The organism is Acidiphilium sp. 34-64-41, assembly GCF_002282635.1.
In the GTDB taxonomy this organism is placed as follows: Bacteria; Pseudomonadota; Alphaproteobacteria; order Acetobacterales; family Acetobacteraceae; genus Acidiphilium; species Acidiphilium rubrum.
On record NZ_NCJX01000012.1, the window covers coordinates 1 to 57,671 of the forward strand.

47 protein-coding genes, 1 pseudogene and 1 riboswitch (1 of these 49 running past the window's edge) are annotated in these 57,671 nt (G+C 65.2%); of the genes and pseudogenes, 25 read left to right on the top strand and 23 right to left on the bottom strand.

The window, feature by feature from the left end:
• Positions 1-186: 186 nt before the first annotated feature.
• From B7X49_RS03635 to B7X49_RS03650, 4 genes are all read left to right on the top strand, one after another.
• The gene (locus B7X49_RS03635) at positions 187-624 is read left to right on the top strand and encodes a hypothetical protein (protein WP_286703453.1); all 438 of its coding nucleotides are present in this window, start codon (positions 187-189) and stop codon (positions 622-624) included.
• 44 nt (positions 625-668) lie between these two features.
• The gene (locus B7X49_RS03640) at positions 669-2,117 is read left to right on the top strand and encodes a lyase family protein (protein ID WP_286703454.1); all 1,449 of its coding nucleotides are present in this window, start codon (positions 669-671) and stop codon (positions 2,115-2,117) included.
• 71 nt (positions 2,118-2,188) lie between these two features.
• Complete coding sequence (locus B7X49_RS03645; RefSeq protein WP_286703455.1) at positions 2,189-2,986, top strand: class III extradiol ring-cleavage dioxygenase; 798 nt, start codon at positions 2,189-2,191, stop codon at positions 2,984-2,986.
• Positions 2,987-3,082: 96 nt separating this feature from the next.
• On the top strand, positions 3,083-4,285 hold the full coding sequence (locus tag B7X49_RS03650; protein ID WP_286703456.1) for a hypothetical protein: 1,203 nt from the start codon (positions 3,083-3,085) through the stop codon (positions 4,283-4,285).
• Here B7X49_RS03650 and B7X49_RS03655 read toward each other — a convergent pair.
• From B7X49_RS03655 to B7X49_RS03685, 7 genes are all read right to left on the bottom strand, one after another.
• Positions 4,274-5,503, bottom strand: coding sequence for an MFS transporter (locus tag B7X49_RS03655; protein ID WP_286703457.1), 1,230 nt, complete (start codon positions 5,501-5,503; stop codon positions 4,274-4,276). The two genes, B7X49_RS03650 and B7X49_RS03655, sit on opposite strands and share 12 nt — an antisense overlap.
• Positions 5,504-5,762: 259 nt before the next feature.
• Positions 5,763-7,295 (bottom strand): monocarboxylate uptake permease MctP, encoded by a 1,533-nt coding sequence (mctP, locus tag B7X49_RS03660; protein ID WP_286703458.1) that lies wholly within the window; start codon positions 7,293-7,295, stop codon positions 5,763-5,765.
• 10 nt (positions 7,296-7,305) lie between these two features.
• Positions 7,306-7,533, bottom strand: coding sequence for a DUF3311 domain-containing protein (locus B7X49_RS03665; protein WP_081849011.1), 228 nt, complete (start codon positions 7,531-7,533; stop codon positions 7,306-7,308).
• 70 nt (positions 7,534-7,603) lie between these two features.
• Positions 7,604-7,738, bottom strand: a complete 135-nt coding sequence (locus B7X49_RS03670; protein WP_286838316.1) for a hypothetical protein — start codon at positions 7,736-7,738, stop codon at positions 7,604-7,606.
• Positions 7,735-9,243 (bottom strand): NCS1 family nucleobase:cation symporter-1, encoded by a 1,509-nt coding sequence (locus B7X49_RS03675; RefSeq protein ID WP_286703459.1) that lies wholly within the window; start codon positions 9,241-9,243, stop codon positions 7,735-7,737. Before B7X49_RS03675 ends, B7X49_RS03670 begins: the two co-directional genes overlap by 4 nt.
• Positions 9,240-10,535, bottom strand: coding sequence for an NAD-dependent dihydropyrimidine dehydrogenase subunit PreA (gene preA, locus B7X49_RS03680; RefSeq protein ID WP_286703460.1), 1,296 nt, complete (start codon positions 10,533-10,535; stop codon positions 9,240-9,242). The genes B7X49_RS03675 and preA overlap by 4 nt, the downstream gene beginning before the upstream one ends.
• A complete protein-coding gene (locus B7X49_RS03685; RefSeq protein ID WP_286703461.1) occupies positions 10,528-11,895 on the bottom strand; it encodes an NAD(P)-dependent oxidoreductase in 1,368 nt (455 codons plus the stop codon). Before B7X49_RS03685 ends, preA begins: the two co-directional genes overlap by 8 nt.
• A gap of 111 nt (positions 11,896-12,006) precedes the next feature.
• Between B7X49_RS03685 and B7X49_RS03690 the strand changes: the two genes are divergently transcribed.
• The 4 genes from B7X49_RS03690 to B7X49_RS03705 are packed head-to-tail and all read left to right on the top strand — an operon-like array spanning position 12,007 to position 16,917.
• A complete protein-coding gene (locus B7X49_RS03690) occupies positions 12,007-12,702 on the top strand; it encodes a TetR/AcrR family transcriptional regulator (protein ID WP_286703462.1) in 696 nt (231 codons plus the stop codon).
• Positions 12,702-14,129: a dihydropyrimidinase gene (gene hydA, locus B7X49_RS03695; RefSeq protein WP_286703463.1), complete on the top strand. Its 1,428-nt coding sequence runs from the start codon at positions 12,702-12,704 to the stop codon at positions 14,127-14,129. The genes B7X49_RS03690 and hydA overlap by 1 nt, the downstream gene beginning before the upstream one ends.
• Complete coding sequence (locus B7X49_RS03700) at positions 14,126-15,460, top strand: MFS transporter (protein ID WP_286703464.1); 1,335 nt, start codon at positions 14,126-14,128, stop codon at positions 15,458-15,460. The genes hydA and B7X49_RS03700 overlap by 4 nt, the downstream gene beginning before the upstream one ends.
• The gene (locus B7X49_RS03705; protein ID WP_286703465.1) at positions 15,457-16,917 is read left to right on the top strand and encodes an AMP nucleosidase; all 1,461 of its coding nucleotides are present in this window, start codon (positions 15,457-15,459) and stop codon (positions 16,915-16,917) included. Before B7X49_RS03700 ends, B7X49_RS03705 begins: the two co-directional genes overlap by 4 nt.
• A 60-nt stretch (positions 16,918-16,977) precedes the next feature.
• Here B7X49_RS03705 and dksA read toward each other — a convergent pair whose 3' ends face one another.
• Positions 16,978-17,391, bottom strand: a complete 414-nt coding sequence (gene dksA, locus B7X49_RS03710; RefSeq protein WP_175612098.1) for an RNA polymerase-binding protein DksA — start codon at positions 17,389-17,391, stop codon at positions 16,978-16,980.
• A 122-nt stretch (positions 17,392-17,513) separates the two neighbouring features.
• Positions 17,514-17,906 carry a flagellar assembly protein FliX gene (locus tag B7X49_RS03715; RefSeq protein ID WP_286703466.1) on the bottom strand — a complete coding sequence of 131 codons (393 nt, stop codon included), beginning with the start codon at positions 17,904-17,906 and terminating at the stop codon, positions 17,514-17,516.
• Between the two features lie 159 nt (positions 17,907-18,065).
• Here B7X49_RS03715 and B7X49_RS03720 point away from each other — a divergent pair, with 159 nt between their 5' ends.
• From B7X49_RS03720 to B7X49_RS03735, 4 genes are read left to right on the top strand one after another with little or no spacing between them, the layout of a single operon-like run.
• Positions 18,066-19,163, top strand: coding sequence for a flagellar basal body P-ring protein FlgI (locus B7X49_RS03720; RefSeq protein ID WP_286703503.1), 1,098 nt, complete (start codon positions 18,066-18,068; stop codon positions 19,161-19,163).
• Entirely contained in the window at positions 19,160-19,498 is a 339-nt protein-coding gene (locus B7X49_RS03725; protein ID WP_035228212.1) for a rod-binding protein, read from the top strand. Before B7X49_RS03720 ends, B7X49_RS03725 begins: the two co-directional genes overlap by 4 nt.
• A complete protein-coding gene (locus B7X49_RS03730) occupies positions 19,495-19,917 on the top strand; it encodes a hypothetical protein (RefSeq protein ID WP_286703467.1) in 423 nt (140 codons plus the stop codon). The genes B7X49_RS03725 and B7X49_RS03730 overlap by 4 nt, the downstream gene beginning before the upstream one ends.
• Positions 19,918-19,961: 44 nt before the next feature.
• Complete coding sequence (locus tag B7X49_RS03735; protein WP_286838322.1) at positions 19,962-20,990, top strand: glycosyltransferase family 4 protein; 1,029 nt, start codon at positions 19,962-19,964, stop codon at positions 20,988-20,990.
• 19 nt (positions 20,991-21,009) lie between these two features.
• Here the strand turns inward: B7X49_RS03735 and B7X49_RS03740 are convergent, their stop codons facing one another.
• The 9 genes from B7X49_RS03740 to putA all read right to left on the bottom strand — a co-directional run bounded on the left by B7X49_RS03740 (position 21,010) and on the right by putA (position 36,870).
• Positions 21,010-22,644 carry an ATP-binding protein gene (locus B7X49_RS03740; protein ID WP_286703469.1) on the bottom strand — a complete coding sequence of 545 codons (1,635 nt, stop codon included), beginning with the start codon at positions 22,642-22,644 and terminating at the stop codon, positions 21,010-21,012.
• A 219-nt stretch (positions 22,645-22,863) separates the two neighbouring features.
• Positions 22,864-24,255, bottom strand: coding sequence for a dihydrolipoyl dehydrogenase (lpdA, locus tag B7X49_RS03745; protein ID WP_286703470.1), 1,392 nt, complete (start codon positions 24,253-24,255; stop codon positions 22,864-22,866).
• A 122-nt stretch (positions 24,256-24,377) separates the two neighbouring features.
• On the bottom strand, positions 24,378-25,595 hold the full coding sequence (gene odhB / locus B7X49_RS03750) for a 2-oxoglutarate dehydrogenase complex dihydrolipoyllysine-residue succinyltransferase (RefSeq protein WP_286703471.1): 1,218 nt from the start codon (positions 25,593-25,595) through the stop codon (positions 24,378-24,380).
• Between the two features lie 24 nt (positions 25,596-25,619).
• Positions 25,620-28,466, bottom strand: a complete 2,847-nt coding sequence (locus B7X49_RS03755) for a 2-oxoglutarate dehydrogenase E1 component (RefSeq protein ID WP_286703472.1) — start codon at positions 28,464-28,466, stop codon at positions 25,620-25,622.
• 203 nt (positions 28,467-28,669) lie between these two features.
• Positions 28,670-29,545: a succinate--CoA ligase subunit alpha gene (gene sucD, locus B7X49_RS03760; RefSeq protein WP_029310982.1), complete on the bottom strand. Its 876-nt coding sequence runs from the start codon at positions 29,543-29,545 to the stop codon at positions 28,670-28,672.
• Positions 29,545-30,741: an ADP-forming succinate--CoA ligase subunit beta gene (sucC, locus tag B7X49_RS03765; protein WP_286703473.1), complete on the bottom strand. Its 1,197-nt coding sequence runs from the start codon at positions 30,739-30,741 to the stop codon at positions 29,545-29,547. The genes sucD and sucC overlap by 1 nt, the downstream gene beginning before the upstream one ends.
• A gap of 127 nt (positions 30,742-30,868) precedes the next feature.
• Positions 30,869-31,984, bottom strand: a complete 1,116-nt coding sequence (zapE, locus tag B7X49_RS03770) for a cell division protein ZapE (protein WP_286838328.1) — start codon at positions 31,982-31,984, stop codon at positions 30,869-30,871.
• Between the two features lie 198 nt (positions 31,985-32,182).
• Positions 32,183-33,130 carry a LysR family transcriptional regulator gene (locus B7X49_RS03775; RefSeq protein WP_286703475.1) on the bottom strand — a complete coding sequence of 316 codons (948 nt, stop codon included), beginning with the start codon at positions 33,128-33,130 and terminating at the stop codon, positions 32,183-32,185.
• A gap of 56 nt (positions 33,131-33,186) precedes the next feature.
• On the bottom strand, positions 33,187-36,870 hold the full coding sequence (putA, locus tag B7X49_RS03780) for a trifunctional transcriptional regulator/proline dehydrogenase/L-glutamate gamma-semialdehyde dehydrogenase (RefSeq protein ID WP_286703476.1): 3,684 nt from the start codon (positions 36,868-36,870) through the stop codon (positions 33,187-33,189).
• Positions 36,871-37,148: 278 nt separating this feature from the next.
• Here putA and B7X49_RS03785 point away from each other — a divergent pair, with 278 nt between their 5' ends.
• The 7 genes from B7X49_RS03785 (at position 37,149) to ilvD (ending at position 47,035) form a co-directional block, all read left to right on the top strand.
• Positions 37,149-39,035 (top strand): nucleoside-diphosphate sugar epimerase/dehydratase, encoded by a 1,887-nt coding sequence (locus tag B7X49_RS03785; RefSeq protein ID WP_286703477.1) that lies wholly within the window; start codon positions 37,149-37,151, stop codon positions 39,033-39,035.
• 73 nt (positions 39,036-39,108) lie between these two features.
• Positions 39,109-40,260, top strand: a complete 1,152-nt coding sequence (locus B7X49_RS03790) for a DegT/DnrJ/EryC1/StrS aminotransferase family protein (protein WP_286703478.1) — start codon at positions 39,109-39,111, stop codon at positions 40,258-40,260.
• Positions 40,247-41,197 (top strand): prolyl aminopeptidase, encoded by a 951-nt coding sequence (gene pip / locus B7X49_RS03795; protein WP_286703479.1) that lies wholly within the window; start codon positions 40,247-40,249, stop codon positions 41,195-41,197. Before B7X49_RS03790 ends, pip begins: the two co-directional genes overlap by 14 nt.
• A 45-nt stretch (positions 41,198-41,242) precedes the next feature.
• The gene (locus tag B7X49_RS03800) at positions 41,243-42,229 is read left to right on the top strand and encodes a TAXI family TRAP transporter solute-binding subunit (protein WP_286703480.1); all 987 of its coding nucleotides are present in this window, start codon (positions 41,243-41,245) and stop codon (positions 42,227-42,229) included.
• Between the two features lie 94 nt (positions 42,230-42,323).
• The gene (locus tag B7X49_RS03805; RefSeq protein ID WP_286703481.1) at positions 42,324-44,924 is read left to right on the top strand and encodes an MMPL family transporter; all 2,601 of its coding nucleotides are present in this window, start codon (positions 42,324-42,326) and stop codon (positions 44,922-44,924) included.
• Positions 44,914-45,123: a ribbon-helix-helix domain-containing protein gene (locus B7X49_RS03810; protein WP_029310992.1), complete on the top strand. Its 210-nt coding sequence runs from the start codon at positions 44,914-44,916 to the stop codon at positions 45,121-45,123. The genes B7X49_RS03805 and B7X49_RS03810 overlap by 11 nt, the downstream gene beginning before the upstream one ends.
• Positions 45,124-45,178: 55 nt before the next feature.
• Positions 45,179-47,035, top strand: a complete 1,857-nt coding sequence (ilvD, locus tag B7X49_RS03815; RefSeq protein ID WP_286703482.1) for a dihydroxy-acid dehydratase — start codon at positions 45,179-45,181, stop codon at positions 47,033-47,035.
• Between the two features lie 33 nt (positions 47,036-47,068).
• On the opposite strand, the gene hpxZ is transcribed toward ilvD, so the two are convergent.
• The 5 genes and pseudogenes from hpxZ to B7X49_RS03840 all read right to left on the bottom strand — a co-directional run bounded on the left by hpxZ (position 47,069) and on the right by B7X49_RS03840 (position 51,474).
• Positions 47,069-47,455: an oxalurate catabolism protein HpxZ gene (gene hpxZ / locus B7X49_RS03820; RefSeq protein ID WP_286703483.1), complete on the bottom strand. Its 387-nt coding sequence runs from the start codon at positions 47,453-47,455 to the stop codon at positions 47,069-47,071.
• An 8-nt stretch (positions 47,456-47,463) separates the two neighbouring features.
• A pseudogene (locus B7X49_RS03825) lies at positions 47,464-48,823 on the bottom strand (AtzE family amidohydrolase).
• Positions 48,823-49,005, bottom strand: a complete 183-nt coding sequence (locus B7X49_RS03830; RefSeq protein WP_029310996.1) for a DUF4089 domain-containing protein — start codon at positions 49,003-49,005, stop codon at positions 48,823-48,825. The pseudogene B7X49_RS03825 and the gene B7X49_RS03830 overlap by 1 nt, the downstream one beginning before the upstream one ends.
• Before the next feature lie 202 nt (positions 49,006-49,207).
• The gene (locus B7X49_RS03835) at positions 49,208-50,773 is read right to left on the bottom strand and encodes a hypothetical protein (protein ID WP_286703484.1); all 1,566 of its coding nucleotides are present in this window, start codon (positions 50,771-50,773) and stop codon (positions 49,208-49,210) included.
• Between the two features lie 2 nt (positions 50,774-50,775).
• Positions 50,776-51,474, bottom strand: coding sequence for a cysteine hydrolase family protein (locus B7X49_RS03840; RefSeq protein WP_286838335.1), 699 nt, complete (start codon positions 51,472-51,474; stop codon positions 50,776-50,778).
• 525 nt (positions 51,475-51,999) lie between these two features.
• A riboswitch (guanidine-I (ykkC/yxkD leader) is annotated at positions 52,000-52,106 on the top strand.
• Between the two features lie 74 nt (positions 52,107-52,180).
• On the opposite strand from B7X49_RS03840, the gene B7X49_RS03845 reads away from it, so the two are divergent.
• The 6 genes in view from B7X49_RS03845 to B7X49_RS03870 are tightly spaced (at most 10 nt apart) and all read left to right on the top strand, a layout consistent with a single transcriptional unit that may run on beyond the window.
• The gene (locus tag B7X49_RS03845) at positions 52,181-53,248 is read left to right on the top strand and encodes a putative urea ABC transporter substrate-binding protein (protein WP_286703486.1); all 1,068 of its coding nucleotides are present in this window, start codon (positions 52,181-52,183) and stop codon (positions 53,246-53,248) included.
• A gap of 10 nt (positions 53,249-53,258) precedes the next feature.
• Positions 53,259-54,077 (top strand): ABC transporter permease, encoded by an 819-nt coding sequence (locus tag B7X49_RS03850; protein WP_286703487.1) that lies wholly within the window; start codon positions 53,259-53,261, stop codon positions 54,075-54,077.
• Entirely contained in the window at positions 54,074-54,901 is an 828-nt protein-coding gene (locus B7X49_RS03855) for an ABC transporter ATP-binding protein (RefSeq protein ID WP_286703488.1), read from the top strand. Before B7X49_RS03850 ends, B7X49_RS03855 begins: the two co-directional genes overlap by 4 nt.
• Before the next feature lie 10 nt (positions 54,902-54,911).
• Entirely contained in the window at positions 54,912-55,700 is a 789-nt protein-coding gene (locus B7X49_RS03860; RefSeq protein WP_286703489.1) for an urea amidolyase associated protein UAAP1, read from the top strand.
• Entirely contained in the window at positions 55,684-56,340 is a 657-nt protein-coding gene (locus B7X49_RS03865; protein ID WP_286703490.1) for an urea amidolyase associated protein UAAP2, read from the top strand. The genes B7X49_RS03860 and B7X49_RS03865 overlap by 17 nt, the downstream gene beginning before the upstream one ends.
• A 2-nt stretch (positions 56,341-56,342) precedes the next feature.
• Positions 56,343-57,671 carry the 5' portion of a 5-oxoprolinase/urea amidolyase family protein gene (locus tag B7X49_RS03870; protein WP_286703491.1) on the top strand. Its footprint extends 2,142 nt past the window's final position, so 1,329 of the gene's 3,471 nt are visible here — the first part of the coding sequence; its start codon is at positions 56,343-56,345; the stop codon falls past the right edge of the window.

A 57,671-nucleotide genomic window follows, 5' to 3' on the forward strand; every position in this document is an offset into this window, starting at 1 on the left:
GGCGGCGCCGAGGCGCCAACCTATGCCCAGCTTTATTCGGGAGCATGGGTCCACCCCACATGTAGTGGGTGTCTGACTTAACCGGATAGGCACGCGTCAAACCAAGGGAAATGGAGTAATCACGAAAGCAGTTTAAGCGAGGCTGAAATGATTGATCTAGCTGGCCAAATCAGTTTGATTGCCGGGATGAGCGGTGATGACCCCGTCGGTATGGATGCCAAATTCAAGGCTGTGAGAGCGGCTCTTGCCAGCAGTACCGCAACGATCAAGATCACCAAGGGAATTCATCAACGAGACAGCAAGGCTCATTTCGATATCGTCGTAAGTGGTACGAAAGGCGGCACGTTTCATGTTTTTGTTATCCCCGGGGTCGCCACCAGCCATACCGGCGGAAAATCCTACTCGGGCAAAACCATAGTACGGCAATTGGCCGCTTATATTCCGAGCGGCCTGAGCGTCAATGATGGGGTGATCAAGACATGGCCAAGCCAATTTAAGCTGGTCGAACTTGAAAAGCCGGTTGGTCGTACCCGGGGATACAGCTTGAGTATTGGCAACAGCCTCCCGCCCCCGACGTTCCTCGAAGCAACGACAAAAAATCCGGTATATTACGCCGTTAATTGACAAGCGGGGTTCGCTTTTCCGGTCGGACCTCCCAATTATTGGAAGTGACCGCGCATCCCACCCTGCACGACCTGCCGATCGGCATCGACGCCACCGGCTTTCGCACCGAGACCGACTCGATGGGCGACATCCAGGTGCCGGCCGATCGCTACTGGGGCGCGCAGACCCAACGCAGCCTCAAACATTTCGCCATCGGCGCGGACCGCATGCCGCTCGCGGTCTACCGGGCCTACGCCATCGTCAAAAAAGCTGCCGCCATGGTCAACGCCGAAGCCGGCCACCTGCCGGCGTGGAAAGCCGCCGCGATCATTCGCGCCGCCGATGAAGCCGTTAACGGCGAGTTCGACGATCACTTTCCGCTGTTCGTTTATCAGACCGGCTCCGGCACCCAGTCGAACATGAACATCAACGAGGTTCTGGCCAACCGTGCCAGCCAGTTGCTCGGCGGTGCCATCGGCAGCAAAGCGCCGGTTCACCCGAACGATGATCTCAACCTCGCCCAATCCTCCAACGACACCTTTCCAACCGCGATGCACATCGCAACGATCGACGCGCTCGACGGCCAACTGCTCCCCAACGCCACCGCCCTCGCCGCCGCGATCGAAGCCAAGGCCCAGGCCTGGCTCGACATCGCCAAAACCGGCCGCACCCATCTGCAAGACGCGGTGCCCCTCACCGTCGGCCAGGAATGGTCCGGCTACGCCCATCAGCTTCGCACCGCCCTCGCGCGCATCGATGCCTGCAAACCCGAACTCTACCAACTCGCCGCCGGCGGCACCGCGGTTGGCACCGGCATCACCGCCTGGCCCGGCTTCAGTGCTGCCATCGCCGGCCAGATCGCCAGCCTCACCGGCAAACCCTACGTTACCGCGCCCAATAAATTCGCGGCCCAAGCCTCGCTCGATGCTCTGGTCGCCACCATGGCCGCGATTCGCGGCCTCGCGGTCGCCTGCCTGAAGATCGCCAACGACATGCGCTGGCTCGCCAGCGGCCCGCGCTGCGGCATCGGCGAACTCATCCTGCCGGACAACGAACCCGGCTCCTCGATCATGCCGGGCAAGGTCAACCCGACCCAATGCGAAGCCATGGTGATGGTCTGCATCCAGGTGATCGGCGATGACAACGCCGTCGCCTTCGCCGGCAGCCAGGGCAATTTCGAACTCAACGCCATGCGCCCGCTCATCATCAACAACATCCTGCGCGCCTGCCGCAACCTCGCCGATGCGTGCGGCACGCTCAACCGCTTCTCGGTCGCCGGCACGACCCTTAACCGCGCCCGGATCGATGACCAGCTCGGCCGCTCGCTCATGCTGGTCACCGCCCTCACCCCGGAAATCGGCTACGACCGCGCCGCCGCCGTCGCGCACCACGCCGAGGCCGAAAACCTCACCCTGCGCGAGGCCGCCATCGCCTACGGCGGCATCGACGGTGCGACGTTCGACCGCATCGTCGATCCTGCCCGCTTGGTCGGCACCGGATTATCCGGTGCCTGAAATCCGGCACTGGCCCTCTGCGGTGGTGGTGCTTATGCTCACCGGAACCTTCTGAGCGAGCGAGACATATGATGGACACTGCAATCCCGACCCACCTGCCCAGCATTTTCGTCAGCCACGGCTCACCGATGCTCGCCATCACCCGCACCCCCGCGCGTGATTTCCTGGCCCAGCTCGGCACCACCCTGCCCCGGCCAAGTGCCGTGCTGATGGTCTCCGCCCATTGGGAAACCGAACGTCCCATGGTCAACGCGGTCGCGCGCAACGAGACCATCCATGATTTCGGCGGCTTCCCGCGCGCCCTGTTCGAAATCCAGTATCCGGCACCCGGCGATGCCACGCTCGCCGCCCATATCGCGGACCTGCTCGGTGCGGCCGGTTTTCCCACCGGCATCGACCACGCCCGCGGCCTCGATCACGGCGCCTGGGTGCCGATGATGCTCGCCTACCCGGATGCTGATGTGCCGGTCCTGCAACTTTCCGTGCAATCCCATCGCGGCCCCGCTTATGCCTACGCCATCGGCCAGGCCCTGGCACCGCTACGCGCCGAAGGCGTGCTGATCATCGGCTCCGGCAGCTTCACCCACGATCTGCGCCGCTTCCGTGGCCAAGCGGTCGATGCCCCGGAAACCGCCGACGTCACCGCATTCAGCGCCTGGATGGACCAACACATCGCCGCCCATGATGTCGATGCGCTGATCCACTACCGCACCCACGCGCCCCACGCCGCTGACGAGCACCCGACCGAGGAACATCTCCTCCCGCTGTTCACCGCCCTCGGCGCCGCCGGCGACGCGCACACCGCCCAACGCCTGCACAATTCCACCGAACACGCCATCCTGCGCATGGACGCCTACGGGTTCGGTTGACCCGGACCGGCAAGGGGTTTCGGATGCCGCACACCGGATAAGCCGAATCCATTTAAACAATCTTAAATTGCGTGTTATCGGTCTGCATCACATCGCGTGAGAGGCAAACCAATCGTGATGCAGGGCGACCCAAGGCTGATCATCCATTGCGGCTTTCATAAAACCGGCAGCACCGCCCTGCAGGCAACGCTGCGGTCAAGCGAAACACGATTACGCGCGGCCGGGTTCCTCTACCCCTACGCCGGAAGCCGGGACCGACCAGGCCGGATCAGCAGCGACCCCAGCAGCAGCGCGCACCACAACCTGGCCTGGCACATGGTCCGCCACCAGCTCTGCAACCCCGCGCATGGCGATCCTCCTGCCCTGCTCGCCGAAATCGCAGGATTTGCAGGCGATGTTATCCTGTCGAGCGAGGAGTTCGAAACCTTGCTGACCGGCGCCGACGGACCCGCCATCCTGCACGGTCTGGCGGGCCAAGCCGGCCGGAAACTCGTTTTGGTCATCTACCTTCGCAACCAGATCGCGTATGCCGAAACCCTGTTCCTCGAACTGATCAAACACGGCATCGGCACCGATTACGAACGCCACGCCGATGAAATCCTGCAAACCGGCCACCGCCGGTTCGAAGAGGCGGTGCATTGCTTCGACTATCAGCGTGCCCTCGCCCCGCTGCGGGCAAGCACCGATGCCAGGATCATCCTGCGCAACTACCACGACCTCGGCCCGGGCGGCATCGTCGCCGACTTCGCCGGCCTGTTCGGCCTCACCGACGCGCTGCGACCAAGCCCCGGTCGCGAAACCGCCAACCACCGCCAGTCAACCGCAACCGCGCTCTACACGTTCCATCGCAATCGCACCGGCCAGCGACCCTCGCCGATTGAGCGCAACCGCATCATGCGCATCGCCGCCAGTACGGATCAGTCCACCAGCAGCGCCGATCTGCAACACCGGTTCGCCAGACGCTTCGGCCCCGGCAATCGGGCGCTGTGCACGGAATGGCAATTACCAACCACGGGGCTCGATGCCGCACGCATGATCCGCCCGGCATCCGAACTTCCGCTCGAATCGCTGTTTTCGTTCGAAACCCAGTGCGCCATCACAACGCCCGAAACCGCGGACCTGCCCGCCTGGCTCGCCGCAATCGGGCTCGAAAACACCACCATCCCGCTCTCGGCCCGCATCCTCGATCGCCTCCAACAAGCCCACCGCTACCGCCGCAGGGTCGCCGATCGCGTCATCAACAAAATCTTTAACGAACCCGGCTCAGCCCCCGCGCCTGCACCGTCGTCACCCCGCTGAACCGCCGCGCAACCGCAACGCCGGCCCCACCGAAGCCACCAGCAGCAAACTCGCGACCACCAGCGGCAACCCCGCCGTCCACACCGTCGCCACGCCGCCGGGCCCGAGACAATTCGCATACACCGAGGTGAACAACAGCGGCCCGATCAACGCGGTCAGCCCGGTCAAACTCGCCAGCAACCCCTGCAACCGCCCCTGCTCGGCATCGCTTACCCGATGCGCCATCACGCCCTGGACCGCCGGCATCGCCAATCCCCACAGCGAAAACACCGGTACACCCAGCCAGAACACCATGCTGTGCCGGGCAAAACCAAAAATCAGAAACCCTATCGCGCCGCCCGCCAACCCCATCGCCAGCGCCCGCACCTCGCCGAACCGCTGCACCACCGGCCCGACCAGCAACCCGCCGACCAAGGCAAACCCCACCCCTGCCGCCGCCAGGGTCAACCCGATTTCGAGCGGCAACCAGCCATATCGGTCCTGCACATAGAGCACGAGCACCGAAGGCACCGCCTGCAACGCCAGCGTTCCCAACGCATACACGCTCGCCGGTGCCGCAATCCGCGGCCGCCTGAAAAACCCCAGCGCCGATAACGGATTCAACCCCCGCCAACTCAGCCGCGTGCGCGCCCGGCGCGACAGGGATTCCGGCAAAGCCACCAACCCATACAAAAAATTCGCAAGCGCCAGACCCGCCGCAAACCAGAACGGCAGCCGCAACGAAATGCCGCCCAAAATGCCGCCCAGCGCCGGCCCCAACACAAACCCCAGCGCCGCCGCGACACCCGAAACCCCGAACGCCGCCGCCCGCCGCTGCGCCGGCGTCACATCCGCAATATACGCATTCGCCGCCGCAATATTCGCCGACGATGCGCCCGACAAAATCCGGCCGACAAACAACCACGCCACATCCGGCGCCAACGCCATCACCGCAAAATCAACCGCCTGCCCCAGACACGACACCAAAATCACCGGCCGCCGGCCAAACCGGTCCGACAACGCCCCCAACACCGGCGCCGTCACAAATTGCATCGCCGCCCACGCCGCGCCAAAAAACCCGAATACATGCGCCGTCAACACCACATTGCCGGACACCAACCCCAAAACCAGCTTCGGCAACACCGGCAACACAATCGCCATCGCCAACATGTCCAACAAAATCGTGGCCATGATAAACCCAAACGCCGCATCCCGCCGCCCCGCCACGCGGCTGATCATGGATGGGGATTGGGGGTTGGGGCGTCGGTAAGCAAGCAAGGCCAGGGGGCTCTGCCCCCTGGACCCCCGCTAAGGGCGAGGCCCTTAGAACCCGCTAGTTTTAGGCGAGGGGAGGGCTGTCCAGCCCATACACGCGACAAATGCGAGGTAACGCCCTCCCCTCGCCTAAAACTAATGGATTTTAAAGGCTCCGCCTTTAACGGGGTCCAGGGGCAGAGCCCCTGGCCTTGCTTGCTTAACCATCCCCAGCCCCCAGGCCTCATCCGTAATCAGCTTCGGTGGTAACGTCGTGGATACGGTCGGAGGCGATGGTGTTCAGGATGGGGGACAGGATGGTGGCGACCGCGACGTTGACGACGAAGGTTGCGATCGCGATGTAGCAGGGGAAGGTATAGCCTGCGATGTGGAACGGGTAGATCGATCCGGCGAGGTGATTGAGCAGTGCGTAGTGCGTGGCAAGGCCGATGCCGCAGGCCCAGCCGACCAGCAGGGCCCAGCCGTTGTAGAAGCGCGTGAACAGGCTGAACACGATGGCCGGAAAAATCTGGATCATCCAGATGCCGCCGAGCAATTGCAGTTGGATGGCGTATTTCAGCGGCAGCGCAAAAATGAAGGCGAGCGCGCCGATGATCATCACGATGGAAAACAGCCGCGCGACCATCGATTCCTGTCCGGCGGTGACGCGCGGGTTGATGAACTGGCGCCAGATGTCGCGCGTGAAGATATTCGCGGAGGCGATCGCCATGATGGCGGCGGGCACCAGCGCGCCGATCGCGATGGCGGCGAACGCGATGCCGACGAACCAGGGCGGCAGGGTCTGGATCAGCAAGGCGGGGACCGCGAAATTGGTGCCGAATTCCTTAAACCCGGCCGCGAATTGCGGCATGGTCGCAACGCCCGACGCCACCGCCATGGCTCCAAGCAGCGTGATCAGCCCAAGCATCAGCGAGTAGGCCGGCAGGATCACCGCGTTGCGCCGCACCACTTCGCTCGATCGCGCCGAGAGCACGCCGGTGGTTGCGTGCGGGTATAAAAACAGCGCCATCGCCGAGCCGAGTGCGAGCGTGGCGTAGCCGGAATAGAGCCCGCCGCTGCCGGCCGGCGGCTTGGGCAGCAGCAGCTTGGCCGGCGCGATTTTTGCAAAAATCGCGCCGAACCCGCCGAGTTCGGTTGGAATGACGATGATCGCGACAATGATGGTCAGATAGATCAACAGATCCTTGACGATCGCAATCATCGCCGGCGCGCGCAGGCCGGAGGTGAAGGTAAACGCCGCCAGAACCAGAAAGGCGATGATCAGCGGCAGATGCGCACCGAATCCCGCCCCGGTGATCCCCAATCCGCCGATCACGGTCTGCATTCCCACCAGTTGCAGCGCGATATACGGCATGGTCGCGACGATGCCGGTTATCCCCACCGCGAGCGCCAGATAGCGATTGCCGTAGCGTCCGCGCACGAATTCCGGTCCGGTGACGAAGCCGTGCTTGGCGGACACCCGCCATAATTTCGGAAAGATCACATACAGGATCGGGTAGGCGACAATCGTGTACGGCACTGCGAAAAACGCCAGCGCCCCGGCCCCGAACATCAGCGCGGGCACCGCTATGAAGGTGTAGGCGGTATAGATATCCCCGCCGATCAGAAACCACGAGATGATCACCCCGAATTGCCGCCCGCCGAGGCCCCATTCATCGAGCCTGGTCATATCCCCGCTGCGCCAACGCCCGGCGGCAAACCCCAGGCCGAGCACGAGCACGAGTAGAACCGCAAAAATGACGATCGCGATATCCATGGTCCTGCCCTCAGCTCTCGGCTTTATAAACGATGAAGATAATCACCGCCGAGAGCGGCACGGCTACCAGCTGATACCAGTAGAAGAACGGAAACCCGAACACCGCCGGAAGGGCGTGGTTGTAGAACGGCACCCATAGCGTGCCGATGAACGGGATGAGCAGCAGAAACCGCCAGGCGGACACGCGTCTGCCGCGCTCCGGCTCCGGCTCGCGTGATGACCAATCGGGTGATGACATGGCGTGGCTTGGACCTCCCGGTTTCATGGCCCCGATGCCGGAGCCGTTACCGGAGGTTTAGGCCGATCCCTCAAGCCGTGGCAAGAATCCCGCGCCCGGACAGCACAATGATCGCGCACGCGGCGCCGGCATCCGGAAAAACCGGGTGGAATGAACGCACGTCGCGGCCCCGCTGGATCGGGCGCTGGATCGGGCGCTGGATCACCGCATGGCATCGCCGGTGGCAAGCGCGGGCGCGGCTTCGCGCTGTTCGGCCACCCGCACGCCCCACATCAGCCCCGCATAGATCACCGATGCGATCACGAGCCCGACGAACCAGGAATATGTGTAAAGTGTCACGAACAGCGGCGCGACATGGGTGAAGCTCGCCGGAAACGCCGCATTCAAAAACCCGGGCAGATTGGGCAGAATGCTCAGGATCAACGCCGCGAGTGCGGCGAGGTTCCAGCCACCGCGATAGGTGTAGCGGCCGTTCGCTCGATATAATTCAGCGACATCGAGCCGCCGGTTGCGGATGAACACATAGTCGACGATCAGAATCCCGGCGATCGGGCCGAGCAGCGCGGAATAGCCGATCAGCCAGGTGAAGATGTAGCCATGCGTCGAAGCCAGGATTTTCCAGGGCATCATCACAATCGCGATCACCGCGGTGATCATGCCGCCGGTCCGGTAACTGACATGACGCGGGCTGAGCGACGAAAAATCATAGGCGGGGCCGACCAGATTGGCCGCAAGGTTGACGCTGATGGTATCGACCAGAAGAAACACCAGCGCGAGCAGCACGGCCGCGCCGCTCATTTTGCCGGCCAGGGTCACCGGGTCCCAGATGGCGGCACCGTAGATCACCACGGTGCCCGAGGTGACGAGCACCGAGAACACCGCGAGCAGTCCCATCGGCACCGGCAGGCCGATCGCCTGACCGATCGCCTGATCGGCGCGGGTTTTGGCAAAGCGCGTAAAATCGGGAATGTTCAGCGCAAGCGTCGCCCAGAAGCCGACCATCGCGGTGAGCGAGGGAAAGAACACCGCCCAGAACTGCCCGGCCTTCGCTCCACCGGCGGCGAAGGCGGACGGCTTGTCGAGCAGCGGGCCAAAGCCGCCAACCTTATGGTAGACCCAGCCCAGCAGCAGCGCGCAGATCACGATTTTGGCCGGTGCTGTGTAGGTCTCGAGCTTACGGATCGCCTCGATGCCATGCAGCACGTACCAAAGCTCGATCGCCCAGAACAGCAGAAAGCAGACCAGTTGGGCAGCATCGATGCCGAGCACCGGGATCGGCGCACCGCCGATCGGATGGCCAACCAACACGCCACCCAGCGTGTAGATCATTTCACCGCCGAACCAGGTCTGAATACCATACCAGCCGCACGCGACCAGCGCGCGCATCATCGCGGGCAGCCTGGCACCGGTGGTGCCGAACGAGGCACGGGCGAGCACCGCGTAGGGAATGCCGTAGCGCGCCCCGGCATCGCCAATCAGCAGCATCGGCGCCAGCACGATCAGATTACCGAGGAAAACCGTCAGCACCGCCTCCGACCAGGACATGCCGGCGCCGATCATGCTCGAAGCCAGCGTGTAGGACGGGATGCACATGACCATGCCGATCCAGAGCGCGACGAAATGATACCAACGCCAACTGCGCTGCGCCGCCGTGGTGGGGGCAAGGTCGGCATTGGTCAGGTCGGTTTGGGCGTAAGTGGCACGGGTCATGTCAGGGCCTCGGCGTTGGGGACTGCTGGGGTTTGGCGAAGCGGGTTGTTAGGGTGATCCTGCCACGTCTGGCGCAGGCCGGCGGTTTGCGGCTGCATGGTGATGCAGCCGGTGACCGGGCAGATGTGATGGCACAGGTTGCAGCCGACGCATTCCGCCTCGATCACCTCATAGGTGCGCGGCCCATCGCCGCGGCGCGCAACGATGGCCTGGTGCGCGGTATCCTCGCAGGCGATGTGGCACAGGCCGCAGCCGATGCAGCTGGCCTGATCGATCCGCGCGATGGTCTTCCAGGCGAGGTTGAGGTCGTGCCAGGGAACATAATTGCCGAGCGCCCTGCCCCGCAGATCAGCGATGGTCGCGTGGTGTTTGCTATCCATCCAGTTCGCCAAACCATCGGTCAGATCATCGATGATGCGGAATCCGTAATGCATCGCGGCGGTGCAGATCTGCACCATGCCCGCACCGAGGGCGATGAACTCGGCGGCGTCGCGCCAGGTGGCGATGCCGCCGATACCCGAGATCGGCAGGCCGGCCATCGCGGGATCGCGCGCGATGTCCGCGACCATGCGCAGCGCGATCGGTTTGACCGCCGGGCCGCAATAGCCGCCGTGCGTGCCGAGACCATCGACGGCCGGCAGCGGGGCCATACTGTCGAGATCGACACCGACGATCGACTGGATGGTGTTGATCAGAGCCACCCCGTCGGCACCGCCGGCCCGGGCGGCGCGTGCGGGGATCAGGATATCGGTGATGTTGGGCGTGAGTTTGACAATGACGGGCATTCGCGTGTGCTGCTTGCACCAGCGCGTGACCATTTCGACATACTCGGGCACCTGCCCGACCGCCGCGCCCATGCCGCGCTCGGACATGCCATGCGGGCAGCCGAAATTGAGCTCCACACCATCGGCGCCGGTCTCCTCGACACGCGCCAGGATCGCTTGCCAGCTGGATTCGGTGCAGGGCACCATCAGGCTCACGATCATCGCGCGATCGGGCCAATTGCGCTTGACCGCGGTGATTTCCCGCAGGTTCAGTTCCAGCGGGCGGTCGGTGATCAGTTCGATGTTGCTGAGCCCGGCGAGGCGCTCACCCTGGAAGCCGAGCGCGCCGTAGCGGCTGCTGGCGTTGACCACCGGTGGGTCTTCACCCAGGGTTTTCCACACCACGCCGCCCCAGCCGGCGCGAAAAGCGCGCTCGACGTTATAGGCTTTGTCGGTGGGCGGCGCGGAGGCGAGGAAGAACGGGTTGGGCGCGCGGATGCCGGCAAAGCTGGTGCGAAGATCAGCCATGATGCGCCCCTTGATCAAGAAAACGATCGATCGCGGCGGCGGCGCATTTGCCGTCCTGCACCGCGCGAACCGTGAGATCGGTGCCGGCGACGCAATCGCCGCCGGCGAACACGCCGGGCAGGCTGGTGGCATGGGTGAGCGGATCGATCAGGATGCGGTTGGCGTACAGGGCGGGGCCGGTTGCATCGCCCGCCACCAGGGTCTGGCCGACCGCCTTGAGCACCATGTCCGCCTCGATTGTGAAGTGATCCGCCAGGGCGTGCAGCGTGCCGGCCGGGTCGAGTGCGGTGCGCGCGAAACGGACGGCGCGGAGCGCGCCCTCGCCTTCGAACGCGACCGGCGTGGCCCACAGCCGGAGTGCGACGCCGTTGGTCAGCGCCCAGTCTTGTTCCGCACCGGTGGCACCCATCGCCGCGCGGTCGCGCCGGTAGACAATGGTCACGAGTTCGGCGCCGAGGCGTTTGGCCTGGGTCGCCGCATCGATCGCGGTGTTGCCGCCGCCGATCACGACGACGCGCCGCCCGATCGGGACAGCGGCGGGATGGCTCTGGCGCAGGCCGGCAATGAAATCGACCGCATCGATCACCTGCGGCAAATCTTCGCCCGGCAGCGCCAGCGCCTTCACCCCGGCCTGACCAAGGGCGATGAACACGGCATCATGCGTCTGACGAAGGGTTGGCAGGTGGATGTCTCGGCCGAGGCGCTGGCCGGTTTTCAAGGTGATGCCGCCGATGCCGAGAACGAAAGCGATTTCGCGCGCGGCGAAATCATCGGTCAGCTTATAGGCGGCGATGCCGTATTCATTGAGCCCGCCCGGTTTGTCGCGCGCCTCGAACAGCGTGACGGCGTGGCCACGCAGCGCGAGCGCGTGGGCGCAGGCGAGCCCGGCGGGTCCCGCGCCGACGATGGCGACATGCCGCCCGGTGGCGGGTGCACGCTTGAAGCTTTGCGGTGCGCGCATCGCATGGTCGGTCGCGACCCGTTGCAGTGCGCCGATCGCGACCGGCTGCTGTTCCTGCGCCGTCCGCACGCAAGCACCCTCGCAGAGAATTTCGGTGGGGCAGACCCGGGCACAGGAGCCGCCGAGGATGTTCGATTTCAGAATGCGCTGACCCGCGCCGGTTAGATTGCCGGTGGCGATGCCGCGGATGAAGCCGGGGATGTCGATGCCGGTCGGGCAGGCGGCGATGCATGGGGCGTCGTGACAAAAATAGCAGCGCGCCGCCGCGATGGCGGCCTGGTCGGGCGACAAAGCGGGGTGGATATCGGCGAACAGGGCTTCGAGCCGCACCGGATCGAGCCGGCAACAGGCGATATCGGGCGGCGACAACAATGCATCCGGGACGGACCTATCGTTCATGCCAGGGAGCCTCCGTGACCGAAATGAACTTGACCAAACCTGACTGGTCGGTCAAGTTATTTCTGAAATTGATCAGATGGCCTAATTTTCAGCGAGGTATGATCGGAGATCGTGCAAGATTCGGCGCAAGATTCGGCCGAGGCGATCGCGGCGTTGCCTGTTGGCAAGGCAGCCGGCGCACGGCAGAACCGCTCGGTGCGGATCGTCCAGCGCAGTCTGGCCCGGGCGGAGCCGGTCTTCGCGCAGGCCGGGCTAGCCGGGGCGACGATGGCGAGCCTTGCCGCGGCAACCGGGTTGCCGCGCGCCAATCTGCATTATCATTTCGGAACCAAGGAAAACCTGTACGCGCAGGTGCTCGAGAACATCCTCGCCCTCTGGCTGAATGCTTCGGACAGTATTCATCCCGGCGCCGAGCCGGGGGCTGCGTTCCGCGCCTATATCGCGGCGAAACTATCCTACTCGCGCGACCGGCCGTTCGCCTCTAAAGTGTTCGCCAACGAGATTTTGCACGGCGCGGTGCATCTGCGGTCGTATCTCGGCCTCGAACTCCGCCGCAAGGTCGATGAAAAGGCCGCGGTGATCGAGGGCTGGATCGCCCAGGGCAAGATGGACCGGGTCGATCCACGGCATCTGCTGTTCCTGCTCTGGGCGATGACCCAGACCTATGCGGATTTCGACAGCCAGATTGCGGCCGTGCTCGGCGTGCCGGCGCTGGGCGCCGAGCAGTTCGCCGCCGGCCAGGCGCTGATCGTGCAACTCGTGCTGCGCGGCTGCGGCATCGATCCACCCTCACCCAAGGAGCGTTGATGAGTCTGTTGATCAGGGGCGGCACGATCGTGACCGCCGAGCGGATGGCGCGGGCCGACGTGCTCTGCGTGGACGGCATCATCACCGCGATCGGGCCGGATCTCGATGCACCGGGTGGTGCTGTGGTGGTCGATGCCGAGGCCGCCTTCGTGATGCCCGGCGGTATCGATCCGCACACGCATATGGAACTACCGTTCATGGGCACGGTGGCGAGCGAGGATTTTTACACCGGCACCGCTGCGGGCCTCGCTGGCGGCACCACCATGATCATCGATTTCGTGATCCCCGGCCCGACCGAATCGCCGCTCGATGCCTATCACATCTGGCGCGGCCGGGCCAAGAAGGCGGCGGCGGATTACAGCTTCCATGTCGCGATCACCGGCTGGTCAGAGCAAGTGCATGCGGAGATGGGCATTCTGGCGCAGCGCCACGGGGTGAACAGTTTCAAGCATTTCATGGCCTACAAGGGCGCGATCATGGTCGATGACGGCGTGCTGCTGAACAGTTTCGCCCGCGCGCTGGAACTCGGCGCGATGCCGACCGTGCATGCCGAGAACGGCGAGGCGGTGTTTCATCTCCAGCGCAGCCTGCTCGCCGCCGGCATCACCGGTCCTGCGGGCCACGCGCTGTCCCGCCCGCCGGCGGTGGAGGGCGAGGCGGCCGAGCGGGCCATCACCATCGCCAATGTCATCGGCACACCGGTCTATATTGTGCATGTCTCGACCGAACAGGCGGCGGCTGCCATCGCGCGGGCGCGTGCAACCGGCCAGCGCGTGTTCGGCGAGGTGCTGGCCCAGCATCTCGTGATCGATGAAAGCGTCTATCACCACCCCGATCCCGCGTTCGCCGCCGCCCATGTGATGAGCCCGCCGTTTCGCGCCAAACACCACCAGAACGCGCTATGGGCAGGGCTCGCCTCGGGCCAGTTGCAGACCACGGCGACCGATCATTGCTGTTTCTGCGCGCCGCAAAAGGCCGCCGGTCGTGATGATTTCACCCTGATCCCCAACGGCACCGGCGGTATCGAGGATCGCATGAGCGTGCTCTGGCATCATGGCGTGCGCAGCGGCCGGCTGACGGCGCAGGAATTCGTGCGCATCACCTCGACCAACACGGCGCAGATCTTCAACATCCATCCGCGCAAGGGCAGCATCGCGGTCGGGTCGGATGCCGATATCGTGGTGTGGGACGGCGCGGCGCGGCGGCGGATTTCCGCCAGCACGCATCACCAGACCGTCGATTTCAACGTGTTCGAGGGCATGGAGGTCACCGGTGTGGCGCGCCACACGATTGCCGGCGGCGCGCTGGTCTTCACCGAGGGCGATCTCCGCCCGGTGCGCGGTGCCGGGCGCTACATCGAGCGGCCCTGTTTCACGCCGGCGGTGCCGCGCCCTGCGGCGCTCGACAGCCTGGTGCGCGGCGCGTGACGGCCCAGGCAGCGGACCGCCGCATCACCTGGTGCCCGACCGACAGCTGGAATTTCCTGTCCTTCGCCATCGGCATGCTGGCCGAAGCCTATGCGTTCGGCGTGGCATCGGTCGCGACCGGCTGGGTCAGCATTCCGAAATCGCTGCTCTCGCTGTTGCTGGCCTGGGCACCGATCTGGCTGATCATCGGCATCGCGATCTCGGGCCCCTTGTCGGACCGGCTGGGGCGCAAGCTTATGTTCTATGTCACCATGGCGCTGTACGGCGTGGGTGCGCTCGGGCTTGCGTTCAGCCAGGGCTACGGGCTGATCCTGCTGTTTCTGGCGATCATGCTGCTGGCCTCGGGTGGCGAGATGAACACGATCCTGATCGCCTCGCATGAGCTGATGCCGCCGCGCCACCGGGGCAAGGCCACGATGGCGGCGGTCAGCTTCGTCTCGATTGGTGGGCTGGTGCTCGCCGTTGCCGCATTTTCATCATCCTACGGCTCGGTACCGGTGCAGCGCGCGGTGGTCGGCGGTGTGGGGTTCGTGATCGTCGCCGTGCTGTTCTATGTGCGGGGCCGGACGCCGGAATCACTGCGCTGGCTCTACGGCATCGATCCGGCGCGGGCGGTGCGCGAGGCCGAGCATTTCTACCCCGATCAAGCGGCCGCACGGATCGGCGCGATCGAGGCGGAGTTGCGCACGTCCACCACAGCGACATCGTCATGGCGACAGGTGATGGGCTTGCCACGCATGGGCCTGAAGCTCGCGTGCAGCACCATGATGTCGTTCGGCAACGCGGCCGGCTATGGCATGATCACCTACGTGGTCGGGCCGTATTTCTTCAAAAACCTGACCGATCAAATTCTGCTGGCCGCCGGGCTGGCGGCGGTGATTTCCGGGGCGATCTTCCTCTCGGGCGACCGGTTCAGCCGGCGCCGGACCTTGCTGCTCGGCTATGTCGCCTGTTCAGGGATCAGCCTGATCATCGTGCTGACGCGCGGCTGGTGGCATAGCGACGCCTTGCGGTTTCTTGCATTGGTGTTCGTTTTGAACTTCTTCATCAACATCGCATATATCACCGAAGATACGTTCAAGGCCGAAATCTGGCCGACCGCGGTGCGCGGTTCGATGACGGCGCTGGTGCGGTTCATCTCGATCGGATGCTATGTCGTGACCATTTTCGTGACCCAGAACCTGACGATCGGCGAATATCTCGGCTTCAACCTCGCGGTCTGGCTGGTCGGGCTGGCCGGGGCGGGGCTGTGGTCGGCATTCGGCATCGAAACCGGCGGCGGCGCGGCGCTCGGCATCGCCTCGGGCGAAACGATCGCCGATCGCTCATGACCGCCCGGCTGAACCTGAACGCGATCGGCCCGCTCACCGCCTATGAGGATGCGGCGGCAGCAGTCCATGAAATCCGCCGCATCTACGACCAGAGCCTCGCCCGGATCGGCGCCGGGTTCCGCGCCCTGGTGGCCGATCCACAAGCGCCGGGCCCGGTCGAGGCACCCTACCCCTACGTCGCGTTTTCGGTGGCGCAAGAGCAACTCAACGTCGATGCGCGGCTGTCGCACAGCGTGTTTCTCGAACCCGGCATCTACGGCACGACGCTGACACGGCCGGATATTTTCGGTTCCTACTACCACGAACAAATCAGCCGGCTGATGCATCACCACGGCTGTGCCGTGCATGTCGGCCCCAGCGCGACGCCGATCCCGCTCGCGTTCGCCGCCCCGGATGCCTCGGGTGCCGCCGCCGATTTCGATTACGAGGCGCTGCTCGATCGTTCGACCAAGCCCGATCTATGGGCGATCAACGACGCGATCGCCAACAGCACCAACCGGCCGCTGGTCGATGCGCCGAACCCGCTGTCGCTGTTCACCGCCGAGCGGGTCGATTATTCGATCGCGCGCCTGCACCATTACACCGGCACGGCCCCGGGTCATTTCCAGTCCTTCGTGCTGTTCACCAATTACCAGCGCTATGCGGATGCCTTCGTGGCCTATGCGCGCGCGCAACTCGGGGCAGGCGAGGTCAACGCCTTCGTCGGGCCCGGCGATATCGAGATCGCCGCGGGCGGCACGATCGATCCCGACGCATTCAGCCGCAATCTGCCGCAGATGCCCGCCTATCATATCAAACGCCCGGACGGCGACGGCATCACCCTGGTCAACATCGGCGTCGGGCCGAGCAATGCCAAGACCATCACCGATCATATCGCGGTGCTGCGGCCGCATTGCTGGCTGATGGTAGGCCATTGCGCCGGGTTGCGGCGCGGCCAGGTGCTCGGCGATTACGTGCTGGCGCATGGCTATGTCCGCGCCGATCATGTGCTCGACGATGATCTGCCGCTATGGGTGCCGGTCCCCGCGATCGCGGAGGTGCAGGTGGCGCTGGCCGAAGCGACCTCGCTGGTCACCGGCCTGCGCGACCATGAGTTGAAAACCCGGCTGCGCACCGGCACCGTCGCGACCACCGACAACCGAAACTGGGAAATCCAGCTCGACACGTATTTCGCCGCCTTCAACCGCAGCCGGGCGATTGCGGTGGATATGGAGTCCGCCACCGTCGCGGCCAACGGCTTCAGGTTTCGGGTGCCCTACGGCACGCTACTCTGCGTATCGGACCGGCCGCTGCACGGGCAGTTGAAACTGCGCGGCATGGCCAATGAATTCTACCGCACCAGCATCGATCAACACATCATGATCGGCATCGAAACCATGAACATTTTGCGCCGCCAGGGCGTCGAACGGCTGCATTCGCGCAAGCTGCGCGGCTTCGTCGAACCCGGATTCCGCTAAACTCGATCAACAGCGCGGCGACGGCGCAACCACAATGTCCGCCACTGCCACGCTCCGGCATCAGTCGTCGCGCTGGATGCGTTCCTGACGCTCGTGACGTTCCTGCGCCTCGATCGACAATGTGGCGATCGGCCGTGCCATCAGGCGTTTCAAGCCGATCGGCTCGCCGGTTTCCTCGCAATAGCCGTAGGTGCCGCCTTCGATTCGCGCCATTGCCTGATCGATCTTGCCGATCAGCTTGCGCGCGCGGTCGCGGGTGCGTAACTCAAGCGCGCGGTCGGTTTCGACGCTGGCCCGATCGGTGATGTCGGGCTCCAGAATACCTCCCTCCGAAAGACTGGCGAGGGTGCCGTTCGCTTCCATCAGCAGATCGTGCCGCCAGCGTAGCAGCCGTTGGCGAAAATACTCGACCTGCATCGGATTCATGAATTCTTCATCGTCACTCGGTACATAATCCGGGGCGAGAGTGATCAGCATGATTATGAGTCTCTCCAACGAGTCGGCCAGCCGGGGGTCGCCATCGGCCGCGCGCAGGCGGCTTATAGCTTCGGCCCTGCCTGACGCCAAGAGCCATGCTGCGGCAATTCACCGAGCCGTCATATTTGGTCACGCCGCGCAAGTTCCACCTTGGCGCGCAGCCGGATTGCCCCGATGATCTGGCGCAGAACCGGGTCGGCAGGCTCGGTCATGGTCGCGATGGCGTCGTTCAGCGCGGCGAGCGCGGCACCGCCATCCTCGTTCAGGGTGGCGATCTGGATGGCGCCCAGGGCGCCGAGCACGCGCTCGCCGCCGCGCCGTGCCGAGCGGTCGCGGTGCTGCGGGCAGGTATCCTCCTGCAGCGCGATCAGCCCGGCCGGAATGACCGCCGACACCGGGCCCGCCGATGCCGTGGCGGGCTGGCGCGGCGTGAAACCGGCGTTGGCGGCTCTGGCGGCCGTGCCGCCGGACCGGACCGGAGCGACCCCGGACAATGCTGAAACCCGTGTCATGCCAACTCCTCGAAGCGTTTTGCGCGTTTTGCAATTTTGCCGACGAACGCATGTTTAGCTGCAAAGTATTAACTTTTTACTGCGATAACCGGATTTGTGAGCACAATCGTATCATCGCAGCCCGCCCCATCCCGGCCGATCCTGCGGCGCTTCGGCCTGATGGTCATCGCCGGCGTGTTGGCCATATCGCCCCTTGCCTGCATCGGCACGGCGCGGGCGCAGGTCCGTATCAAGGACATCACGGATATCCAAGGCATCCGCGATAACCAATTGATCGGCTACGGGCTGGTGGTGGGGCTCAACGGCACCGGCGATTCGCTCAACAACGCGATCTTTACCCGCCAGTCGCTGATCGGCATGCTCGAACGCCTGGGCGTCAACACCGAAGATCAAGCCGCCAGCCTGCAAACCAAGGATATCGCCGCGGTCATGGTCACGGCCAATCTGCCGGCGTTTTCCCACAGCGGCGAACAGATCGACGTCACCGTTTCAGCCCTGGGCGATGCGAAGGACCTCACCGGCGGCACCTTGCTGGTCACCCCGCTGCTCGGCGCGGATGGCCAGGTCTATGCCGTGGCGCAGGGTTCGCTGGTCACCGGCGCGATCAAGGCGAGCGGTGCCAATTCCTCCTTCACCCAAGGCGTGCCGACGGTCGGCCGCATCACCAACGGTGCCATCGTCGAGCGGTCGGTCAATTTCACCCTCGCCACCCAGACCGATCCGAAACTCGAATTGCGCAACCCCGATTTCACCACCGCCGAACGAATCGCGGACGCGATCAACACCGATCTGGGGCCTGGCATCGCCACGATGGACGATCCGCGAACCATTACGCTCGACCTGAAAGGCCGCAACGTCGTCAGCGACCTGGCCGCGATCGAGGATCTGAAAGTGGAGCCGTCCTCACCCGCGACGGTCGTGGTCGATGAAGCCACCGGCACGATCGTGATGGGGGCGGATGTGCGGATCAGCACGGTCGCCATCGCGCAGGGCAATCTCACCGTGCAGGTCACCAACACGCCGGTGGTCAGCCAACCGGGCCCGCTCTCCAACGGTCAGACGGTTGCGACCGCGCAAACCACAATCTCGGTCAAGAAAGGCAAAGGCAAGAAAATGGCAATCGTCAAAGGCAGCGTCAGTCTGCGCCAGTTGGTCAGCGGGCTGAACTCCCTCGGGGTCGCACCCCACGACATGATCAGCATTCTCCAGGCGATCAAGGCGGCCGGCGCGCTGCAAGCCCAGTTGATCGTGCAATGAGCGGTACCATCGGATCGGTCCCGATCCTGCCGCCGGCGACCCGCACGATCCCGGCAGCGCGCACGACGGATGCTACCGCGCAGAAATTCGAAGCCATGGCGATCGCCCAGTTTCTGAAACCGATCTTCGAGACCATGGGCAAGGCCGATGCGCCGTTCGGCGGCGGCACAGCCGCTCGACAGTTTCAGCCCTTCCTGATCGATGCCATCGCCAAATCGATGGAAGCGCGCGGCGGCCTCGGCCTCACGCCGATGATCGAAACCACCCTGGCCGGCGAACAGGCAAAGCAGGGCCCCGCACCGGCGTTCCGCATGTCGACAGGAGTCAAAAAATGATCACCAAATCCCCCACCAAAATCGTCCCGCCACCGGAACCCTCACCGCTGCTCGATGCGGTGACCACCCTCACCACAGTCCTCGAGGCGGAAAACAAAGCATTGCGCCAATCGGATTTCGGTGCCAGCGGCGCGCTCGCCGATGCCAAACGCCTTGCGATCGTTTCGCTCGAAAGCCTCACCCATCATCAACCGCCCTCGCCACGCCTGATGCCGGAGGCGCTGCACCGCCGGCTGGACAGCGCGATCGAGCAGAACCGCCTGTTGCTGCGCCGCTCGATCGACACGCAGCAACGCGTCATCGCGACCATCCTGCAAGCGATCGACCCTGAACCGCTCGACGGCCATTATCCCGGCCACAACGGTGCCGAATCATCCCACCGGAACACAGCGCCGGTCGCGCTGACGCTGCGTGCATAACCGCCCAAGCGGCCAATCTCTGGTCACTGCCGGCGCGCTATGGCATGGCCAATCTCATGCGTCTCATTCTGATCACGATCGCGCCGTTCGAATCCGTCTCCGGCGCATCGTTCTACCATCGCCGCCTGCTCGCCGCCTGGAACGACATGGGCGGCACCGCCGAGGTGATTGCCTTGGCGTCACCACCTGCGCCCGATTTCGCCGAGCGGTTCGATCCATCAGCCTCGATCATCGTCGAAGGTGCCGCGTTCGAATACGCGGAGGCCGTCATCCCCGCGCTGCAGGCACGCGGAGCCGTCGCCCTGATCCATCACCCAACGGCGCTGGAACCCGGCACGCCCGAGCCGCGCCGCCGTACGCTCAAGGCGCTCGAACTGTCCGTGCTGCCCGGTTTTCGCAAAGTCATCGCGGCCAGCGCACCGATCGCGGAGCGCCTTACCCAGGAATTCGGCGTACCAGCCAACCGGCTGCATGTTCTGGTCCCCGGCACCGATCACCAGACCCGCCGCCCGATCGATGCCGATGCGCCGTTCGGCGCGCCCTGCACCATTCTGTCTCTTGCGACCCTCACCTATCGCAAAGGCCACGATGTCCTGCTGAAAGCCCTCGCGACCCTGACCGACCTCAACTGGCGTCTGATCCTGGCCGGCGAACCGCGCGATGAAACCTATGCTCACAGCCTCGATACGCTGATCGAGCAAGCCGGCCTGTCCGGCCGGGTAGAGCGACACGGCGCACTCGAAGGTGCTGCCCTCGATACCGCCTGGGCGCGCGCCGATCTATTCGCCCTGGCAACCCGCTTCGAAGGCTTCGGCATGGTGATCGCCGAAGCGATGGCCCGTGGCCTGCCCGTCGCCATCACCGATGGCGGTGCCGCCGGCAGCCTCGTTGCAACCGGTGCCGGCATCGTCGCCCCGGTCGATGATGTCGCCCAACTCGCAAAAGCGCTCCGCCGGCTGATCTTCAGCCCTGCCCTGCGCGCCGAAATGGGCGGCATCGCCTGGGCTCACGCCCGCACGCTACCGGAATGGCCGGATCAGGCCGCGGCGCTGCGCGATATCATCGCGCACTGACCGGCCCCGCACCCGCGCGTCATTCCACGCGCTCCAGCAGCCGTTCGACGCGGTCTTCGAACGCGCTGAAGGAAAACGGTTTTCTCAACAGATCAACCCGCGGCCCGGTCACGACACGGGCGGCATCGCTCCCGGCACTCAGCCCGGTGATAAACAGCACCGGCAACCCCGGCCGCAGCGCATGCGCCGCATCGACCAGGCAGCGCCCGTCCATCGCCCCACGTAACCCGATGTCGGAAATCAGCAGATCAATCCGGCCGGATGCGGACAGCACGTCGAGCGCCGCCGCGGCATCGGGCGCCTGCACCACCGAGAAGCCGAGCCCCTCGAGCATTTCAGCCAGCAGCGCGCGCAAATCGGGCTCATCGTCCACGACCAAAATGACGTCCTCGGCCCCGCGCTGCGGCGCCCGCGTGGCGGAATCCGCCCCGTCGATCGCACCGGTAGCGGTCTCACGTGGAATGAACAGGCGGACGATCGTCCCCATGCCCGGCCGGCTCTGTAATTCGACGTGACCGCCGGATTGTTTGAGAAAACCGTAAATCATCGACAAGCCGAGCCCGCTGCCCTGGCCGCCCTTCCTGGTGGTAAAGAACGGATCGAACGCCCGCGCCGCCACGTCCTCGGTCATGCCGCAACCGGTGTCCATCACCGATACCACGACATACGCTCCGGCCGTGTGGGCAGCACCGGCACCTGGTATGTCGAGCGTCCGGTTACACGCCTCGATCGTCAGGCGTCCGCCGTCCGGCATCGCGTCACGCGCGTTGATCGCCAGATTGAGCAGCGCGTTTTCCAGCTGATGATGGTCGCAGACCGCGGTGCCGACCGCAGGGTCGCACCGCGTCCGCAGTTCGATCGCCGGGCCGACCGTGTGGCTGAGCAATTCCTCGATGTCGAGCAGGAACCCCGGGATGTCGATCACCGTCGGCATCAGGGATTGCCTGCCCGAAAACGCCAGCAGTCGTTGCGTCAGCCCCGCAGCCCGGCTGGCGGCACTGCGCGCCCCGGCCAAATAGGATTCCGCCGATGTCAGATCACGCTGCGCCAGACGCGTCGTGAGCATATCGAGATTGCCGATAATACCGGCCAATAAATTATTGAAGTCATGGGCAATCCCGCCGGTCAACTGACCGATCGCCGCCATTTTCTCGCTCTGGCGCAAGCCGGACGCGATGCCCTCACGCGCGCGCACGCGCGCGGTCGTTGCCATGATCACCGCGAACACGCCATCGACGCGGTTCCCGTCTGCCATGATCGGCGTATAGCTGATATCGATCCCGCACCGCTGCGCCGCCGCCAGTTCAGCCGTGCCAAGCGCGGAGTCAGACAACAGCACCGCCTCGCCCCAGCCGACGCGCTCGATCACCGACCGGCAGAACGATGCGTATTCCGGAAACGCGTCCGCCACGGCCATGCCGAGCGCCCGCGGATGCCGCGTACCGATCAGCGCCGCGTAAGCGTCGTTATAGACCAGAATCCCGGTAGACCCCAGGAGCAGGGCAATCGGGGCGTGTGACCGCAACGCCAAATCGACGGCGCAGCAACGCGCGGCCGGCCAATCATTGCGCGCACCCAACACGGTCGCACCCCAGTCGAACGCGCTGATCAGGCTGCGCGTATCGGAGCCCGGCGTGAGTTGGCTATGATCCATGTTGTGGCGGTTCAGATTCGCAACAAAGCTGCACCTGACGGTCCGATCCATGCTGAGACGCCAATGGCCTGAGACAAGTCACGCAGCCTGCTCAGGCTCATACCGGAAATCATTCCCAGTAGATTAACTTTTGGTGATTTCACCCGGCCGATGCAAGAGGACGGTTGAAGGACAGCCAGAAATTTATCGCGCAGCGCGTCGCCGATCGCGCAAGCTGGCTCAAATATGCAGAGCCCGCCCATCAACCGCGAGCGCCGCCTCTTTCACCGCCTCGTTCAGCGTCGGATGGGCGTGGCTGGTCCGGGCGATATCCTCGGCCGAAGCGCCGAACTCCATCGCCAGCACCAGCTCCGCGATCATCGTGCCGGCATCGGGCCCGATGATATGCGCGCCCAGCACCTTGTCGGTCGTCTTGTCGGACAGGATTTTGACGAAACCGTCAGTATCGCCCATCGCGCGCGCCCGCCCGTTCGCCATGAACGGGAACTTGCCGCTCTTGTACGCCACGCCCTCGGCCTTGAGCTCTTCCTCGGTCTTGCCGACCGAGGCAACCTCCGGCCATGTGTACACCACGCCGGGGATCGCCCCATAGTTGACATGCCCGGCCTGCCCCGCCAGCAATTCCGCCAGCGCAACGCCCTCTTCCTCGGCCTTGTGGGCCAGCATCGCCCCAGCGATCACATCGCCGATCGCGTAAATGCCTTTGACATTGGTGGCGAAATGCCCGTCGGTCTTGACCCGGCCGCGCTCATCGGTCGCAACGCCGACACCATCCAGCCCCAGCCCCTCGGTATGCGCCCGCCGGCCGATCGCGACCAGCACGACATCGGCTTGCAGCGTTTCCGCCGCCCCGCCCCTGGCCGGTTCAAGTATCAGAGTCACCCCGGCATCGGTTTTGGTTGCCCCGGTCACCTTGGTGCCGAGCTTGAACTTCATGCCGAGCTTGGTCAGAATTTTCTGAAAACTGGTCGCGATCTCGCCATCCATCGTCGGCACCAGACGGTCGAGATATTCGACCACCGTCACCTCGGCCCCCAGCCGGCGCCAGACGCTGCCGAGTTCCAGCCCGATATAGCCACCACCGATCACCACCAGATGCTTCGGCACCGATGCCAGCGCGATCGCGCCAGTCGAGGTGACGACGCTTATCTCATCGATCTCCACCCCAGGCAGCGGCACGCTCTCGCTACCGGTCGCAATGACGATATGTTTGGCCGTATAATCAACGCCTTCAACAGTGATCGTATCGGCGGACTTGAACGTTGCCGCCCCCTTCAGCCAGGTGATCTTGTTCTTCTTGAACAAAAACTCGACGCCCTTGGTGTTGGCGCCGACCACCTCATCCTTGTGCCCCATCATTGTCGGCAGGTCGAACGAAACCTCCTTGGCCATCACCCCATGCTGCGCAAACCCGTGCAGCAGCGCATGATAATTCTCCGAGGATTGCAGCAACGCTTTCGAGGGAATGCACCCGACATTCAGGCATGTTCCCCCCAGCGTCGCCCGCTTCTCGACGCAGGCAACCTTCATCCCCAGCTGGGCGGCCCGGATGGCGCACACGTAACCGCCGGGGCCGGCGCCGATGACGATGAGGTCGAACTGGTCTGGCATTCGTTAAAATCCTTTAGGAAGGGTTCCTTTTTGTAGAAAAGAACCAAAAAACTTTTATTCACATCAGGTCGTGCCCTGGCGCGTCATTCGCCTGGGCACGACGTCCGCAAGGCTTCGTTGGGCTAGATTTCCAGCATCAGCCGGCGCGGATCCTCGATGCTCTCCTTCACCCGCACCAGGAACGAAACCGCCTCGCGCCCATCGATGATCCGGTGATCATACGACACCGCCAGATACATCATCGGCCGGATTTCCACCGTGCCGCCGATCGCCATCGGCCGATCCTGGATCTTGTGCATCCCCATGATCGCCGATTGCGGCGGGTTCAAAATCGGCGTCGACATCAACGAGCCGAACACGCCGCCGTTGGTGATCGAGAACGTACCACCCGAAAGCTCATCGAGTTTCAGCGCCCCATCGCGCGCCCGCTTGCCGAACCCGGCAATCGCCGCCTCGATTTGCGGAAAGCTCATTTGATCCGCATCGCGCAGCACCGGCACCACCAGCCCGTTCGGGCTGCTGACGGCAATGCCCATGTTCACGAAGTTCTTGTAGACAATTTCGTCACCGTCGATCTCGGCATTGACCGCCGGAAACTCGCGCAGCGCGGCAACGCACGCCTTGACGAAAAAACTCATGAAACCAAGGCGCACACCCTTGTGCTTCTTCTCGAACGCGTCCTTGTATTCCGAACGCAGCGCCATCACCGCCCCCATGTCGACCTCGTTGAACGTGGTCAGCATGGCGGCGTTGTTCTGCGCCTCCTTCAGCCGCGCCGCGATGGTGCGACGCAGACGGGTCATTTTCACCCGCTCCTCGCGCACATCCTCGGTGCGGGGCGCCTTCGGTGCCGCGACCGGCTTTTCGGCCGGCTTGTCGAGAAACGCGATCACGTCGCCCTTGGTGATCCTGCCATCCTTGCCCGAACCATCGATCTGGGCCGGCGCAACCTTGGTCTCGGTCATCATTTTCTGGGCCGCCGGCATCGGCGCGTGACCGCTGCGGGCAACCGGGCCAGACGGCGGCGGCGGCGCGGTCACGCCGGCCGGCGGGTTGGCCGCGGGCTTCGGCTCGGCCTTGGCAGGCGCGGCAGCCGCCCCATCACCGGCACCGATCGTGCCGAGCAGCGCGCCAACTTCGACCTCCGCCCCCTCATCCGCCGCAATCGCCTCGATCGTACCGGCCGCCGGGGCATTGACCTCCACCGTCACCTTGTCGGTTTCAAGCTCGACGATCGCCTCGTCCCGCTCGACCCGCTCGCCGGCTTTTTTGATCCAGCGCGCAACCGTCGCGGTCGTGACGCTTTCGCCCAGAGTCGGGACCTTGATTTCGGTGGACATACTTCTGCCTCTCCTGTCGGCGTATCAGACGCCGAGTGCCTGCTTGACCAGAGCCGCCTGTTCGGCAGCATGCGTTTTGGCAAGACCCGTCGCCGGGCTCGCCGCCGATGTGCGCCCGACATAGACCGGCCGCTTCGCCTTCATGCCATCGCCCAGGCATTCGAGCACGTGCTCGATCCGCCGGTCGACAAAATGCCAGCCGCCCATGTTCTCGGGCTCCTCCTGACACCAGACGATCTCGGCATTGCCATACATTTCGATCGCGGCTTTCAGCGCCTTTTTCGGGAACGGATAGAATTGCTCCAACCGCACGATCGCCACGTCCGCAATGCCGCGATCACGCCGTTCGGCCAGCAGATCGTAATAGACCTTACCCGAACAGATCACCACGCGCCTGACCTGCTCGGCCGGCCCGATCGCATCGATCTCGGCAATCACGGTGCGGAACGCCGAGCCGTTGCTCATCTCATCGAGCGTCGAGACCGCCAGCTTGTGCCGCAGCAGCGATTTCGGCGTCATGATGATCAGCGGCTTGCGGAAATTGCGCTTGAGCTGGCGGCGCAGCGCGTGGAAATAATTCGCCGGCGTGGTGATGTTGCACACCGCCATGTTGTTCTCGGCGCATAATTGCAAAAACCGCTCCGGCCGCGCCGATGAATGCTCCGGCCCCTGCCCTTCATACCCATGCGGCAACAGCATCGTCAGGCCGGACATGCGCAGCCATTTGCTCTCACCCGCCGCGATGAACTGGTCGATGATCACCTGCGCGCCATTGGCAAAATCGCCGAACTGGCCTTCCCACAGCACCAGCGTGCGCGGATCGGCGACCGAATAGCCATATTCGAACCCGAGCACGCCCGCTTCGGATAGCAGCGAGTTGAAAATCTCGATCTTCGCCTGATCGTCGCGAATGTTGTTCAGCGGCACGTATTCATGCTGGTTCGACTGATCGACCAGCACGGCATGGCGCTGGCTGAACGTGCCGCGCTGGCAATCCTCGCCGGACAGCCGCACCCGATGACCTTCGAGCAGCAGCGAGCCGAAGCCCAGCGCCTCGCCGGTCGCCCAGTCGATCCCGGCCCCGGTCTCGATCGCCTCGCGCTTGGCCTCGAGCTGGCGGATGATTTTGGGGTTGAGGTCGAAATTCTCCGGCGGCGTCGCCAGCGCGTGCCCGATCGCACGCAGATTTTCGAGCGAAATCGCGGTCGGTTCCTCGGTCTCGCCATCCTCGTCGCGCGATGAATTCAGCCCCGCCCAATGGCCTTCCAGCCAATCTGCCTTGTTCGGCTTGTAGCCGGAGGCCGCCTTGTAGGCGTCCTCAAGCGTGGCGACGAAATCCTGATGCATCGTGTCGGACTCGGCGGTGCTCACCGAACCCTCGGCGGCCAGACGCTCGGCATACAGTGTGCGCGTCGTCTTGCGCGCCCGGATCGCCTGATACATCAGCGGTTGGGTGAACGCTGGCTCATCGGTCTCGTTATGGCCATGGCGGCGATAGCAGACCAGGTCGATCACCACGTCCACCGCGAATTGCTGGCGGAACTCGGTCGCCAGCTGTGCTACAAAAACCACCGCTTCGGGGTCATCCCCGTTCACATGCAAAATCGGCGACTGCACCGATTTCGCCACATCGGTGCAATACAGGCCCGAATACGCATGGGCCGGCACCGTGGTGAAGCCGATCTGGTTGTTGACAACAATGTGAATGGTACCACCGGTCCGGTAGCCGATCAGCTGGCTCATCGCGAGCGTTTCATACACCAGACCCTGGCCGGCAAACGCCGCATCGCCATGCATCAGTACGCCCATCACCGAGCGCCGACCACTGGTATCGCCCGCCATATCCTGGCGCGCGCGCACCTTGCCGACCACGACGGGATCGACCGCTTCGAGATGCGAAGGGTTCGGCTGCAGCGATAAATGCACCTGCTGACCATCGATCGACACGTCGGTCGACGTGCCGAGATGATATTTCACGTCGCCGGAACCCTGCACCGCATCCGGCTTGAAGCTCTCGCCGCCGAATTCGGAGAACAGCGCGGTGAACGGTTTCTTGACGATATTGACCAGCGTGTTCAACCGGCCGCGATGCGGCATGCCGATGGCGATTTCCGAAACCCCGTCGCGCGCCGCGGTCTCGATAATCCGGTGCAGCGCCGGAATCGTGCTCTCCGCCCCTTCGAGACCGAACCGCTTGGTCCCGACATAGCGGCGCTGGCAGAAGGTTTCGAACCCTTCCGCCTCGGTCAGATGCTGCAACACCTTGCGCTTGCCCTCAGGCGACAGCGCGTTGCGCCAGGGCGCGCCTTCGATGCGGCGCTGGATCCAGGATTTCTGCTCCGGGTCCTGAATATGCATGAATTCCACGGCAATCTTGCCGCAATAGCTCTCACGCAGAATACCGATGATCTCGCGCATCGTCGCGGTCTCGCGGCCGAGCACCATGTCGATGAAGATCGGCCGATCCATGTCGGCCTCGGTGAACCCGTAGCTTGCAGGGTCGAGTTCCGGATGATGCCCGGGCCGTTTCAGCCCCAGCGGGTCCAGATCGGCCTCAAGATGCCCGCGCACGCGATAGGCGCGGATGAACATCAACGCGCGGATCGAATCGATCGTCGCCTGGCGCGACACCGGCGCGGATCCTGTCTCCGCGGTCGTCGGTGCCGTCGTGAAATCATTGGGCCGCGGCGCCCATGACGCACCGACCGCGTCGCTGAGCACCGATTTTGCCTCGTCGCCGAGCGATGCGAACAATGCCGCAAAATCCGGATCGACACTGTCCGGCGCGCTCACCCAGCGCGCATAAAGATTGGCGATGAAGGCCGCGTTACCGCCGTTCATCGCCGTGGCTAAAATATCGACACCCGCCATATCAACTTCCTTCAACCGAAATCGGTCCGCCGCATTAGACTCGCCCGAAAGCGGAACCCGTCATGTGTTGGGCATACATGAGCGGATAGACATAGGTCACTTACCGCGCCGCTTGCACCGCTGCTTCACTGTGCAGGGATGCTTGCGGCGCATGTATCGGCAGTTCCGCCGAAAAGTTAATCAATCATCCAGCCTGCGGTACATTATGCCCGCAACGCCTTCACCATGGTCGAACCGAGCGAGGCCGGGCTGTCGGCCACATGAATACCCGCCAGCTTCATCGCCTCGATCTTGGCACCCGCGGTATCCCGCCCACCCGAAATCACCGCACCGGCATGGCCCATGCGCCGCCCCGGCGGGGCCGTGACACCGGCAATGAACCCGACCACCGGCTTCTTCACCCGGTGACGCGCCAGAAACTCCGCCGCATCGATCTCACTCTGGCCACCGATTTCACCGATCATGATCACCGCCTCGGTTTCATCATCGGCGAGAAACATTTCCAAAACCTCAATGAAATCGAGTCCCTTGACCGGATCGCCGCCGATCCCGACACAGCTCGACTGGCCAAGCCCGGCCGCGGTGGTCTGCGCCACCGCCTCATAGGTCAGCGTCCCCGACCGGGAGACGATGCCGATCTTGCCGCGCCGGTGGATATGACCAGGCATGATCCCGATTTTGCACGCATCCGGCGTGATCACGCCCGGGCAGTTCGGCCCGACCAGGATCGATTTCGAGCCGGACAGCGCCCGATGCACCCGCACCATGTCGAGCACCGGAATGCCCTCGGTGATGCACACGATCAGGCCGATTTCGGCATCGATCGCTTCGAGAATCGCATCGGCCGCAAACGGCGGCGGCACGTAAATCGCGCTGGCATCGGCCTGCGTCGCGTGTTTCGCCTCGGCCACGGTGTCGAACACCGGCAAATCCAGATGCCGCGTGCCGCCCTTGCCCGGCGTCACGCCGCCCATCACCTTGGTGCCATAGGCAATCGCCTGCTCGGAATGGAACGTGCCCTGCGCCCCGGTGAACCCCTGGGTGATCACGCGGGTTTCGGCATTGACCAGAATCGCCATTATGCGGCCTCCTTCACGGCAGCCACAATTTTCTGTGCGGCATCAGCCAGGTTGTCGGCCGCGATGATCGGCAGGCCGGATTTCGACAATATGTCCTTGCCGAGTTGCACGTTGGTGCCTTCAAGCCGCACCACCAGCGGCACCGAGAGCGATACCTCGCGCGCCGCCGCCACCACACCCTCGGCGATCACGTCGCAGCGCATGATGCCGCCGAAAATATTGACGAGAATACCCTCCACGTTCGGATCGGACAGAATGATCTTGAACGCCGCAGTTACCCGCTCCTTGGTCGCACCGCCGCCGACATCCAGAAAATTGGCCGGCTCCGCGCCATACAGCTTGATGATATCCATCGTCGCCATCGCCAGCCCGGCGCCGTTGACCATGCACCCGATCGAGCCTTCAAGCGCCACATAATTCAGACTGTGCTTGGCCGCTTCGAGTTCCTTGGGGTCCTCCTCGGCCTCGTCGCGCAGCTTTTCGAGATCGGGATGCCGATACAGCGCGTTGTCGTCGAACGTCACCTTGGCATCGAGTGCGAGAATCTCGCCCGAACCGGTCACCACCAGCGGGTTGATCTCCACAATCGCGCAATCGAGTGCAATGAACGCCTTGTACATGGCGGCCACGAATTTCGCGAAGGATTTCTGCTGCGTCGCGTCCAGCCCGAGGCCGAACGCCAGCTTGCGCGCATGAAAGCTCGAAATCCCGCTCGCCGGATCGACCGCGACCCGCATGATTTTTTCCGGATGATGCTCGGCGACTTCCTCGATCTCCATGCCGCCCTCGGTCGAGGCCATGATGACCACTTCCGACACCGAACGATCGACCAGCAATGACAGATACAACTCGCGCTTGATGTCGCACCCGGCCTCGACATACACCCGCCGCACCACGCGCCCGGCCGGACCGGTCTGCTTGGTGATCAGCGTATGCCCCAGCATCGCCTCGGCCGCCGCGTTCACCTCATCGGCCGATTTCGCCAGCCGCACGCCGCCCTTGCCCTCGGGATCATCCTTGAAATGCCCCGCACCGCGCCCGCCGGCGTGGATCTGCGATTTCACGACATAAACCGGTCCGGGCAGTTTCGCCGCCGCCTGGGCCGCCTCCTCGCCACTCCAGGCAACATGCCCGTCCAGCACCGCGACGCCATAGGATTTCAGAAGTTCCTTGGCCTGATATTCATGTATGTTCATGGGATTCCTGTACGGTGGTCATTCGCCTGTCATCAAAAAACATTCGCCGGTCGTTATATCTGCTCATGCCTTGGACCCGTCGGAGAGCGGCCTAGACCAAGCCGCCGCGCCGTGCAACCGGGCATGCTCACTGCAGATGCGCGAGCGCGAAATACGCCTCGCTGCGCATTTCCTCGAGCCGCGAAACCGTGCGCTCGAAAATCGAAACCCCCTCGCCGGATGTATAAAGCTGCGCCGGTTCCGCCGCCGCCGAGGCGTACAGCTTGACCCGATGCTCATACAGCGCATCGATCAGCGTGATGAACCGCCGCGCCTCGTCGAAATTATCGGGCGACAGCGCGGGAATCGCATCGATCAGCACCGTGTCATAATGCGTCGCCAGCGCCAGATAATCGCCCGACCCAAGCGCCTGCGCGCACAAAGCCGAGAAATCGAACCGCGCGACACCGTTGGCCGCCAGCGGCACCGGCAATTTGCGTCCGAACACGGTCAGCGCCTCCGGTTTCGGGGCCGCGCCATCGGTCAGGCGCGCGAACAATTCATCGAGCATCCGCTCCGCGCGGCGGTCCGCCGGCACGTACCAATTCCGCACGCCGCGCACACGCGCGCGGCGGTAATCCTTGCCGCCATCCAGCACCAACACGTCGAGATGCCGCTTCAGCAGCGCGATGAAGGGCTTGAAGTTCTCATACCCCGGCTTGTTCTTGTATAAATCGTCCGGCAGCGTGTTCGAGGTCGCAACCACCACCACCGCGCGGGCAAACAACGCCTCGAACAGCCGGGCCAGCATCATCGCATCACCGATGTCGTGCACCTGGAACTCATCGAAACACAGCAGCACCGACTCGGCCGCGATGATGTCGGCCAGCGTCGTCATCGCATCCGACTCGGGCGCCTCGGTCCGCAGCCGATGCAGCCTTGCGTGGGTTTCCTGCATGAACTCATGAAAATGCACCCGTCGCTTGCGCGGCACCGCGGCGGCATCGAAAAACATGTCCATCAGCATCGATTTGCCGCGCCCGACATCGCCGACCAGATACAGGCCCGAAGGATAATCCTCCGGCACTTCATCCACCCGCTTCTTGTTCAGCAGCCGGCCCAGCCAGCCGTTCGGCGGTGCCTTCGGGTGCGGATCATAGCCGCGCAACCGCCCCCACAACTCGTGCAGCCGCTCAGCCGCGCGGCGCTGCACCGGGTCCGGCAGGATCGCGCCGGCATCGATACGGGCACGATAGGCCGACATCACATCGTCTGCGCGCCGCTCTGTGACTTGATCGAGCATGAGCCGCGTCGCTACGCTTTTTCATGCCGCAGCGCAACATATCCGCGGGTAATTTCAAGGATGGCAGGATCGCAAGGCAAGCATTTCTTTTTTGAAAAAAAGAAACAAAAAACTTTCGTTTCGGTAGCGCGCGGTCCTATTCACCACCACAGACCCAATTCAAGAAAGTTTTTTTGCTTCTTTTTTTTCAAAAAAAGAAGACCCTTCCCTCCCCGCCTCCCACCCCCGTAAAATCCCCAAAAACGCCGCCACCGCCCGCGACCGATATCGGTCGACATGCTGCACCGCGAAAAACGCCCGCGGCGGCAAGCTCACCGGCACACGCACCACGGTACCCGCCGCAATCTCGCTCTGGCAGACCAGCGCCGACACGATCGTCGGCCCCGCCCCCGCCACCGTCGCCGCCATGATCGCCTCGTTCGAGGGCAACTCGATCACGATATCAACCCGCTCCCGTGCCACGCCGAGCGATTCCAGCGCCCTGAAAAATACTGCCCTGGTGCCCGAGCCATCCTCGCGCACCACCCACTGCCCGGTGGCCAGATCATCGGCACTCAGCCAATCGCGCGAGGCCCAGGGGTGTGCGGGGCTGACGATCATCACCAGCGGATCGGTCGCGATCAACTCGGTCGCCAGATTGGGTTCCGTCACATCATCCCGCGGCCCCTCGATGAACCCAAGCTCGATCCGCCCCTGCAAAATCGCCCCGATCACCTGCGCCGAATTACCCACCGATACCGCCAGCGCCACCCCCGGATACGCCCGATGAAACGCAACCAGTCGCGCCGGCAACAAATGCCCCGCAATCGTCTGGCTCGCCATCACCGCGAGCCGCCCGCGCGCCAGCCCGGTGAACTCGCGCATCGCCAAGGCCGCCGATTCCGCCCGTGCCAGAACCCCCGCCGCCTCCGCCACCAGCAACCGCCCGCCCTCGGTCAATACAATCCCGCGCCCGACCCGGTGGAACAGCTTGGTGCCGAACTCGCGCTCCAACGCCGCAATCGCGCCCGAGGCCGCCGACTGCGTCATCCCCAGCACCTCCGCCCCGCGAGTCACATGCTCGTGCTGCGCCACCACCATGAAAATCCGCAACTGCTCCAACGTCATGCGCCATCATGCACAGACTCGCCCCAGCCCGACAACGACGAACGCAGCGGCTGACCCTACCCGATCGTCATCAGGCTCGCGTTACCGCCGGCGGCGGCGGTGTTGGTGCTGATCGATTGTTCGGCGAACAGGAATTCGAGCGGATAATCATCGCCCGCCGCCTCACCGCGTACAAAAATCGGCACGATCGTCCCCGGACGCGCCGCAACCTCGTGCTGCAAAACGCTCAGGGTCGCGGCATCGCCCTCGAACAGCACCGCCGCAATCGCCGCATCGAGCGGATGGGCAGGGTCGGCCAGGCGCGCCCGCGCGGCGTGTTCCGCATCGAGCGCCTCATCGCACAGCACCAGCGGGATCGTACCGGTAGCAAGGCAGCAAGCGATCTGGCGTGCCGCACCCGCCGCCGTCGCCGCGCGGCACAGCACGATGCCGCGCGGCCGCAGCCGATACAGGTTCTGCTCACCCACCGGACCGGGCAATTCGCGCGATCGGGTCGATCCAGCATCGAAGCGCGGGCGCACCGCCAGCAGCCGCCGCAGATAGAGCGGCCCGCCCGCCTTGGGTCCGGTGCCGGACAGGCCATGACCGCCGAACGGCTGCACACCGACGACGGCGCCGATGATGTTGCGGTTGACATACAGGTTCCCGGCAACGATCCGCCCGGTCACCTGTGCGATCGTCTCGTCGATCCGGCTGTGAATGCCAAAGGTCAGGCCATAGCCGAGCGCATTCACCGCATCGATCATCCCATCCCGCGCGGCGGCGGCAAACCGCACCACATGCAGCACGGGGCCGAACACTTCGGCCTCCAGCACGGCAGGCTCGGGAATTTCGATCAGCGTGGGCGCAACAAACCAGCCGCCCGTGGCCTCGCCCGGCAATTGTGCCGAAAAACAGGGAAAGCCGCGCCGCGCCATGGCAGCGATATGCGCCAAAATCGTCGCCCGCGCCGCCTCGCCGATCACCGGGCCGATGTCGCTCGCCAGACGGTCCGGGTTGCCGATCGTGAGTTCGGCCATCGCCCCTTTCAACATGGTGAGCAGCGCATCGGCGATGTCGTCCTGCACCAGCAGAATCCGCAAGGCCGAGCAGCGCTGCCCGGCCGAATCGAAGGCGGAGGCAATGATATCGCCCACCGCCTGTTCGAGCAGTGCCGAGGAATCCACCAGCATGGCGTTCTGGCCGCCGGTCTCCGCGATCAGCGGAATCGGCCGCCCCGCGGGGTCGAGCCGCTGCGCAAGCGTCGCCTGGATCGCCCGCGCCACCGCCGTCGAGCCGGTGAACATCACGCCGCGCACCCGCGCATCCGCGACCAGCGCGGCACCCACCGCGCCATCGCCGGGCAACAACGCAACCGCGCCCGCCGGCACGCCGGCGGCACGCAGCAACCGCACCGCTTCGGCGGCGATCAGCGGGGTTTCCTCGGCCGGTTTGGCGAGCACGACATTGCCGGCGGCAAGCGCTGCCGCCACCTGACCAATGAAAATCGCGAGTGGAAAATTCCACGGGCTGATCGCCGCGACAATGCCGAGCGGCCGATGGGTGGCGTTATCGAACCCGTCACTGATCTCCGCCGCATAATAACGCAGAAAATCGACCGCCTCGCGCACCTCGCCGATCGCCGCCGGAATCGTCTTGCCGGCCTCGCGCACGATCAACCCGATCAGATGCCCGAGCCCCTGTTCCAGCAAATCCGCAGCCCGCAGCAGGCATTGCGCGCGCTGATCCGGCGGGGTCACCTGCCAGATCGGCGCGGCGAGGCTGGCTTGCACCAGAGCCGCCTCGATCGCGGCTGCGCTCGAATCGATCACGCAGCCCGGTTGATCGGTGAAATCCGCCGGATTGCGAATGGCGCGCTCGGCATCGTCCGCCGCCGCCGCATCGGGTGCGGCGCGCCACACGGTATCGAGGCTCGCAAGCAACGCGGACGACAACGACCCAAGCCGCTGCTCGTTGGACAGGTCAAGCCCCGCCGCATTGCGCCGCACGGCGCCGAACAACGCCCCGGGTGCCGCGATCTTATCATGCGGCGAACCGAGCGGCACGATCTGCCGCGCCTGCGTCACCGGGTCGGCCAACAATTCCTCGATCCGCACCCGCTGATCGGCGAGTTTGTTGACGAACGATGTATTGGCGCCGTTTTCCAGCAGGCGGCGCACCAGATAGGCAAGCAGCGTCTCATGCGTGCCGACCGGCGCATAGATCCGGCACGGCACGCCGAGTTTCCCGGACCCGACAACCTCGTCATACAACGCCTCGCCCATGCCGTGCAGGCATTGGAACTCGTACTGGCCGACCGTGAAATCACCCCCCGCCATCGCATGAATACTAGCGAGCGTCAGCGCATTATGCGTCGCGAACTGCGGAAAAATATCGCTCGCCGCACCGAGCATCTTGCGCGCGCAGGCAAGGTAGGAAAGATCGGTATGGATCTTGCGCGTATAGACCGGAAAATCCTCCAGCCCCTCCATCTGCGCCCGCTTGATCTCGGAATCCCAATAAGCACCCTTGACCAGCCGCACCATCAGCCGATGGCCACTCCGGCGTGCCAGATCGATCAGATGATCGATCACGAAGGGCGCGCGCTTCTGATACGCCTGCACCACGAACCCGATGCCGTTCCAGCCGGCAAGCCCGCGCTCGAAACACAGCATCTCCAGCAGATCGAGCGAAAGATCGAGCCGGTCGGCCTCTTCGGCGTCGATATTCAGGCCGATATCGTAGCGCCGCGCCAGCAGCGCCAGCGCCGCAAGCCTTGGCCCGAGTTCGTTCATTACCCGCGCGCGCTGCGCCCGGCCATACCGCGGATGCAGCGCCGACAGCTTGATCGAAATGCCCGGGCCGCGATACAGCCCGCGGCCGCCCGCAGCCGTGCCGATCGCGTGGATCGCCTGTTCGTAATCCCGATAGTAGCGCGCCGCGTCCGCCGCCGTCAGCGCGGCCTCGCCCAGCATGTCGTATGAATACAAAAACCCGCGCGCCTCACGCTTGCGCGCATTGGCGAGCGCTTCGGCGATGGTCTGGCCCATCACGAATTGCTCACCCATCAGCCGCATCGCGATATTCACCCCGTGCCGCACGATCGGCTCGCCACCGCGCGCCAGCAGCCTGCTCAACGCCGAGCCCAGCCCGGTTTCGCTCGCGGTCGCGGTGAGCTTGCCGGTCAACAACAACCCCCAGGTCGCGGCATTGACGAACAGCGACGGGCTTTCACCGATATGCGTGCGCCAGTTGCCGCCGCCGATCTTATCGCGGATCAGCCGATCCCGCGTCGCCGCATCGGGAATTCGCAGCAGCGCCTCCGCCAGGCACATCAGCGCAACGCCCTCCTGGCTGGACAAAGCGTATTCCTGCAGCAACGTTTCGACCAGGCCGGCACCGCGCCGCGCGCGCAGCGTGGTGACGAGTCTGCGCGCCGTGTCCCGCGCCTGCGTCTCTCGTTCCGGGCGCAACGTCGCGGCATCGATCAGCGCGGCCACCGCTTCGGGTTCCGGCCGGCGATAAGCCGCGGTAATGGCGGCGCGCAGCACGGTCTGCGGCTGCACATCCTGCGCGAACTCCAGAAACCGCACGCCGGCCGGCCCGGCATCGAGCGCCTCACCGCGTTCCAGCCGCTCCAGACCCGCCATGATCACCTGTTTCATCAAATGATGCGGCGTTCGACCCTGCGCTTCGGCCATGCTGCGCAGGCGGGCGCGCACATCGTCGTCCAGTTTCACGCCCATGGTCGAGACTGCCATCGCGCTGCTCCGTTCTTTGGGTTAACCGCTCTGGATGTCAGGGTTAACCATATAGAAAAGGCGCGGCAAGGGTCTTCTTTTTTGTGAACAAAAAAGAAGCAAAAAAAACTTTGTTAATTTGGGCCCGTGCCGCTTCAAACGCCCGTGCCCCAGGGTCAGAAAGTTTTTTAAAGTTTTTTGCTTCTTTTTTCCAAAAAAGAAGCCTTCCCCTTCCCCTTAACCTTCCTCACAACCCACCCAATGACGAACCAACCGGTTTAAGCTAAGCACGCACCATCATGATCTTCGGTCGCAGCCAGTTCCGCATCGCGGTGAATTTCGCCCTCGACGGTCTGCTGGCCGCCCTCGCGGTCATCGCCGCTGGCTGGCTGGCCAACCCGGCGCACCCGCTGCCCAATCCCGCAGCCTTGCCGCTGGCCGGCACAGCCGCGATCTGGCTGATCGGCGTGCCGTTCGGCCTCGCGCGCCAGCATTGGCGCTTCACCTCCCTGCCCGACCTCACCGCGATCGGCGCCATCGCCGCCCTCGCCGCGATCCTGATCATCCTGCTGCTGGTCGGCGTCGGCGCGCCGCTGCCATCGGCCAGTTTCCCGGTGTTGCTGGTCCTCACCTTCGCCCTCGGCCTGACCGCGCCGCGCCTGCTCTACCGCATCGCCCGCGCCCCCCGCGAAATCCCCGACAACGATGCCGAACGCGCCCTGCTGCTCGGCGATGGCGAGGGCGCGGAACTGTTCCTGGCCGCCCTGGCGCGTGAAGCGAAGCGGCGCCTGCTGGTGGTCGGGTTGCTCTCGGTCTCGGGTCGCGAAACCGGCCGGCGCATCCACAACGTCCCGATCCTCGGCACCGTGGCCGAGCTCGATGGCGTGCTCGATCGCCTGGCCACGGCCGATCAGGTGCCATCGCTGCTGATCGTCGCGAGCGGCGAGATCATCGGCGCCGATCTGCGCGCCATCATGGCGGCGGCAGAGGCGCGGGGCCTGCGCGTCGCCCGCGCGCCGAGCCCGACGGCGCTGGCCCCCACGCTGGCCGGCGAGACCTCGCTGCGCCCGATCGCGATCGAGGATTTATTGAACCGCCCGCAAGTGGCGCTCGATCGCGAGGGCATGGCCCGGCTGATCCAGGGGCAGCGCGTGTTGATCACCGGCGCCGGCGGCTCGATCGGCTCGGAACTGGTGCGCCAGGTCGCGGCGTTCGGCCCGGCGCTGCTGGTGCTGCTCGATTCCAGCGAATTCGCCCTCTGGCAGATCGAGCTGGAAATCTCCGAATGCTTCCCTGTGCTCGCGCGCGAAGCGATCATCGCGGATGTGCGCGACCGGCCCCGCATCGAGCAGGTCTGCGCCAGGGTGCGGCCGGAGCTGGTGTTCCATGCCGCCGCCCTGAAACACGTGCCGATGGTCGAGGCGAACCCGCTGGAAGGCATCGCGACCAATGCGCTCGGCACCCGCAACGTGGCGGATGCCGCCCGCGCATCCGGCGCCGCGCTGATGGTGCTCATCTCGACCGACAAAGCCGTCAATCCATCATCGGTGATGGGTGCCTCGAAGCGGCTCGCCGAAATGTATGCCCAGGGGCTCGATGTCGCGGCCCGCCAGCGCAAATCGATGAAGATCGTCACGGTACGCTTCGGCAACGTGCTCGGCTCGACCGGCTCGGTGGTGCCGCTGTTTCGCCGCCAACTGGCGCGCGGCGGCCCGCTGACCGTAACCCACCCGGACATGCGGCGCTATTTCATGACGGTGCGCGAAGCGGTCTCGCTGGTGTTGCAAGCCTCCGTGGTCGGCGCGTCCGGCGCGGCGCTGCCGGTCGATGGCGGCGGCATTTTCGTGCTGGATATGGGCGAGCCGGTCAAAATCGTCGATCTCGCACGACAAATGATCCGCCTCGCCGGGTTGCGCGTCGATCTCGATGTCGCGGTGCAATTCACCGGTCTGCGGCCCGGCGAAAAACTGTTCGAGGAATTGTTCCACGGCGCTGAAAAACCGATCGAAACCGCATTCCCCGGCCTGCTGATGGCCGCACCCCGCGTCGCCGATGCCGCGATCATCGGCCGCGCACTCGACGAGGTCGGCGCCATCGTCGACCGGGGCGATGCCGCGGCGGGAATTGCCTTGCTGCGGCGCCTGATCCCGGAATTCAGCCCGGATGCGGCGCAGGCGCGTGGCTGAAAAACACGTGCCGGCGGCCCGATTCCCGCACGGCGCGCTTGCCTTGGCTGCCGCCCTTCCATAAGGCACCAGTATGGATATCGTTGAGCCGCCGATCCCCTTTCTCGACCTCAAGGCACAGCAGGCCCGCCTCGGGCCGGCGTTGCGCGCGCGGATCGATGCGGTGATGGCGCATGGCCAGTTCATCCTCGGGCCCGAGGTCGCCGAGCTCGAAACCCAACTCGCCGCCTTCTGCGGTGCGGCGCATTGCGTCAGCGTCAGCTCCGGGACCGATGCGCTGCAGATCGCGATGATGGCGGAAGGCATCGGGCGCGGCGATGCGGTGTTTCTGCCCGCCTTCACCTACACCGCCACCGCCGAAGTGCCGCTGTTGCTCGGGGCAACGCCGGTGTTCGTCGATATCGACGCGGCGACCTTCCAGATCGATCCTGAACACCTGGAACAGCGCATCGGCGATGCCGCCCGGCGCGGCTTGCGGCCGCGCGCGGTGGTCGGCGTCGATCTGTTCGGCCAGCCGGCACCCTGGCCGCAGCTGCGCGACATCGCATCCCGGCACGATCTGTTCACCCTCGATGATTGCGCCCAGGCATTCGGCGCCGCGCTCGGCGGAGCCCGGCTCGGCCGCGCGGCGCAGGCGACGGCGGTGAGTTTTTTTCCCTCCAAACCGCTCGGCGCCTATGGCGACGGCGGTGCGCTGTTCACCGATGATGCAGCGCGCGCCGCGCTCTATCGCAGCCTGCGCACCCATGGCGAGGGCACCACGCGCTACGATGTGCAGCGGATCGGCATGAACGGCCGGCTCGATACCATCCAGGCCGCGGTCCTGCTGGCCAAGCTCGATGCCTTCGAAGCCGAACTGGCACGGCGCGAGGCGATTGCGCGCGCGTATGATGCCGGGCTCGCCCGCCACGTCACCATCCCCGCCCGCGTTGCGGACAGTACGAGCGCCTGGGCGATCTACGCCGTACTGTTCACCGATAGCGCAGCCCGCACCGCGGCGCAGGAAGCGCTGCGCGCGCAGGGCGTGCCGAGCGCGATCTATTATCCCAAGCCGCTGCATCATCAACCCGCCTATGCCGGCGCGCATGATGGCGTCGCACTGCCGGTCTCCGAAGCGATCGCCAACCGGATCATGGCGCTGCCGCTCCACGCGGACCTGAGCGATGCGCAAGTGGCCCGCGTGATCGCCGCGTTCGAAGGGTTGGGCGACCATGCCGCGCGGTGACCTGTTCCCCGAAATCGGCCCGTATCAGACCGGCTACCTGCCGGTCGGCAACGGCCATGTCATCTATTGGGAGCAGGTCGGCAATCCGCGCGGCAAGCCGGTGCTGTTCCTGCACGGCGGCCCGGGCGCCGGCGCGGGTGCGGTGCATCGGCGGTTCTTCGATCCCACGATCTGGCGGGTCCTGATCTTCGATCAGCGCGGCGCCGGACGCTCGACGCCGCTGGGCGGGCTGCAGGCCAACACCACCCCCGCTCTGGTCGCCGATATCGAGGCGCTGCGCCAGTTCCACGGCATCGACCGCTTCATCCTGTTCGGCGGCTCCTGGGGCTCGACCCTGGCGCTCGCCTACGGCCAGGCCCACCCCGAACGCGTGGCAGGCATGGTGCTGCGCGGCATTTTTCTGGGCCGGCCGATCGAGGTCGATTGGTTCCTGCACGGCCTCGCGCAATTTTTCCCCGATGCCCATGCGGCCTTGCTGAATTTTCTGCCGCCGGGTGAACGCGCCGACCTGCTGGGCAGCTATCTGAAGCGCCTCTGCGATCCGAACCCGGACGTCCACGTGCCCGCCGCACGGGCGTGGTCGGTCTACGAAGGCTCATGTTCGACGCTGCTACCCAGTTTCGAAACCGTGGCCGCCTTCGCGCACGACCGCACCGCAATCGGCCTCGCGCGGATCGAGGCGCATTATTTCGTCCATCGCCTGTTCCTGCCGGAGGGCGGCCTGCTCGCGCATATGGGGCGCCTCACCCGCGTGCCGGCCGAGATTGTGCAAGGCCGCTACGATATGATCTGCCCGCCGCAAACCGCCTTCGAACTCGCCGCCGCCTGGCCCGGCGCGCGGCTGACCATCGTGCCGGATGCCGGGCATTCGGCCCTGGAACCCGGCATCCGCACCGCGCTGCTGGCCGGATTAGAGCGGGCGCGTGCCCTGATCTAGCCAGAATTTGGGGCCATCGATCATGAAAACCGTGAGGCATTGGCAATGACATGGCGCAGACGATCGTTCCTCGGCGCGGGCATCACCCTGGCATCGGCCGGTGCCATCCCGCGTGCCACGGCCGGCATGCCGCGCATGGCGCTGACCATGGCGACCGGCGAACCCGGCGGCGGCTTTGCCCTGTATGGCCCCGCCTGGGGCCAATCGGCCAGCGCCGCCGCCCCGGTCACCCTGTCCTACCGCGCCTCGGGCGGCAGTGCCGCCAACATCCTGCTGGTCGAACAAGGTGCGGCCCAGCTCGGCCTGACCACGCTGGCGGTGGCCGATCAGGCGTGGCTCGGCACCGCATCCTGGACCGGGCGCGTCACGCTGCGCGGGTTTCGCGCGTTGTTCCCGATCTTTCCGGCCAGTTGGCAGGTGGTCTCCCTGCTCGACGGACCGGTGAAACGCCTGGCCGATCTGGCCAGCCGGCCGATCGGCGTCGGCCCGGCCGGCGGCGCGAGCGCGGTGCTCACCCCCGCCCTGCTCGGCGCCGTCAACATCAAGCCCCGCCTCGCCATCGCCGGGCTCTACACCGAACAGATCGAGCTGCTGCTGCGGCGCAAACTCGATGCCTGTGCGTTTTTCGGCCCCACACCGCTGCCGGCCCTGCGCGATGAGGCCGCCAAGGGCGGTTTCACCCTGCTCGGCGTGACCAACGCGCAGCAGGCAGCGATGGCACGTTTGCCGGGGATCACCCGCATGATCATTCCGCACACCAGCCTGCCTCACCAGACCGCCGCGGTCGCGACCGTCGGCTCCGACGCCATCGCGATCGGCCGCGCCGACCTGCCCGACCAGCTGGTCGCCCAGCTGACCGAGGCAGCCCTGAGCCACCGCCCCATCCTGCGCGCAACCAACCTGCCCGCGCACGGCATGACGTTGAAGAACGACTGGATTGACGCCAGCAGCCCGATCCAAATCCACCCCGGCGCCGCGATGGCCTTGCGCCGCCACGGCTTCGCCGCCCCGGCCAGGCTGGTCCGCAGCTGACAAGCCGTGCCCGCCACTCGGCCGGTGCGGTGCGCAATGCTGGTCCGGCGGCTATTTTGCCCTATGTAGATCAGGCAGATATCGGAATCATTTGATGCAGAAACTGATCGTTTCACTTGTGGGGAGCAGCCGGCGCCACGCCTTCGTCGTGCTCGCGTGCTATGTCGTGCTGCTGGCGCTCGGGCTGGGCTACGCGCGCTCGCATCTCGGCATCGACACCAATACCGACCACCTGTTCGCCAGCTCGCTGCCCTGGCGGCAGGAACAAATGGTGTTCGACAAGGCATTCCCCCAATTCAACGACCTGATCGTGGCGGTGGTCCAGGATGCCACACCCGAAGGGGCCGACGCGACGGCCAAGGCGCTGGCCGGCCGCATCGCCGCCGACAAAACCCATTTCAAGGACGTCAGCCGCCCCGGCACCGGCCGGTTCTACCGCGAAGACGGCCTGCTGCTGCTGCCGGCCGACCAGTTGGCGGCCCTGCTCAACTCGATCGTCACGGCGCAGCCGTTTCTGGGTCAGCTCTCGGCCGATCCCTCAGCCGCCGGCCTGTTCAAGGCGCTCGACCTGATGGCGGTCGGCGTCGGTGCCGGCCAGGCCAATCTGGCGCCCTACGCAGCCCAGCTGAAAAGTTTCCAGGCCGCGATCGATCAGGCCGCCTCGGGCAACCCGAAGCCGATCTCCTGGCAGGCGCTGCTGACCCCCGGTGTCGCCGCGGAACAGGGCGATGTCCGCTTCGTGCTGATCCACCCGGTGCTCGACCACGGCACTTTGCAGCCGGGTGGTGCCGCGACCGCCGCACTCCGCCATATCGACGCGTCACTCCCCAGCGTCCGATCGGGCGAGGCGACGGTCAACTACACCGGCCAGATCCCGCTATCGGATGAACAATTCGCAAGCCTCACCCAGGGCCTGGTGCTCGGCCTCGTCATCAGCGTGGCGCTGATCACCCTGTGGCTGATCCTGGCGGTGCGATCGTGGCGGATGATCGTACCGATCCTCGCGACCCTGATCGTCGGCCTGCTGCTCACCGTCAGTTTCGCCGCCCTCGCGATCGGCACGCTCAACCTGATCTCGGTCGCCTTCGCCATCCTGTTCGTCGGCCTCGCGGTCGATTTCGCGATCCAGTTCTGCGTCCGCCTGCGCGACGTGCGCACCCGCATCGCCGATCCCGCCCTCGCCATGATCGAAGCCGCCAACGAGGCCGGCACCCAGATCGCCCTGGCCTCGGTCGCGACCGCCTGCGGCTTTCTCGCCTTCGTGCCGACCAGTTTCGTCGGTGTGGCCGAGCTTGGCGAGATCGCCGGCATCGGCATGCTCATCGCGTTCGTCTGCACCATCACCATCCTGCCCGCGCTACTCGCCCTTACCCAGCCGCGCGGCGAGCCCGAGCGGATCGGCTTTCCGCTCGGCGACCGGGCGGACGGCGCGGTGAAGCGGCACGGCAAAGCGGTCCTCGCCGGCTTCGGCGTCCTCGCCATCGCCGGCGTCGTCTCGGTCGCCACCATCCATTTCGACGCCAATCCGCTCGACACCCAGAACCCGAACACCGAAGCGATGCGCACGCTGAAATCGATGCTCGGCAAATCGGTCACCAACCCGTTCTACATCAACGCGCTGGCGCCGAACGTCACCGCGGCAAAGGCGCTCGCCGCACGGTTCGACAAACTCCCCGAAGTCGCGCAGGTGATCTCGGGCGCGACCTTCGTGCCCACAAATCAGACCGCAAAACTCGCGATGATCGCCCAGACCCAGCAGATCCTCGCCCCCTCGCTGTCGGGCGGCACGCCACCGCCGGCCACCGCCGCCCGCCTGCGCGAAGCCGCGGCCAAGGCCGCCGGTGAAATTGCCGCGATCGCCGCCAAACTGCCCAAAAACTCGCCCTTGCTCGGCATCGGCCAGGCGCTCGACCGGTTGAAAACCGCATCGGACGCCCGCCTCCTCGCCGCCAACGCGGCCCTGGTGAAATACCTGCCCGGCGAGCTGGCCCGGCTGAACGATGCGCTGTCCGCCCAGCAGATCACGCTGGCCAACCTGCCGCCCGACCTGAAACAGGATTGGTTCCTGCCCGATGGCCAGGTGCGCCTGCAGATCATCCCGACCGCCGCGGCCCAGACATCGGCAGGATTGTGGAAATTCGTCGCCGCCGCACAGACCATCGTGCCAGTGGTCGCCGGCCCGGCGGCAACCACCGTCGCCACCGCAAAGACCATCCTCGGCGCCTTCCGCGAAGCCGCGACGCTGGGGGCCATCGCCATCGCGATCATCCTGATGATCTTCCTTCGCTCGGTGCGCGATTCCGCCCTGGTGGTCGCCACCCTCGCCCTGTCCGCGCTGCTGACCGCCCTGTTCGCCCGCCTCGCCGGCATGCAGCTCGACTACGCCAACATCATCGCCCTGCCCCTGCTGCTCGGCGTCGGCGTCTCGTTCAACGTCTATTTCGTGATGAACTGGCGCGATGGCATGCGCAATCTGCTCGGCTCGGCCACCGCGCGCGCCGTGCTGTTCTCGGCGCTGACCACCGGCACCGCCTTCGGCTCGCTGGCCGCCTCGCACGATCGCGGCACCGCCAGCCTCGGCACGTTGCTGCTGCTCAGCCTCGCCGCCGTGCTGATCGCCACCTTCATCTTCCTGCCGGCGCTACTCTCGGTCCTGCCCCGCCGCAAGGCAACCCGCGCCACCGATGAGCCTTGAAAAACGCAGCGTCTCGCTGTCCGGCCATCGCACCAGCATCGCGCTGGAACCAGCCTTCTGGGCCGCCCTCGAAGCGATCGCGGCGGCCCGCTCAACCAGCCTGCCAGCCCTGATCGCCTCGATCGACGATACCCGCTCACCCGACGATGCGCTGGCATCCGCCCTGCGCGTGTTTGCCCTGACGATGCGGGGTAGCTAGTCTGGCCCACCCAAACTATAGTCAACGCGCAATAAACGTAACGGAAACCAAGCCCATGCCGCATTATCGTTCTCGCACCTCGACCCACGGCCGCAACATGGCGGGCGCCCGCGCCCTCTGGCGCGCCACCGGCATGGGCGATGGCGATTTCGGCAAGCCGATCATCGCCATTTCCAATTCCTTCACCCAGTTCGTCCCCGGCCATGTCCATCTGAAGGATCTCGGCCAACTGGTCGCGCGCGAGGTCGAGGCAGCGGGCGGTGTCGCCAAGGAGTTCAACACCATCGCCGTCGATGACGGCATCGCGATGGGCCACGGCGGCATGCTGTATTCCCTGCCCTCGCGCGAGCTGATCGCGGATTCGGTCGAATACATGGTCAACGCCCATTGCGCCGATGCGCTGGTCTGCATCTCCAACTGCGACAAGATCACCCCGGGCATGCTGATGGCGGCCCTCCGCCTGAACATCCCCACCATTTTCGTCTCCGGCGGCCCGATGGAAGCCGGCAAATACGTCGCCAAGGGCGAGACCAAGGCGGTCGACCTGATCACCGCCATGGTCGCCGCCGCCGACCCGACCCAGACCGATGAACAAGCCGCCGTGATGGAGCGCTCCGCCTGCCCCACCTGCGGCTCGTGCTCGGGCATGTTCACCGCCAATTCAATGAACTGCCTGGTCGAGGCGCTCGGCCTCGCGCTGCCGGGCAACGGCTCGCTGCTCGCCACCCACGCCGATCGCAAGCGCCTGTTCGTCGAGGCCGGCTGGCAGATCGTCGATCTCGCCCGCCGCCATTACGAGCAGGACGATTATACCCTCCTGCCCCGCGCGATCGCGAATTTCGATGCGTTCGAAAACGCCATGTCGCTCGACATCGCGATGGGCGGTTCCACCAACACCGTGCTCCATCTGCTCGCCGCCGCGCGCGAGGCCGAGCTCGATTTCACCATGGCCGACATCGATCGTCTGTCCCGCCGCGTGCCCAATCTCTGCAAGGTCTCGCCCTCGGTCCCCAACGTCCACATGGAGGATGTCCACCGCGCCGGCGGCATCATGGGCCTGCTCGGCGCGCTCGATCGCGCCGGCCTGCTCCACCGCGACTGCTCGACCGTGCATGAAAAAACCATCGGCGCCGCCGTCGAACTCTGGGATGTCATGAACGGCCGCGACCAGGCCCGCACCCTGTTCAGCGCGGCCCCCGGCGGCGTGCGCACCACCCAGGCGTTCAGCCAGTCCCGCCGCTACGACGGGCTCGATACCGACCGCGTCAAAGGCGTCATCCGCGATGCCGAACACGCCTTCAGCAAGGACGGCGGCCTCGCCGTGCTCTACGGCAACATCGCGCTCGACGGCGCGATCGTGAAAACCGCCGGCGTCGATGCCGCCAACCTGATCTTCAAAGGCCCCGCCAAAATCTTCGCAAGCCAGGACGATGCCGTGGCCGCGATCCTGGGTGACAAAATCGTCGCCGGCGATGTCGTGGTCATCCGCTACGAAGGCCCGAAGGGCGGGCCGGGCATGCAGGAAATGCTCTACCCGACCAGCTATCTGAAATCGAAGGGTCTCGGCAAAGCCTGCGCCCTGATCACCGATGGCCGCTTCTCCGGCGGCACCTCCGGCCTGTCGATCGGGCATATGTCACCCGAAGCCGCCGAAGGCGGTGCGATCGGCCTGATCGAGGAAGGCGACATCATCGCGATCGACATCCCCGCCCGCAAGATCGACCTGCTGATCGACGATGCCGCCCTCGCCGCCCGGCGCGCCGCCATGGAAGCCCGCGGCGCCGATGCCTGGCAGCCGATCGGCCGCGAGCGTGTGGTCTCCGCCGCCCTGCAAGCCTATGCCGCGCTGACCACCAGCGCCGCCAACGGCGCCGTCCGCGACGTCAAACAGGTGCAACGCCGCCGCACCTGACCCCATCCACGAACGTCAACCCCGGCGCGGCACTCAACTGGTCTCCGCCGCCAGCGAGACATGCGCCGCCACGATGCGCCAGCCCACATCGGCAAACCGCACCCACACCTGCGACTGCCGGCCGCCCCGCGCCTCGCCGGCGCGGTGGAATTCGGTATTGGTGATGGCGAAATCCTGCCCAAACGTCGTGATCGCCTGATGCGCGAGCGCGCGCGCCGGCGACCCGCCGGGGCGCGCCTTTCGGAACGCGCTGATCGCCTCGAAACCATACAGCGCCTCCCCGACACCGTAGCGGATGGTCTGCGGCGAATCCCAGAAAAACGCATCCAGCGCCGCGATGTCATTGGACCCGAGCGCCTGCTCATAGCGCGCGAACATCGCCGCGATGCTCGCATGTGTCGCGGGATCGTCGATCGTCATGCCATCCTTCATGGCACGACCGCAGCGCGGGTCACGCCGTCGGCCTCCAACCGTTTTGCCAGCGCGAGCCCGATGGCCTCGCGCCCCGGTGCCGTGATAATCTGCACACCAAGCGGCAGCGCCCCGGCGGCATACACCGGCACGGCGACCACCGGCAGGCCGATGAAGCTGATCGGCTGGGTATACAGGCCAAGGTTCGGCCGCACCGGCACCCCTTTGCCGCCGAGCATCATGCGCGCCTGCCCGATCAACGGTGCCGCGCACGGCGTCACCGGCGCCAGCAGCGCGTCGTAACGCTCGAACAACAGCGCGGCCTGTGCTGCGAACCAGGCGCGGAACCGCTGCGCCGCCTGCACGATCTGCGCCGGCAGCAGCGCGCCCGCCATCAGCCGCGGCCGCGTCGCCGGGTCATACTCCTCGGCACGGGTTTTCAGCATCTCGAAATGCAGCGCGCCGCCTTCCGCCGCCGTGATACAAAACGCCGCCGCGCGCGCCCGGCCGGCCGGCCTCCGGCAAAACCGCCTCGCCCTGCGCGCCAAGCGCCGCCGCCACCAACCGCACCGCGTCCAGCGCTGCCGGCGTCGCTTGTTCCGCGAACCACCCGCCCAGCGTCGCCACCCGCATCTCGCCGGCATCGCCAATCGGCGTCGGCGCCACCCCGCGCATCACATCGAACGCGCGTGCAATATCCTCGGGGCAGCGCGCGAACGGGCCAAGATGATCGAGACTATCGACGAACGGAAACGTGCCGGACCGATCGAGCGCGCCATAGGTCGGCTTCAGCCCGAACACCCCGCACAGCGCCGCCGGCAAGCGGATCGAACCATTGGTATCCGACCCCAGGGTGATCGGCGCGAACCCGGCGGCCACCGCCGCGGCCGACCCGCCGGACGAACCACCAGCGCTGCGCGCCACATCATGCGGGTTGCGGGTCGGCCCGTCATGGGCGTTTTCGGTGGTGAACCCATAGGCGAATTCATCCATGTTCAGCGCGCCCAGCAACACCGCCCCGGCGTCGATCAACCGCGCCAACACCGGCGCATCGGCCATAGCAGGCGCCGCGTCGCGATACAGTTTCGAGCCCGCCCGCGTCGGCAACCCCGCGATATCGTACAAATTCTTCACCGCCACCGGCACGCCCGCGAGCGGCCCGGCATCACCCCCCGCCGCCACTTTCGCATCGACCGCATCGGCCTCGTCCCGCGCCCGATCCGTGGTCAGCGTCGTGAAACAGTTGAACACCCCATCATGCGCCGCAATCCGCGCCAGATGATCCTCGAGCACCGCGCGCGCGCTGATCCGCCCGCCCCGCACCGCAGCCGCAATCGCGGTCGCGCTGGCCCGATGCGGCACCGCCACGCTCTGCATCAGCACGGCATGAACCGCGGCGCCGCCTCGATCGCGTGCGGCAGATCGAACGCCAGCACCAGTTCCGCCTGCGCCATGATCATCGTCATCGCCTCGATCACCGCATCACGATGCGCGGGCGCGATCGGCAGGCCCAGAAGTGATGCGGCAGCGTCGACATAGGCGGGGATGTCTTGGGTCATGGCGTATCTCGCATCTACTCGGAATGTTGTCGCAACAAATTATAGCAAAAGGTCAGAGAAGGAAGGCCTTCTTTTTTGTGAACAAAAAAGAAGCAAAAAAAACTTTGTTAATTTAAGCCCGTGCCGTTTCAAACGCCCGTGCCCCAGAGTCAGAAAGTTTTTTGCTTCTTTTTTCCAAAAAAGAAGCCTCCCCTTCCCTAACCTAAACCGACTCCACCATCCCCTCACCCGGCACCGCAACCCGCGCCGGCGCGCGTCGCCACAGCAGGATCAGCATACCCCCCAGAATCGCATAGCCCAAAGCCACCGGTGCCGAGTTGCCGAACGCCAGTTGCGTGCCGTTGATGAACCCAAAGAACGCCAGCACCGCGCCGATCCCGGCATAGATCGCGGCGGCCTCGAATTTCCGGTCGATGATGAACGCCGCAATCGCGCCCAGCACCAGCCCCGCCAGCGTACCGCCGCCGCCGAACAATTCGAGCCCGCGATAGATCACCCCCGCCCCTTCGAGCTTGGTGAACCCGACCGCGGCGGCCGTGGTGCCGGCGGCGTGCAGCGCACCGTCGATCTGACTTTGCGCCCAGTTCGCGACATTCGGCAGCAATGCCAGAATCACCGCCGGCGCATGGCGCGGCGGCGTCGCCTCGAACGCCTGCGCCCCGATCACCAGCCCGATATAGAGCAGGATCGGCAGAATCACGACCAATGGCACCACCGCCAGCAGCAGCGCGGTCAGGCCGAGGAAACACACGCAAGAAACCACCACGCCAGTCGCGAGCGAGTAGCCGATCCGCCCGCCCACCGCCTTCCAGCCCGGATGGCCGATATACACCGCCGGCGGAAACGGGCTGCCGAGCACCGCCCCGAGCATCGCGCCGATGCCATCGGCCAGCAGGATCTTGCGCAAATCATACTCATCGCCCGCGGCGGCAGCGCTTTCGACGTTGCTCATACCCTCGGTGAAATTATAGATGCCAAGCGGAATCGCGGTCACCAGCAGCGGCCCGATCGCGTCGAGCCCCTTGATGAAATGCCCCGAGGCCACCGGCAGATGCAGCCCGAATTCGCCCAGCGCCGCGCCCACCGCCGCCGGGTGCATCACATGCGACAGGCCGGTGAATTCTCCCGCCCAGGCCAGCACCGTCCCCACCAGCACCGCCACCAGCCCGCCCGGCAGGCCGAACGGCATCCGCACCTTGGCGGTCCAGCTGAGCAGAATGATGCCGAACGATAAAAACCCGAGCCACGGCACTTCAAAAAACTGAAACGCCGGGCGCATCGCAATGAAGGCGATCGAAATCCCCGCCAGCGCCCCCAGCATCGCGGCGCGCGGCGTGTATTTGCGAATGGTCGGCCCGACGAACGCCCCGATCGTAACGATCACGCCAATAATGAACGCCCAGGCCAACCCCGCCTCCCACGCCGCGATCGGGTCATGGGTCTTCAGCCAGGTCGGCAGCATGATCACGAACACCACGATGAACATATGCGGCACGCTCGGCCCATAGGGCATCGCGGTCACATCGGAACGCCCGCTCGATTTCGAAAGCTTCCAGGCGAGGTAAGCATAAAACAAATTACCCAACGGCAGCGCGATCCCCAGCGCCGGCAGAATCCGGCCGAACACCACGTTGTCGGGCAGATGCACCACACCGAGACACAACCCGGTCAGCACGATCACATTGAGCAGCACATTGGTGAACAGACCAAAAAATCCGTTCCAATCGCCACCGACCCACAAAGCGATCTGATCCGTGCGTGTCCGCATCGTCACTCTCCCTGCATGGCGGCAATCAGCGCCGCGCTGTCCGTCACCCAACCGAAAATCCCGCCCTGCGCCTTGACCATGGCAAGCGCTGACGCATGAAACTGCGGAAAATACGAAGCCGTGCCATCGCTCAGCACCAGGCACTCGAACCCACGATCGTTCGCTTCCCGCAATGTGGTATGAACGCAAACCTCCGTGGTCACGCCACACAGAATCAACGATCCGATGCCGCGCTGGCGCAGAATGGTCTCAAGATCGGTGGCGTAGAACGCCCCCTTGCCGGGCTTGTCGATCACCGGTTCACCCTCGATCGGCGCCAACTCCCCGATCAACCCATGCCCGGCCTCGCCGCGCACCAGGATCCGCCCCATCGGCCCGGCATCGCCGATGCCACAGGCCAGCCGGCCACGGGATTTCTTGGCCGGCGGCAAATCGGACAGGTCAGGCCGATGCCCCTCGCGCGTATGGATCACCAGCATCCCGCACGCGCGCGCGGCGTTCAGCGTCGCCGCGATCGGCGCAATCGCGCTGCGCAACAGCGTAACATCGTTGCCGAGCGCCGCGCCAAACCCGCCGGGCTCCAGAAAATCCCGTTGCATATCGATAATGATAAGCGCACTGCGCGTCGGATCGGCGCTGAATTCATAAGGCTCCGCGGCCACCCGCAGCAGCGTCACGCCCCGCACCAGAGCAGGCCGCACTGGCCGGCAGCAGGACCGTCTCGATCGGTCGGACCAACGATGTTTCGCATGCAGTCGTTCCTTTCAGACGGCCCCGCCGCCGGCCAGATCAGCATAGCCGTAAGGGATCATAACCAAAAAGCTCGTTCCGCTTCAATCAGTCGCGTCAGAAACATAAACAACACGGTAATATATCCGGTCTTTCTGATGAAATATTGATCAATGTTGTAGAGCTATAGCAATTACAGCGTGAGGAATAGCATAAAAATCAGCACATCATGATGCAAAAAACAGCGCACCCAACCATCGTTGCCGTTCCGATCGCCTGACCGATCCAAGCGCGTCGGAAAATTCACGCATAAATCAGTCGGAAGACCCAGCCATCACGGCCGTTACGGCATAAATCACCCGATCGGATCGGAAATTTTCATCAGTACTGCCATTATTATAGCAAATATGACCAAAAATAAGGCAATTCGGCCCATAACTCAGCTCAGCCGCCCCGGTTTGCCGCGCCGAGCGCACTGGCACGGTTCTCGCATTGCCGCAAAACGTGGCTAGGGTTCCGGTCGGTCGTCCCGATGCTGGTCCGAGAGCCGCAGCCGTGCGGGAGACATCCGCACGGTACACGGCGGGATAAAAGCCCGGGAGAGCATTGGTGCGTGGGCGCGCATCGGTCTCTCCGTGTGCCCTTCGCGCAGGCCGTCATTCGAGAAGGGAAACCATCATGCTGACACGTAAACAATTCATCGCCTCCTCCGCCGCGGTCGCAACAATCGGCGCGCTGCCCAAAGCCCGTGCCGCCGCCAAAAAGAAATTCAAACTCGCCTGGACCGTCTATGTCGGCTGGATGCCCTGGCCCTGGGCCGCCGACACCGGCATCGTCAAAAAATGGGCTGACAAATACGGCATCGAAATCGAAGTGATCGAAGTCGCCGATTACTCGACCTCGATCAACCAATACACCGCCGGCGGGTTCGACGCGCTGACCATCACCAACATGGACACGCTCGCGGTCCCGGCGGTCGGCGGCATCGATTCCACCTCGATCATCACCGGTGATTATTCCAACGGCAACGACGCCGTCATCCTCAAGGGCAAGACCAAATTCGCCGATATCAAGGGCCAGAAGGTCAACATCGTGCAATATTCGGTGTCGCAATACCTGCTCGCGCGCGGCCTGCAAAAACACGGCATGACCGAGCGCGACGTCCGCCTGGTCAACACCTCGGACGCCGACATGGCCGCCGCCTACCTCACCCCAGCCGTCACCGCCGTGGTCACCTGGAACCCGATCGTCCAGCAGATCATGCAGAACAAGACCGCCCATGAAGTGTTCACCTCCGCAAAAATCCCCGGCGAAATTCTCGACCTCTGCATCGTGCGCACCGATGTGCTGAAAGCCAACCCCGATTTCGCCAAAGCCCTCACCGGCGCCTGGTACGAAACCCTCGGCATCATGCTGTCCGACACCGCCCAGGGCAAAGCCGCGCGCGAAGCCATGGCGAAACTATCGGGCACCGACCTCGCCGGCTTCGATGCGCAGGTGAAAACCACCCATCTGTTCGCCAAACCCGCCATCGCCGCCAGCTTCACCAACTCCGCCAAGCTGATCGACACCATGCAATACGTCCGCAAATTCCTGTTCGCCAACGGGCTGATGGGCCAGGGCGCACCCTCGCCCGATGTGGTCGGCATCAGCTTCCCCAACGGCAAGATCCTCGGCAACCCCAAGAACGTGAAGTTCCGCTACACCTCGGAGTTCATGCACATGGCGGCGACCAAATCCCTGTAGCATCACGCCGATGCGCCTGATCAACCGCACCCCGCCCGCTCGTCTCAATCCCGCACTGAAAGCGGCACCCTTCGTCCTGCTCGCACTCGCCTACACCATCGCCGCCATCGCAAGGCATGATGCGAACGCCGACGACAAGGTGCTGCCCACGCTAGGGCAAATGATCGGCGGGGTGCGCGAAATGCTGTTCACCCGCGACCTCGCGACCGGCCAGTACCTCATGCTGGCCGACACCATCGCGAGCCTGCGCCGCCTGGTCTCGGGCCTCGGCATCGCGATCATCATCAGCTTCACGCTCGGCATCGTGGTCGGCATGATCCCCTATGCCAAACGCCTGCTGCTGCCCTTCATCACCGCCCTCTCGATGGTGCCGCCGCTCGCGATCCTGCCGATCCTGTTCATCCTCGCCGGCATCGGCGAGACCGCGAAAGTCGCCCTCATCGCGCTCGGCACCGCCCCCTACATGCTCCGCGATCTCGTGCTCCGCGTCGAGGAACTGCCCCGCCCGCAAATCATCAAGGCGCAAACCCTCGGCGCCTCATCCTGGCAGATCGCGCTGCGTGTCGTCATCCCGCAGATGCTGCCCCGCCTGATCGATGGCGTGCGCCTCTCGCTCGGCCCCGCCTGGCTTTACGTGATTTCCGCCGAAGCGATCGCGGCACAGGATGGTCTCGGCTACCGCATCTTCCTGGTGCGCCGCTACTTCGCCATGGACATCATCATCCCCTATGTCCTGTGGATCACCCTGCTCGCCTACATCTTCGATCTCGCACTCCGCGCCCTGCAAACGACTGCCTTCCCCTGGTTCGCCGATGCAGGCCGCCAATGAACGCGCCCCCACCCCGCTTACCCCCACCCAACGTGCTGAGCGTGCGCGACGTCTGGAAAACCTACGCCAACCGCCCGATCCTCGAACGCGTCTCGATCGAGCTGGCCGCCGGCAGTTTCCTCGCCGTGGTCGGCCCGACCGGCTGCGGCAAAACCACCTTCCTGCGCATGCTGATGAGCGAGGAGTTACCATCCCGCGGCACCATCGAGCTCGATGGTCGCAAACTACCGGATGAACCCACCGCCGATCGCGGCGTGGTGTTCCAGCGCTATTCGGTGTTTCCCCACCTCACCGTGCTCGGCAATGCGGTCCTGCCGCTCGAACTCGCCGCCGCACCCCGCCTCGGCCGGCTGTTCGGCGCAGCGCGCCGCCGCGCCGAAGCCACCGCTGGCGCCATGCTCGAGCATGTCGGCCTCGGCCCCGCCGCAGCCCTCTACCCCGCGCAATTATCCGGCGGCATGCAGCAGCGCCTGGCCCTCGCCCAGGCGCTGATCCGCCAGCCCCGCATCCTGCTGCTCGATGAACCGTTCAGCGCGCTCGACCCCGGCACCCGCGCCGACATCCACGCCCTCACCCGCCGCCTCTGGCAGGAAACCGGCATGACGGTGGTGATGGTAACGCACGACATCAGCGAAGCCTTCAGCCTCGGTACCCGCGTCATCGTGTTCGAACGCCCGATCCCCGACGATGCCAAACGTGGCGCCCGCATCACCCACGACATCCCGGTCCGCCGCCGCACCCCGCGCCAACCCGCCGCCCTCCCGCTCACCGCCTCCCCGCACACCGCCTGCCCGCCACCCACCGCCTGCCCACCCATCGCCTGAAAGCCAAGCCATGCTCGATCTCGACAGCCTCACCCCCGACCAATACCGCGCCCGCTACAATCAATTGCAGGAACGCGCCCGCGCCCGCGCCCAGGCCACCCCGCCAGCCGCCGCCCCGCCGGTCATCGCCCCATCCAGCATCATCGGCACCACGTCCCTGCCGCCCGAGGCGTATATCACCCTCAAACTCCGCCGCGGCGAAGCCCTGCACATCGAAACCCAAGCCGCCACGACCGGTGCCAGCCTGATGCTCTGGAACGCCGATGACCCCACCGAGCGCTACAACCCGGGCGACACGGTCAAACTGCAATGGACCACGCGCCTCACCACCGGCCGCGTCCTGTTCTCGGACATGGGCCGCATCCTCGCATCGATCATCGCCGACAGCGGCGCCGGCCACGACCCCATCCTCGGCCCCTCGACCCCGACCACCGGCCCCCATGGCGGCACAGCGCGCAACGGGCGCGACAATCTGCGCAACGCCGCCGCGAAATTCGGCCTCAACCGGCGCGACCTCGGCCCCAGCCTCACCCTGTTCGCCGCCCTGCGCGTCGATCCGCACGGGCGCATGAACCTCGCCCCAGCCGCCCCGCCGGGCAGCTTCATCACCCTGCGCGCCGAGCTGAACCTGCTACTCGCCCTGTCCAACACGCCCCACCCGCTCGCGGCCGCCGCAGACACCGGCCCGCTCGCGCTCACCCTCTACACCGCGCCACCACCCGCCGCCGATGATCTCTGCCGCAGCTTCTCCGAGGAAGCCCAACGCGGCTTTGCCAACACCGATGCCTGGTTCCGTTGAGGCCATGACCATGATCACCCCAACCAACGCGCTCCTCGACCAGCACGTCCCCGCCCGCGCCGCCTTCTCCACCATCCTCGAACCCGGCCAGACGCTGCGCATCATCGACCTCGAAAGCCAGCAAGCGGTCGATGCCCTGTTCTACAACGCCGACGATCACGGCGAACGCTACTCTGCCCAGGACACACTGCTCGCCCAGGCCCGCGCCGGCGGCCGCTACGACCTCACCACCGGCGCCGTACTGCTCTCGAACGAAGCCCGCCCGATGGCCACCATCATCGATGACACCTGCGGCTTTCACGACACCTGCGCCGGCGCCTGCTCCTGCGAGAGCAACACCGTCCGCTTCGGCTTCGAAACCAAATTCATGCACGCCTGCCGCGAAAACTTCCTCACCGAAATCGCCCGCTACGGCATGGACAAGCGCGACCTCGTCTCCAACGTGAATTTCTTCATGAACGTGCCGATCCGCCCGGACGGCGAACTCACCGTCGATGACGGGGTCAGCACGCCGGGCGGCTATGTCGAACTGCGCGCCGAGATGCGCCTGCTGGTGGTGCTGTCGAACTGCCCGCAGGTCAACAACCCCTGCAACGGCTTCAACCCCACCCCGATCCGCTGCATCGTCTGGGCCGCCTGACCATGTTCCGGCGTATCCTGGTCGCCAATCGCGGCGAAATTCTCGCCCGCATCACACGCACTTTGCACCGCATGGGCATCGAAACCATCGCGGTCTATGCAGCGGCCGATCGTTTCACCCCACCGGTGCGCGCGGCCGACCACGCCGAGCCGATCGGCCCGTCTCCCGCCGCGCAAAGCTACCTCGACATCGATGCCATCATCGCCGCCTGCCGCCGCAGCGGCGCCGATGCCGTGCACCCCGGCTACGGCTTCCTCGCGGAACGCGCGGCCTTCGCCGAAGCCCTCGCCGCCGCCGGCATCGCCTTCATCGGCCCCAGCGCCGATCACCTGCGCAGCTTCGGCCTGAAACACACCGCCCGCGCCCTCGCCGCCGCCGCCGGCGTGCCGCTGCTCGAAGGTTCCGGCATCCTCACCGACCTCGCGGACGCAACGCACCACGCCGCGCGCATCGGCTACCCGGTCATGCTGAAAAGCAGCGCCGGCGGCGGCGGCATCGGCATGGCGATCTGCCGCACCGCAGCCGAACTCGCCGCCAACTACACCAGCATCGCCCACCTCGCCCGCGCCAATTTCGGCGACGCCGCGCTGTTCCTCGAATCCTATGTCGAACGCGCCCGCCACATCGAGGTTCAGATCTTCGGCGATGGCACCGGCACCGTCAAAGCCCTCGGCTGCCGCGATTGTTCATTGCAACGCCGCAACCAGAAATTGATCGAGGAATCCCCCCCGCCCAACATCCCCGCCGCCACAATCGAAGCCATGGAACATGCCGCCTGCGCGCTTGCCGCCAGCGTCGCCTACCGCTCCGCCGGCACCGTCGAATTCATCTACGATGCCGATCACGACCGTTTCCACTTCCTCGAGGTCAACACCCGCCTGCAAGTCGAACACGGCGTCACCGAAGCAATCTTCGGCATCGACCTCGTCGCCTGGATGATCGAACTCGCCGCCGGCACCTTCACCTGGCCCGCAACCCTCGCGCCGCGCGGTGCCGCCATCGAAGCCCGCCTGTACGCCGAAGACCCCGCCAACCACTTCCGCCCCGCCACCGGCCGCATCACCGCCCTCACCCTGCCCACCACCATCCGCATCGATCACTGGGTCGAACCGGGCACGGAAATCACCCCGTTCTACGACCCCACACTCGCCAAACTGATCGCATCTGGCCCCGATCGCACCACCGCCATCGCCACGCTCGATGCCGCCCTCGCCGCCACCACCATCACCGGCCTCACCACCAACCGCGACTATCTGCGCGCAGCCCTCGCCCTGCCCGATTTCGCCGCCGGAACCATGACCACCGCCAGCCTCACCCAGCTCAAACCGCTC

Coding starts and splice junctions, on each gene's coding strand:
- B7X49_RS03855 (WP_286703488.1), top strand. CDS start 54,074: ATGAACGCGCCCCCACCCCGCTTACCCCCACCCAACGTGCTGAGCGTG.
- B7X49_RS03735 (WP_286838322.1), top strand. CDS start 19,962: ATGGCCAATCTCATGCGTCTCATTCTGATCACGATCGCGCCGTTCGAA.
- B7X49_RS03635 (WP_286703453.1), top strand. CDS start 187: ATGAGCGGTGATGACCCCGTCGGTATGGATGCCAAATTCAAGGCTGTG.
- hpxZ (WP_286703483.1), bottom strand. CDS start 47,455: ATGACGATCGACGATCCCGCGACACATGCGAGCATCGCGGCGATGTTC.
- B7X49_RS03675 (WP_286703459.1), bottom strand. CDS start 9,243: ATGACCCGTGCCACTTACGCCCAAACCGACCTGACCAATGCCGACCTT.
- B7X49_RS03685 (WP_286703461.1), bottom strand. CDS start 11,895: ATGAACGATAGGTCCGTCCCGGATGCATTGTTGTCGCCGCCCGATATC.
- B7X49_RS03740 (WP_286703469.1), bottom strand. CDS start 22,644: ATGGATCATAGCCAACTCACGCCGGGCTCCGATACGCGCAGCCTGATC.
- B7X49_RS03790 (WP_286703478.1), top strand. CDS start 39,109: ATGGATATCGTTGAGCCGCCGATCCCCTTTCTCGACCTCAAGGCACAG.
- lpdA (WP_286703470.1), bottom strand. CDS start 24,255: ATGCCAGACCAGTTCGACCTCATCGTCATCGGCGCCGGCCCCGGCGGT.
- B7X49_RS03715 (WP_286703466.1), bottom strand. CDS start 17,906: ATGACACGGGTTTCAGCATTGTCCGGGGTCGCTCCGGTCCGGTCCGGC.
- sucD (WP_029310982.1), bottom strand. CDS start 29,545: ATGGCGATTCTGGTCAATGCCGAAACCCGCGTGATCACCCAGGGGTTC.
- B7X49_RS03850 (WP_286703487.1), top strand. CDS start 53,259: ATGCGCCTGATCAACCGCACCCCGCCCGCTCGTCTCAATCCCGCACTG.
- odhB (WP_286703471.1), bottom strand. CDS start 25,595: ATGTCCACCGAAATCAAGGTCCCGACTCTGGGCGAAAGCGTCACGACC.
- B7X49_RS03665 (WP_081849011.1), bottom strand. CDS start 7,533: ATGTCATCACCCGATTGGTCATCACGCGAGCCGGAGCCGGAGCGCGGC.
- B7X49_RS03805 (WP_286703481.1), top strand. CDS start 42,324: ATGCAGAAACTGATCGTTTCACTTGTGGGGAGCAGCCGGCGCCACGCC.
- B7X49_RS03860 (WP_286703489.1), top strand. CDS start 54,912: ATGCTCGATCTCGACAGCCTCACCCCCGACCAATACCGCGCCCGCTAC.
- B7X49_RS03645 (WP_286703455.1), top strand. CDS start 2,189: ATGGACACTGCAATCCCGACCCACCTGCCCAGCATTTTCGTCAGCCAC.
- B7X49_RS03730 (WP_286703467.1), top strand. CDS start 19,495: ATGATCACCAAATCCCCCACCAAAATCGTCCCGCCACCGGAACCCTCA.
- B7X49_RS03845 (WP_286703486.1), top strand. CDS start 52,181: ATGCTGACACGTAAACAATTCATCGCCTCCTCCGCCGCGGTCGCAACA.
- B7X49_RS03785 (WP_286703477.1), top strand. CDS start 37,149: ATGATCTTCGGTCGCAGCCAGTTCCGCATCGCGGTGAATTTCGCCCTC.
- B7X49_RS03830 (WP_029310996.1), bottom strand. CDS start 49,005: ATGACCCAAGACATCCCCGCCTATGTCGACGCTGCCGCATCACTTCTG.
- putA (WP_286703476.1), bottom strand. CDS start 36,870: ATGGCAGTCTCGACCATGGGCGTGAAACTGGACGACGATGTGCGCGCC.
- ilvD (WP_286703482.1), top strand. CDS start 45,179: ATGCCGCATTATCGTTCTCGCACCTCGACCCACGGCCGCAACATGGCG.
- preA (WP_286703460.1), bottom strand. CDS start 10,535: ATGGCTGATCTTCGCACCAGCTTTGCCGGCATCCGCGCGCCCAACCCG.
- B7X49_RS03705 (WP_286703465.1), top strand. CDS start 15,457: ATGACCGCCCGGCTGAACCTGAACGCGATCGGCCCGCTCACCGCCTAT.
- mctP (WP_286703458.1), bottom strand. CDS start 7,295: ATGGATATCGCGATCGTCATTTTTGCGGTTCTACTCGTGCTCGTGCTC.
- B7X49_RS03865 (WP_286703490.1), top strand. CDS start 55,684: ATGCCTGGTTCCGTTGAGGCCATGACCATGATCACCCCAACCAACGCG.
- B7X49_RS03835 (WP_286703484.1), bottom strand. CDS start 50,773: ATGCGGACACGCACGGATCAGATCGCTTTGTGGGTCGGTGGCGATTGG.
- B7X49_RS03810 (WP_029310992.1), top strand. CDS start 44,914: ATGAGCCTTGAAAAACGCAGCGTCTCGCTGTCCGGCCATCGCACCAGC.
- B7X49_RS03755 (WP_286703472.1), bottom strand. CDS start 28,466: ATGGCGGGTGTCGATATTTTAGCCACGGCGATGAACGGCGGTAACGCG.
- B7X49_RS03800 (WP_286703480.1), top strand. CDS start 41,243: ATGACATGGCGCAGACGATCGTTCCTCGGCGCGGGCATCACCCTGGCA.
- B7X49_RS03775 (WP_286703475.1), bottom strand. CDS start 33,130: ATGACGTTGGAGCAGTTGCGGATTTTCATGGTGGTGGCGCAGCACGAG.
- B7X49_RS03655 (WP_286703457.1), bottom strand. CDS start 5,503: ATGATCAGCCGCGTGGCGGGGCGGCGGGATGCGGCGTTTGGGTTTATC.
- B7X49_RS03720 (WP_286703503.1), top strand. CDS start 18,066: ATGGTCATCGCCGGCGTGTTGGCCATATCGCCCCTTGCCTGCATCGGC.
- zapE (WP_286838328.1), bottom strand. CDS start 31,984: ATGTCGGCCTATCGTGCCCGTATCGATGCCGGCGCGATCCTGCCGGAC.
- B7X49_RS03725 (WP_035228212.1), top strand. CDS start 19,160: ATGAGCGGTACCATCGGATCGGTCCCGATCCTGCCGCCGGCGACCCGC.
- sucC (WP_286703473.1), bottom strand. CDS start 30,741: ATGAACATACATGAATATCAGGCCAAGGAACTTCTGAAATCCTATGGC.
- hydA (WP_286703463.1), top strand. CDS start 12,702: ATGAGTCTGTTGATCAGGGGCGGCACGATCGTGACCGCCGAGCGGATG.
- pip (WP_286703479.1), top strand. CDS start 40,247: ATGCCGCGCGGTGACCTGTTCCCCGAAATCGGCCCGTATCAGACCGGC.